Annotated in this window: 53 protein-coding genes and 3 pseudogenes (1 of these 56 running past the window's edge); 31 read left to right on the top strand and 25 right to left on the bottom strand. The window is 36.3% G+C overall.

The genetic code is table 11. The annotated features are described in order from the left end of the window. The 4 genes in view from GA0116959_RS10860 to GA0116959_RS10845 are tightly spaced (at most 25 nt apart) and all read left to right on the top strand, a layout consistent with a single transcriptional unit that may run on beyond the window. Positions 1-1,079, top strand: the 3' portion of a protein-coding gene (locus GA0116959_RS10860) for a branched-chain amino acid ABC transporter ATP-binding protein/permease (protein WP_092720711.1). It extends 724 nt beyond the left edge of the window; 1,079 of the gene's 1,803 nt are visible here — the last part of the coding sequence; the start codon falls outside the window, past its left edge; it ends in the stop codon at positions 1,077-1,079. After that, positions 1,076-1,849, top strand: coding sequence for an ABC transporter ATP-binding protein (locus GA0116959_RS10855; protein ID WP_092720710.1), 774 nt, complete (start codon positions 1,076-1,078; stop codon positions 1,847-1,849). The genes GA0116959_RS10860 and GA0116959_RS10855 overlap by 4 nt, the downstream gene beginning before the upstream one ends. Before the next feature lie 25 nt (positions 1,850-1,874). Further along, a complete protein-coding gene (locus GA0116959_RS10850; RefSeq protein ID WP_092720709.1) occupies positions 1,875-2,867 on the top strand; it encodes a ketopantoate reductase family protein in 993 nt (330 codons plus the stop codon). Positions 2,868-2,879: 12 nt separating this feature from the next. Beyond that, complete coding sequence (locus tag GA0116959_RS10845; RefSeq protein ID WP_092720708.1) at positions 2,880-3,629, top strand: class II aldolase/adducin family protein; 750 nt, start codon at positions 2,880-2,882, stop codon at positions 3,627-3,629. A 524-nt stretch (positions 3,630-4,153) separates the two neighbouring features. On the opposite strand, the gene catA is transcribed toward GA0116959_RS10845, so the two are convergent. Together catA and catC are read right to left on the bottom strand one after the other, a co-directional pair. Beyond that, on the bottom strand, positions 4,154-5,074 hold the full coding sequence (gene catA / locus GA0116959_RS10840) for a catechol 1,2-dioxygenase (RefSeq protein WP_092720707.1): 921 nt from the start codon (positions 5,072-5,074) through the stop codon (positions 4,154-4,156). Positions 5,075-5,194: 120 nt separating this feature from the next. Further along, positions 5,195-5,485: a muconolactone Delta-isomerase gene (gene catC / locus GA0116959_RS10835; protein WP_092720706.1), complete on the bottom strand. Its 291-nt coding sequence runs from the start codon at positions 5,483-5,485 to the stop codon at positions 5,195-5,197. A 194-nt stretch (positions 5,486-5,679) separates the two neighbouring features. On the opposite strand from catC, the gene GA0116959_RS10830 reads away from it, so the two are divergent. The 8 genes and pseudogenes from GA0116959_RS10830 (at position 5,680) to GA0116959_RS10790 (ending at position 13,186) form a co-directional block, all read left to right on the top strand. Next, positions 5,680-6,597: a LysR family transcriptional regulator gene (locus GA0116959_RS10830; protein WP_092720705.1), complete on the top strand. Its 918-nt coding sequence runs from the start codon at positions 5,680-5,682 to the stop codon at positions 6,595-6,597. A 244-nt stretch (positions 6,598-6,841) separates the two neighbouring features. Then, positions 6,842-8,107, top strand: a complete 1,266-nt coding sequence (locus tag GA0116959_RS10825) for an OprD family outer membrane porin (protein WP_092720704.1) — start codon at positions 6,842-6,844, stop codon at positions 8,105-8,107. A gap of 238 nt (positions 8,108-8,345) precedes the next feature. Beyond that, a pseudogene (locus GA0116959_RS14485) lies at positions 8,346-8,535 on the top strand (MFS transporter); the annotation flags it as partial. Positions 8,536-8,879: 344 nt separating this feature from the next. Further along, positions 8,880-9,371 carry a hypothetical protein gene (locus GA0116959_RS10815; protein ID WP_092720703.1) on the top strand — a complete coding sequence of 164 codons (492 nt, stop codon included), beginning with the start codon at positions 8,880-8,882 and terminating at the stop codon, positions 9,369-9,371. Between the two features lie 544 nt (positions 9,372-9,915). After that, on the top strand, positions 9,916-10,359 hold the full coding sequence (locus GA0116959_RS10810; RefSeq protein WP_092720702.1) for a DUF2946 domain-containing protein: 444 nt from the start codon (positions 9,916-9,918) through the stop codon (positions 10,357-10,359). A gap of 266 nt (positions 10,360-10,625) precedes the next feature. Beyond that, positions 10,626-12,065 carry a cytochrome ubiquinol oxidase subunit I gene (locus tag GA0116959_RS10800; protein WP_092720700.1) on the top strand — a complete coding sequence of 480 codons (1,440 nt, stop codon included), beginning with the start codon at positions 10,626-10,628 and terminating at the stop codon, positions 12,063-12,065. Continuing rightward, complete coding sequence (cydB, locus tag GA0116959_RS10795; RefSeq protein WP_092720699.1) at positions 12,062-13,066, top strand: cytochrome d ubiquinol oxidase subunit II; 1,005 nt, start codon at positions 12,062-12,064, stop codon at positions 13,064-13,066. Before GA0116959_RS10800 ends, cydB begins: the two co-directional genes overlap by 4 nt. A gap of 9 nt (positions 13,067-13,075) precedes the next feature. Next, positions 13,076-13,186, top strand: a complete 111-nt coding sequence (locus GA0116959_RS10790; RefSeq protein WP_092720698.1) for a DUF2474 domain-containing protein — start codon at positions 13,076-13,078, stop codon at positions 13,184-13,186. Between the two features lie 164 nt (positions 13,187-13,350). Here GA0116959_RS10790 and GA0116959_RS10785 read toward each other — a convergent pair whose 3' ends face one another. Together GA0116959_RS10785 and GA0116959_RS10780 are read right to left on the bottom strand one after the other, a co-directional pair. Further along, the gene (locus GA0116959_RS10785; RefSeq protein ID WP_092720697.1) at positions 13,351-13,902 is read right to left on the bottom strand and encodes a thermonuclease family protein; all 552 of its coding nucleotides are present in this window, start codon (positions 13,900-13,902) and stop codon (positions 13,351-13,353) included. A gap of 131 nt (positions 13,903-14,033) precedes the next feature. Further along, positions 14,034-14,951, bottom strand: coding sequence for a LysR family transcriptional regulator (locus GA0116959_RS10780; RefSeq protein WP_092720696.1), 918 nt, complete (start codon positions 14,949-14,951; stop codon positions 14,034-14,036). Between the two features lie 91 nt (positions 14,952-15,042). Between GA0116959_RS10780 and GA0116959_RS10775 the strand changes: the two genes are divergently transcribed. From GA0116959_RS10775 to GA0116959_RS10750, 6 genes are all read left to right on the top strand, one after another. After that, the gene (locus GA0116959_RS10775) at positions 15,043-16,275 is read left to right on the top strand and encodes an acyl-CoA dehydrogenase family protein (RefSeq protein WP_092720695.1); all 1,233 of its coding nucleotides are present in this window, start codon (positions 15,043-15,045) and stop codon (positions 16,273-16,275) included. Positions 16,276-16,434: 159 nt separating this feature from the next. Then, complete coding sequence (locus tag GA0116959_RS10770) at positions 16,435-17,562, top strand: phosphotransferase family protein (protein ID WP_092720694.1); 1,128 nt, start codon at positions 16,435-16,437, stop codon at positions 17,560-17,562. Beyond that, positions 17,559-18,257, top strand: a complete 699-nt coding sequence (locus GA0116959_RS10765; protein ID WP_092720693.1) for a histidine phosphatase family protein — start codon at positions 17,559-17,561, stop codon at positions 18,255-18,257. The genes GA0116959_RS10770 and GA0116959_RS10765 overlap by 4 nt, the downstream gene beginning before the upstream one ends. 51 nt (positions 18,258-18,308) lie before the next feature. Further along, positions 18,309-19,052, top strand: coding sequence for an SDR family oxidoreductase (locus GA0116959_RS10760; protein ID WP_092720692.1), 744 nt, complete (start codon positions 18,309-18,311; stop codon positions 19,050-19,052). Positions 19,053-19,159: 107 nt separating this feature from the next. Further along, on the top strand, positions 19,160-19,870 hold the full coding sequence (locus tag GA0116959_RS10755; RefSeq protein ID WP_092720691.1) for an SGNH/GDSL hydrolase family protein: 711 nt from the start codon (positions 19,160-19,162) through the stop codon (positions 19,868-19,870). A gap of 33 nt (positions 19,871-19,903) precedes the next feature. Continuing rightward, a complete protein-coding gene (locus tag GA0116959_RS10750) occupies positions 19,904-20,497 on the top strand; it encodes a uracil-DNA glycosylase family protein (protein ID WP_092720690.1) in 594 nt (197 codons plus the stop codon). 113 nt (positions 20,498-20,610) lie between these two features. On the opposite strand, the gene GA0116959_RS10745 is transcribed toward GA0116959_RS10750, so the two are convergent. Continuing rightward, positions 20,611-22,164, bottom strand: coding sequence for a phospholipase D family protein (locus GA0116959_RS10745; protein ID WP_092720689.1), 1,554 nt, complete (start codon positions 22,162-22,164; stop codon positions 20,611-20,613). Positions 22,165-22,302: 138 nt separating this feature from the next. Here GA0116959_RS10745 and GA0116959_RS10740 point away from each other — a divergent pair, with 138 nt between their 5' ends. Continuing rightward, a complete protein-coding gene (locus GA0116959_RS10740; RefSeq protein ID WP_053580203.1) occupies positions 22,303-23,418 on the top strand; it encodes an S-(hydroxymethyl)glutathione dehydrogenase/class III alcohol dehydrogenase in 1,116 nt (371 codons plus the stop codon). A 59-nt stretch (positions 23,419-23,477) separates the two neighbouring features. Here GA0116959_RS10740 and GA0116959_RS10735 read toward each other — a convergent pair whose 3' ends face one another. From GA0116959_RS10735 to hppD, 3 genes are all read right to left on the bottom strand, one after another. Next, positions 23,478-24,698 (bottom strand): amino acid aminotransferase, encoded by a 1,221-nt coding sequence (locus GA0116959_RS10735; RefSeq protein WP_092720688.1) that lies wholly within the window; start codon positions 24,696-24,698, stop codon positions 23,478-23,480. A gap of 32 nt (positions 24,699-24,730) precedes the next feature. Next, complete coding sequence (locus GA0116959_RS10730) at positions 24,731-26,131, bottom strand: amino acid permease (protein ID WP_092720687.1); 1,401 nt, start codon at positions 26,129-26,131, stop codon at positions 24,731-24,733. 183 nt (positions 26,132-26,314) lie between these two features. Further along, a complete protein-coding gene (hppD, locus tag GA0116959_RS10725) occupies positions 26,315-27,376 on the bottom strand; it encodes a 4-hydroxyphenylpyruvate dioxygenase (RefSeq protein ID WP_053577860.1) in 1,062 nt (353 codons plus the stop codon). A 948-nt stretch (positions 27,377-28,324) separates the two neighbouring features. Between hppD and GA0116959_RS10720 the strand changes: the two genes are divergently transcribed. Beyond that, positions 28,325-29,386, top strand: a complete 1,062-nt coding sequence (locus tag GA0116959_RS10720; RefSeq protein WP_092720686.1) for a 3-deoxy-7-phosphoheptulonate synthase — start codon at positions 28,325-28,327, stop codon at positions 29,384-29,386. 106 nt (positions 29,387-29,492) lie between these two features. Here the strand turns inward: GA0116959_RS10720 and GA0116959_RS10715 are convergent, their stop codons facing one another. From GA0116959_RS10715 to GA0116959_RS10695, 5 genes are all read right to left on the bottom strand, one after another. After that, complete coding sequence (locus tag GA0116959_RS10715) at positions 29,493-30,689, bottom strand: MFS transporter (protein WP_092720685.1); 1,197 nt, start codon at positions 30,687-30,689, stop codon at positions 29,493-29,495. A gap of 290 nt (positions 30,690-30,979) precedes the next feature. Beyond that, entirely contained in the window at positions 30,980-31,354 is a 375-nt protein-coding gene (gene gcvH, locus GA0116959_RS10710) for a glycine cleavage system protein GcvH (protein WP_053577863.1), read from the bottom strand. A 71-nt stretch (positions 31,355-31,425) separates the two neighbouring features. Continuing rightward, the gene (locus GA0116959_RS10705) at positions 31,426-32,454 is read right to left on the bottom strand and encodes a helix-turn-helix domain-containing protein (RefSeq protein ID WP_092720684.1); all 1,029 of its coding nucleotides are present in this window, start codon (positions 32,452-32,454) and stop codon (positions 31,426-31,428) included. Positions 32,455-32,557: 103 nt separating this feature from the next. After that, complete coding sequence (locus tag GA0116959_RS10700; protein ID WP_092720683.1) at positions 32,558-33,013, bottom strand: MaoC family dehydratase; 456 nt, start codon at positions 33,011-33,013, stop codon at positions 32,558-32,560. Further along, a complete protein-coding gene (locus GA0116959_RS10695; protein WP_092720682.1) occupies positions 33,013-34,866 on the bottom strand; it encodes an ABC transporter ATP-binding protein in 1,854 nt (617 codons plus the stop codon). Before GA0116959_RS10695 ends, GA0116959_RS10700 begins: the two co-directional genes overlap by 1 nt. Before the next feature lie 190 nt (positions 34,867-35,056). Here GA0116959_RS10695 and GA0116959_RS10690 point away from each other — a divergent pair, with 190 nt between their 5' ends. Next, positions 35,057-35,527 (top strand): hypothetical protein, encoded by a 471-nt coding sequence (locus GA0116959_RS10690; protein ID WP_092720681.1) that lies wholly within the window; start codon positions 35,057-35,059, stop codon positions 35,525-35,527. A gap of 206 nt (positions 35,528-35,733) precedes the next feature. Here GA0116959_RS10690 and GA0116959_RS10685 read toward each other — a convergent pair. Next, a pseudogene (locus GA0116959_RS10685) lies at positions 35,734-35,901 on the bottom strand (exodeoxyribonuclease VII large subunit); the annotation flags it as partial. 42 nt (positions 35,902-35,943) lie between these two features. On the opposite strand from GA0116959_RS10685, the gene GA0116959_RS10680 reads away from it, so the two are divergent. From GA0116959_RS10680 to ampC, 5 genes and pseudogenes are all read left to right on the top strand, one after another. Continuing rightward, positions 35,944-36,201 (top strand): energy transducer TonB family protein, encoded by a 258-nt coding sequence (locus GA0116959_RS10680; RefSeq protein WP_171256909.1) that lies wholly within the window; start codon positions 35,944-35,946, stop codon positions 36,199-36,201. A 594-nt stretch (positions 36,202-36,795) separates the two neighbouring features. After that, a pseudogene (locus tag GA0116959_RS10675) lies at positions 36,796-36,993 on the top strand (I78 family peptidase inhibitor); the annotation flags it as partial. Between the two features lie 271 nt (positions 36,994-37,264). Beyond that, the gene (locus tag GA0116959_RS10670; protein ID WP_141684230.1) at positions 37,265-37,681 is read left to right on the top strand and encodes a hypothetical protein; all 417 of its coding nucleotides are present in this window, start codon (positions 37,265-37,267) and stop codon (positions 37,679-37,681) included. A gap of 38 nt (positions 37,682-37,719) precedes the next feature. Next, positions 37,720-38,520: an N-acetylmuramoyl-L-alanine amidase gene (locus GA0116959_RS10665; protein ID WP_092720677.1), complete on the top strand. Its 801-nt coding sequence runs from the start codon at positions 37,720-37,722 to the stop codon at positions 38,518-38,520. Positions 38,521-38,745: 225 nt separating this feature from the next. Continuing rightward, positions 38,746-39,912 carry a class C beta-lactamase gene (gene ampC / locus GA0116959_RS10660; protein WP_092720676.1) on the top strand — a complete coding sequence of 389 codons (1,167 nt, stop codon included), beginning with the start codon at positions 38,746-38,748 and terminating at the stop codon, positions 39,910-39,912. Between the two features lie 95 nt (positions 39,913-40,007). Here the strand turns inward: ampC and GA0116959_RS10655 are convergent, their stop codons facing one another. Continuing rightward, positions 40,008-40,220 carry a DUF6500 family protein gene (locus tag GA0116959_RS10655; protein ID WP_092720675.1) on the bottom strand — a complete coding sequence of 71 codons (213 nt, stop codon included), beginning with the start codon at positions 40,218-40,220 and terminating at the stop codon, positions 40,008-40,010. A gap of 353 nt (positions 40,221-40,573) precedes the next feature. Between GA0116959_RS10655 and GA0116959_RS14290 the strand changes: the two genes are divergently transcribed. Then, complete coding sequence (locus GA0116959_RS14290) at positions 40,574-40,714, top strand: hypothetical protein (RefSeq protein ID WP_171256908.1); 141 nt, start codon at positions 40,574-40,576, stop codon at positions 40,712-40,714. Between the two features lie 190 nt (positions 40,715-40,904). Here GA0116959_RS14290 and GA0116959_RS10650 read toward each other — a convergent pair whose 3' ends face one another. Next, positions 40,905-42,002, bottom strand: coding sequence for an OmpW/AlkL family protein (locus GA0116959_RS10650; protein ID WP_092720674.1), 1,098 nt, complete (start codon positions 42,000-42,002; stop codon positions 40,905-40,907). A gap of 1,362 nt (positions 42,003-43,364) precedes the next feature. Between GA0116959_RS10650 and GA0116959_RS10645 the strand changes: the two genes are divergently transcribed. Further along, positions 43,365-43,829 carry a BLUF domain-containing protein gene (locus GA0116959_RS10645; RefSeq protein WP_092720673.1) on the top strand — a complete coding sequence of 155 codons (465 nt, stop codon included), beginning with the start codon at positions 43,365-43,367 and terminating at the stop codon, positions 43,827-43,829. 150 nt (positions 43,830-43,979) lie between these two features. Here the strand turns inward: GA0116959_RS10645 and GA0116959_RS10640 are convergent, their stop codons facing one another. Continuing rightward, a complete protein-coding gene (locus tag GA0116959_RS10640; RefSeq protein ID WP_092720672.1) occupies positions 43,980-44,300 on the bottom strand; it encodes a hypothetical protein in 321 nt (106 codons plus the stop codon). A 223-nt stretch (positions 44,301-44,523) separates the two neighbouring features. Here GA0116959_RS10640 and GA0116959_RS10635 point away from each other — a divergent pair, with 223 nt between their 5' ends. After that, a complete protein-coding gene (locus GA0116959_RS10635) occupies positions 44,524-44,733 on the top strand; it encodes a hypothetical protein (protein WP_053577870.1) in 210 nt (69 codons plus the stop codon). 151 nt (positions 44,734-44,884) lie between these two features. Here the strand turns inward: GA0116959_RS10635 and GA0116959_RS10630 are convergent, their stop codons facing one another. The 5 genes from GA0116959_RS10630 to plsB all read right to left on the bottom strand — a co-directional run bounded on the left by GA0116959_RS10630 (position 44,885) and on the right by plsB (position 53,360). After that, on the bottom strand, positions 44,885-46,174 hold the full coding sequence (locus GA0116959_RS10630; protein WP_092720671.1) for a mechanosensitive ion channel family protein: 1,290 nt from the start codon (positions 46,172-46,174) through the stop codon (positions 44,885-44,887). A 300-nt stretch (positions 46,175-46,474) separates the two neighbouring features. Next, positions 46,475-47,011 (bottom strand): DUF2058 domain-containing protein, encoded by a 537-nt coding sequence (locus tag GA0116959_RS10625; protein ID WP_053577872.1) that lies wholly within the window; start codon positions 47,009-47,011, stop codon positions 46,475-46,477. Between the two features lie 455 nt (positions 47,012-47,466). Then, positions 47,467-48,654 (bottom strand): serine/threonine transporter SstT, encoded by a 1,188-nt coding sequence (gene sstT, locus GA0116959_RS10620; RefSeq protein WP_092720670.1) that lies wholly within the window; start codon positions 48,652-48,654, stop codon positions 47,467-47,469. A gap of 291 nt (positions 48,655-48,945) precedes the next feature. Beyond that, entirely contained in the window at positions 48,946-50,661 is a 1,716-nt protein-coding gene (locus GA0116959_RS10615) for a SulP family inorganic anion transporter (RefSeq protein ID WP_092720669.1), read from the bottom strand. Positions 50,662-50,831: 170 nt separating this feature from the next. Further along, complete coding sequence (gene plsB, locus GA0116959_RS10610) at positions 50,832-53,360, bottom strand: glycerol-3-phosphate 1-O-acyltransferase PlsB (protein ID WP_092720668.1); 2,529 nt, start codon at positions 53,358-53,360, stop codon at positions 50,832-50,834. A gap of 266 nt (positions 53,361-53,626) precedes the next feature. Here plsB and cysK point away from each other — a divergent pair, with 266 nt between their 5' ends. Together cysK and GA0116959_RS10600 are read left to right on the top strand one after the other, a co-directional pair. Next, on the top strand, positions 53,627-54,625 hold the full coding sequence (gene cysK / locus GA0116959_RS10605; protein WP_092720667.1) for a cysteine synthase A: 999 nt from the start codon (positions 53,627-53,629) through the stop codon (positions 54,623-54,625). A 165-nt stretch (positions 54,626-54,790) separates the two neighbouring features. Further along, positions 54,791-55,726, top strand: coding sequence for a LysR family transcriptional regulator (locus tag GA0116959_RS10600; protein ID WP_092720666.1), 936 nt, complete (start codon positions 54,791-54,793; stop codon positions 55,724-55,726). Between the two features lie 24 nt (positions 55,727-55,750). Here GA0116959_RS10600 and GA0116959_RS10595 read toward each other — a convergent pair whose 3' ends face one another. The 3 genes from GA0116959_RS10595 to GA0116959_RS10585 all read right to left on the bottom strand — a co-directional run. Continuing rightward, on the bottom strand, positions 55,751-56,359 hold the full coding sequence (locus GA0116959_RS10595) for a TetR/AcrR family transcriptional regulator (protein WP_092720665.1): 609 nt from the start codon (positions 56,357-56,359) through the stop codon (positions 55,751-55,753). A gap of 293 nt (positions 56,360-56,652) precedes the next feature. After that, entirely contained in the window at positions 56,653-57,429 is a 777-nt protein-coding gene (gene pcaD / locus GA0116959_RS10590) for a 3-oxoadipate enol-lactonase (RefSeq protein ID WP_092720664.1), read from the bottom strand. A 125-nt stretch (positions 57,430-57,554) separates the two neighbouring features. Further along, positions 57,555-57,671, bottom strand: a 117-nt coding sequence (locus GA0116959_RS10585) for a hypothetical protein (RefSeq protein WP_092721055.1), incomplete at its 5' end; no start/stop codon positions are given.

Raw genomic sequence — 57,671 nt, 5'->3', positions numbered from 1 at the left:
GTTTACAAATGGGGATTGATTATTTGTTTATGGCCTTATTGGGTGGCGTAGGAAGTATTTGGGGTGCAATATTTGGTGCGGGTATTTTTACCATGCTACGCCAATGGTTACAAGATTTGATGCCGGTTATTTTTGGTAACGATGGGCAGTATGAAACCATTGTCTTCGGTTTAATGATTGTTCTTTTGATGCAAAAAGCGCCATCTGGTTTATGGCCAATGCTAGTTAAGCTCATACCACAGCGTTTTAGAGCCAATGATTTGCATACTCAACTGACTGAACCGACTCAGCCGCTTCCTACCTTAGATTTACCTGAAAAAGGAACTTTAATCTTAGAAGCAAAAAATGTGACAAAGAAATTCGGTGGTTTAGTTGCCAATAACAACATGAATTTGAAAATTCATGCAGGAGAAATTTTGGCTCTGATTGGTCCAAATGGTGCAGGCAAGAGCACCATGTTTAATCAGCTGTCCGGGGTCGATGTACCGACTAGTGGTGAAGTTATTTTTCTAGGTGAAAAAATTAACGGCATGTTATCACGTGAAATCGCTGAAAAAGGACTGAGTCGAACTTTTCAACACGTCAAAATTTTACCAGAAATGACGGTGCTAGAAAATGTTGTGATTGGCGCTCATTTACGCGGTAAAAAAGGCGTTTGGTCATCACTGTTTAGGTTAGACCGTGAAGAAGAAAACAATTTATTAAATGAAGCAAAGTTTCAATTAGAGCGCGTCGGTTTAGGTGAGTATCTTTATACCGAAGCTGGAAATCTGGCACTTGGACAGCAGCGCATATTAGAAATTGCACGTGCTTTATGTGCCCATCCAAGTCTATTACTTCTAGATGAACCTGCTGCAGGTCTACGTTTGAAAGAAAAGCAGGCTTTGGCTGAGTTATTAATGAAATTGAAAACAGAAGGCATGGCGACTTTATTGGTGGAGCATGATATGGATTTTGTGATGAATTTAGTCGATCACGTTGTTGTGATGGAGTTTGGCGAAAAAATTGCAGAAGGCTTGCCAGAGGACGTGCAAAAGAATGAGGCCGTTTTAGAAGCCTATTTAGGAGGTGCAGCATGAGTGTAATCGCAGAAAATACGCAAGGCAAGTGCCTCTTAGAAGTGAGCAATTTAAGCGTTGCTTATGGCAAAGTTGATGCACTGATGAACTTCAATATGCGGGTAAACGAGGGACAAATTGTATCTGTTGTTGGCCCAAATGGTGCAGGAAAAACCACCTTACTTTCTGCAATTATGGGTGTACTTGCTTCAAAAGGCGATGTGGAATTTGATGGTAGTGTTGAACAATGTCCGCCTATAGAAAGAATGGTGGTGCGAGGACTGGGTTTAGTTCCAGAAAAAAGAGAATTATTCAGTAGCATGAGTATTGAAGATAATCTCATGCTGGGCGGATTTCAGCGTTATCGACATGGCGACCGCAGTTTAAAAGATACGCTAGATGAAGTTTATAGTATTTTCCCGCGTTTAAAGGAACGTCGCATTCAAGAAGCAGGCACGTTATCTGGGGGCGAGCGACAAATGCTGGCTGTTGGGCGTGCGCTCATGGCCAAACCGAAATTGCTGATGCTCGATGAACCAAGTCTGGGCTTAGCACCCTTAATTACCCGAGAGATTTTTAAAATTATTGATCAGCTACGCGGTCAAGGGGTGTCCATTTTATTGGTAGAGCAAAATGCACGTGCAGCCTTAAAGTTAGCAGATTACGCCTATGTGTTAGAAATGGGTGAATTGTCTATGCAAGGCACAGGTCAAGATTTAGTGGAAGACCCTCGAATTATTGAAAGTTATTTAGGGATTAACAGTAAACATCAGGACATTCTTTCTATTTAATTTTCCTTTTAAGCTGGAGCGCCTTATGAAAAAAGAGACCAAAATTTCTATTTTAGGCGCTGGTGCAATTGGCTGTACGCTAGCAGCACGTCTAATTTTAGCGGGCTGTGAACGGGTGAGTTTAATTGCGCGTGGTGATAATTTTCAGGTGTTATCTACTGATGGGATTCATTTAAAAGATTTAACAGGTGAATATCAATTGATGCCATATCGGGTTGTGCAAGACATCGCAGAACTTGAGCCACAAGATATTATTTTTATTGCTACCAAATCGAATGCGCTTCATCAGGTGTCAGCTTCTATTCAAGAGGCTGTACATGCTGAAACTGTGGTTATTCCACTGATGAATGGTCTGCCATTTTGGTATTTTTATGATGGTAAGAATAATAAAGATGTTCAAACCATTAAATGTTTAGATGAAAATAAACAATTGATGCAGCATTTTCCTTTAGCGCACTTAATTGGTTCGGTAGTGTTTATCACCGCAAAATTGAAGTCATATGGTAAGGTCGAGTCAGATAACCCATATGTCCTGATTTTGGGAGAGCCAACTAACCAAGTTACGGAACGCTTAGAAGCCATTCAAACGCTTTTTACAGATACAGGGATTGAATTAAGAATTACCGATCAAATCCGAGATCAAATTTGGACTAAAGTAATTGCTAACTTAAGTTCAAACCCACTTTCTGTGGTCACAGGCGCACCTTTAAAGGATATTTATGCGCATCCACGATTACATGAAATAGCGTGGCAAATTACCCAAGAGGTTCGGCAGGTGGCTGCCAGTTATGGCGCGCGCATTGCGATTGATCCTGTAACTTTTTTACAGCTCGGTACAGAGATGGGAAATGTGCATACCTCCATGTGGCATGATTATCAAAAGAAACAACCCTTAGAAATGGCTGGAATTGCAGAAGCTGTTTTTGAATTGGCGGATCATTTTAATTGTCCTATGCCCGTTACAAAACATATCTGCAATCTAACGGGATATTTGAGTGAACAATCACTGAAGCATTAAAAAAGGATTTTTATGAACGCGAGCATTCAACCCTTAAATATGAGTCAGCAAGAATGGGAATTAAGAGTAAAGTTAGCAGATTGCTACCACTTAATTGATTATTTTGGTTGGACAGAAACCATTTTTAATCATATTTCAGCGCGATTACTTGGTGATGAAAATTATTACTTGGTCAATCCTTTCGGCTTAAATTATAGCGAAGTAACGCCAGAAAATTTACTGAAAGTTGATTTAGAAGGAAACAAAGTAGAACCTTCTGAATATGATGCCAACCCTGCAGGTTTTGCTTTACACAGTGCCGTTCATGGTGCTAGACATGATATCCGGTGTTTGATTCATACCCATACCACCCCAATTAGTGCTGTGGTACAGAAAAAAAATGGTTTTTCTTATGATAGCTTTTATGGTGCACAATTATATGGGCGCGTGGCTTATCATGCTTTTGAAGGGATCACATTATTTCAAGAAGAAAAACAGAGGATGATTCAGCATTTAGCAGATAAGCATATTTTAGTATTGCGTAATCATGGCATTGCAGTAGGAGAAAGCAGTATAGAAAACGCATTTTTCTTATTGTGGACAGTGCAACGTGCTGCTGAAATTCAGTGTCAGGCAGGTGCATTGGGTGGAGAAGATTTTCCGCTGAGTGAAGATGTAAAACAAAAATGTACAGATTTAACCGCAATGTTGATTACTGAAAGTGGTTTTGCAACTAAATTTTTTAATGCGATGGTACGTAAAATGCATGAAGCAAAAAGTTAATGATGTAGTATTTTATGCAGATGGTATTGTCCAAAGAAAAGATTAAATTACTCCGTGATTTAATCTTTTTTAATTAAGACCATGTGAATAAAAAGATTTAGTGTGTCTACATGACATCTAAAGCGGTAACTCAAGATTAATAGAAGTGCTACTTAAAGCTTGAGCAACACCTTCTAAGCATTGTCTATCTGAAATATGTGAGGGATCAATTTCAAGTATCTTGCTTTTTGAATTTGATTTACCATAAATTATGCAGCTGCCACAGGAGTGAAAAGATCTTTTTGATCTGCACATAAGTCAGCTATATCCAAGGTTTCACAAAAATCTATATAGCCAAGCCAGTAAACATAATTATAGAGCAGTCTTTAATTTGGCTGAGGACTTCGATTGAAAAAGTAGCGATTATATCTATTATGCTGTAAATTTTGAATGAGTAACAAGCAAATTTTTAGCATTAATAAATCCATTTAAAATCTAAAAAGGCTGCAAGACATTATTAATGCCTTGCAGTGGAAATAATCGACTTAAGCGCTCACGCGACGACGATCAACTTCAGATGTTGGTGCAGCAGCAAGATCTTTTACAAGTTTAAAATCAAAAGTGATGTGTTTAACGGGTTTATTTTGACCGCGTTTAGCCAGTTCAGCAGAATCAGTAATGTCAGTCACAGATGCGATTAAACCTTCACGCGTAGCGAATGCGAAATCATCCCAAAGGTATTTATCACCTTCAATATTGAATTGCGTGGTTAATTTACGATAGCCTGGTGCAGACACAAAATAATGCACATGAGAAGGACGTTGACCATGACGACCTAGCTTATTTAACAAAGCTTGTGTTGTACCTTCTGGAGGGCAACCATAACCGACAGGCATGGTTGTTTGAGCCACATATTGACCATTCGCATCGGTTAAAATACTACGACGTAGATTGAATTCAGACTGTGAACTATCAAAGAATGAATAGTTACCTAAGCTGTTGGCATGCCAAATTTCAACTTTAGCATTTGAAATTATTTGACCGTCAGTATCGGTCACAACACCTTCAATGAATAAGGTATCAACATGGTCAGATTCAGAACCGTCATCCATCCGTGCAAAGCCAACTGATTCAGGTGCGCCAGAAACATAAAGTGGACCTTCGATGGTACGGGGTGTACCACCAGTAATTCCTGCTTTAGACTCCATTTCATCTGCATGAAGATCCAAGAAATGTTCTAAGCCAAGACCAGCAGCTAAAAGACCCAATTCATTGGATTTACTTGAATCAACGATATATTCCAAACCTTTCCAAACTTCAGTTTGCGTCAGATCTAAATCCTGAATGGCTTGGAAAAAATCACCAAGTAAACGCACAACAACTTGTTGTACACGAGGATCGACTTCACCGGTTGCTGTATCCACATTCATTTGTTTGACTAATTGATCAATCTCTTGACGGTTCATACTATTTCTCCTTGAGTATGCAGTTTGATGTGGATTTAAAGGCTCGCGTTTAGTTAGCATTTATTGTCCACATTCCTTTTTATATCACCCAAATTTTTTGGATGATATGTAATTAAAAAATTAGCTTTCATCTTCACGAATTGAAGAAGGATGACGATTTAACGGCATTACTTCGATATTCATATAAGGATAAAGCGGAAGACCTTGCAGAATATTGTGGAGTTCTTCATTACTTTCCACATCAAAAATACTGATATTTGAGTATTGACCCGTGATACGCCAAATATGCCGCCATTTGCCTTGACGTTGTAAATCTTGTGAATACGCTTTTTCAATTACTTTAATTTCATTGGCTTGTTCAGTTGGCATATCCAAAGGAATATTGACATCCATACGAATTTGGAAAAGCATGTTTCGTTCCTTTAATTACTGATGATGTAAGTAGTCAAGTTTGTTTTCATTTAACTCAATACCAAGTCCTGCTATAAACTGGTAAATCATGATTTTAATGGAAAAATACATATAGTTTTAAACTATATTATTTTTTTTGTTTATACTATGACTAGAAAGGTATTTTAAAATACCCAAGAAGGGAATATGTAAATATGGAATTAAGACATCTACGTTATTTTGTTACGGTGGTAGAAGAGCAGAGTATTACTAAAGCGGCTGAGAAGTTATGCATTGCACAACCGCCTTTAAGTCGCCAAATTCAAAAGTTGGAAGAAGAGCTAGGGGTTATTTTATTTGAACGTGGTTCTCGACCTATTAAAATGACAGAAGCGGGCCATTTTTTTTATGAGCATGCGGTTCAGATTTTGACACATACCGCACAAGCAACCTCTATGGCACAACGAATCAATGCCGTAGATAAAACGGTTCGAATTGGTTATGTCAGTTCCTTACTTTATGCCTTACTGCCTCAAATTATTTATTTATTTAGACAGCGTAATCCAGATATGCATGTTGAATTGATTGAATACGCTACTTGTGATCAGATTGAGGCGCTTAAAGCAGGTAAAATAGATTTAGGCTTTGGTCGGCTTCGGCTGATGGATTCATCTATCAAGGGTATATTGCTTAGAAAAGAGCGTTTGCTGCTGGCTATTCATAAACATCATCCTTTCGCTGAATTTATTGAATCGGGTATTTACCTGTCGCAAATTTTAGATGAATCCATTTTTTCTTATCCCAAAACACCCAAACCGAATTTTGCCACAGCAGTACACAGCATATTCACAGAATTAGGTTTAGTACCCAAAAAAATGAAAGAAGTACGTGAAATTCATATGGCACTTGGTTTAGTGTCTTCTGGAGAAGGTATTTGCCTTATTCCAGAAACCGCCAGAGATATTGGGATGAAAAATTTGTCATATATTCCTATTCTAGATTTTGAAGCCTATAGTCCGATTTCATTGTCTGTGCGTAATATGGATCAGAGCAGTTATATTCCAAAAATTTTAGATTGTATCCAAGACGTATTTAAAAATGAAAGCATCGATTTTCATACAGAAGTAATTTAATAATCTACCAATAAATTGAGAATGATAGAAAAGGTATGATTATATACCTAACAATATATGGAAAATTACATTAATAATTCAAATAATAAAGATTGCTCTAATTTTTACTTTTAATTCTGAAATTGTTTTAAATTCGGATATTAAAAAGTTTCTATTGGATTAAATCAGCATCCAAATCAGACAGGCAGATGATGCTGTTTGCATGTTGGATAAGAAAAAAATACAGATGTAGGAAAGGATTTCCATGTATAACTTATCGTCAAAACGTACTGCTCAGAAAGCAGTACTATTTTCATTTTTGAGTATTGCTGGGTTAAATTTAGCCTATGCCAATTTTTTCGAAGACAGCCAAAAATCAATTTATCTAAGAAACTTTTATGCTGAGCGTGATTTTGAAGGAACGAATCAAGATTTAGGAAGTTGGTCTCAAGGCTTAAGTGGTCGTTTTGAGTCGGGTTATACCGATACGCCTATTCAGCTTGGTTTAGATTTGGGTGTCCAATATGCTGTGAGATTGAATGATCATAATGAAGAGCGTTTAGACACGATATTTAAATATGATCCAGCAGAAATACGTCAGGAACGTGACTATTTAAAAATTGGTGCGACTTTAAAACTTAAATATCAAAATACTGAACTGAAAGTGGGTGAGTTATTGCCTAAAACACCTGTGCTGTTTATGGATGATTCACGCCAACTGCTTACAACCTTTGCGGGTGCAATGCTTGAAAGTAAGGAAATTAAAAATCTGAAAATATCGGCAGGGCGCTTTACACATATTAATGCACGTGATGATGATGAATTTAAAAAAATCAGTCTAGGTGGCAATAAAGACGCTAATAAAGAAAGCGATGGATTAAATTTTATTGGGCTGGATTACAACTTCACGCCAAAAATTTCTGGATCGTATTGGTTTGGTCAACTAGAAGATATTTATCAACAGCATTATTTGAATGCTGCTTATTCAGAGCAGATTAGTGCAACTAAGTTGAAAGTAGATGCTCGCTATTTTAACTATAAAGAAGATGGTGATGCTTATTTTGGCAGTATTGATGCGCAGTCAGTCGGTTTGCAGGCGACAGTCCAAAATGGTGGCAGTTCATTAACGGCTGGTATTCAGAAAAATATGGGTGATGATGCACTTCCATTATTGGCTGGCTATGTACCGCAAGCTTATCTGCAAAGCTGGTCAACCTTAGCATTTTATAAAGCGAAAGAAGTGACATGGCATGCGTTATATAGCTATGACTTTAAAAATGCGGGTGTGCCAGGTCTGAAGTTGGGATTGCGCTATTTGAACGGTAGCGAAATATATCGTCCTGGTTTTAAAGACAATAAAGAAACTGAAAAGAATGTAATTGTAAGTTACACCATTCCTGAAGGAAAACTGAAAGGTTTAGGTCTGGAATGGAGACATATTCGCGCTGATATTAAATATGGAGCAGGAGATACTCCTGGAACAGATTTTGTAGAAGACCGTATTATTACGAGCTATACCTTTAAATTTTAATTTAAAAAAAATACAAGGTGGTTTTGCTGTAAATAATGAAGTGATGATCATCATAAAAAATACTAGCCAAGTGCTTTTTGCATATGTTGAATGATAGATTAAATAATTTTATAAAATTTTGAAGAGGTCTTTATATTTAGACTTAAGAATGTATTTAAAATTAAGGAAGATAAAATGAATATGCAGGTGGATCAGCCAGAAATAGATAAAAAAGGTGGATGTCGAAAAAAATACTGAATCGGGCATTATTGTTGGGTTTATTGCTGAAAAAGTACAAACTAGATGGCTCATTTTAGTTATGGGCATTAGCTAGGCTGTATACAATTTCCAATGCTGTTCGGTGGTGGGACAATGGCACTCCTACCCGAATTGTACTTGGAGCAGCGGAAGAACCCGCTTCATCTATATCTTTAACACATGTTCAAGGCTAGTTCGAGCCATCGATGTAGATGCTGCATAGATTGTGTGTAAAAGGTTTTCTTGAAAACTTGGTTGGAATGAAAGTTCCAAGAAAACCAAAAATTCCGAAACTAGTAGCAGAAGCCACCTTCGGGTGGTTTTTTACATCTAAAGGAAAGTGAAATGAATATTATTGGACAGCTCCATGCTTTAAGCTGTGTAATTTATAAAGCTCAATTTAGCGTTGAATAAATTGTCATAATTGCTAAAATGCATTTCGTTTTTTATTACTGTTTTGCACTTATTTTGCATTAGTTTTGCAAGACAAAAAATAAATTTATGTAAAACAGTAATCTATCTAGGAAAATTTTTAATGTTATATGTTTATTTAACAGATGTTCAGAAGAAGGTGCAATTAAAGGATTATCCGGGTGAGCATCCTGTTAAATTTATTTTAAATTTTAAAAAGATATTTCCAAGCATTATGGAGTTACTTCTTCCTGTACTTCCAAATGATGAGAATCTGGATGAAATGACGTGGGAATCTACGACTGCTGATTTTGAATTGTTTAAATTGTTGTTAAGCGGTTGGGGGGTAATTGAGTTACGCCTAAATGCGCTGTCGCAATTCAAAAATAAGGATTATGCCGATCAACTGGTAAAAACTGCGCAACAAAAACGTAAAGAATATGCTAAAGCTCAACAGAAATTAAAAACTGTTGAATTGGATTATTTATTCATGCATGAAATACATGCCTTGATTGATGCAGAATTGGTTGAAATTGGTGAAAAATTCTATTTGCCGATATTACGTAATCTATGGAAAGATAAAGTTTCACATCCTGTTTTAAATGCAAAGTTTTAACATGCTATAACAGCCAATAAATAGACTTACAAAATAATCTGTCTCCCTGAAAATGGGAGATTTTTTTATCTAGATAATGTTTTATGATTTAGATTATTCCAAGGAATATTGGACTATTTCAAGTATAAAAGTCCAAGTATAAAAAATACAGCCCAAAGCCAAAATGATTGTCGTTTCAATCCATTCTATTTAATATTTGAACAGAAATGATCAATTATTTCTTGAAAATGACCAGCAGAGATAAGAAAATAAATCAGGATGTAAAAATATTATTTTAAACAATCACAATTATTTAAATCATTGATCGATGTGTTTTTCTTGTGGTTGTCTAATTTCCTATTGATTGACATAAAATAAAAAATTAAAAGGTACAGTTGAATAAATATAAATCTAGAAATAGATTTTAATTCATCATTCAAAGCACTTTCAAATTGTGTTGTTATAAACTATAGTGCTTGAAGATTGAACTGATTTAATCACCTTCAATTCAATCATTGAATGAAAATGCGTTTAACAAACAACCAAATTGATATTTTGAGATGGAATGTTGCTACGTAGTGGGTTATTACTTGCTTGTATAGCTGTACTTTTACAGATCGCAGTCTATTTACAGCCTTTGTTACCGGAAAAATTTCATATTGCTCCGGTCTGTTTGTCAATGACGCATAATTTACTAACATCTTCTTCTCACGATACGCATTCTGTACATCATCACGCTGACTCAGATCGTCCTTCTTTAGACCTAACGGTTTTAAAAGATTATTTTTCCTATCATCATCAACATGTGCATGATATGCATAATCATCAATGCCAATACTGTAAGGTCTATGGCGATATTGTCATGCCTCCAGATTTTGGCATTCAAGAAGTGATTGATCGGATACATGTTCGTTTTTCGATATTCGTCAGATTGTATAAGCACGTTTATTTCGAATTACAGCGTTTATTTTTGATGCCACAAGGACGAGCGCCACCTTTCTCTCTATAAAAAAAACAGATATTTCATGGTTTTAAATGAAATTAATCCACTATTTTATAGAGAACATTTATGAATACTTTTTTTATTTTCCATTTTCTTGGGAAATGGAGCAGTTGTAAGCAAATTTTGAGTGATTTGAAGTGGGGCGAAATAATAAGCCAACATACTTTACTTAAACTTTGGGCGTATGCTGATTTTTATCAAAACAACAAGATAGCGCGATATGCAGATTGCGTACCGAATCACGCTTCAATCGAATTAAAAAAGGTGATGCTATGAATTTAGGTTTAACCGCACTTGAGTTAGCGCGCATACAATTCGCTTTTACCGTCTCTTTTCATATTATATTTCCTGCAATTTCCATTGGTTTAGCCAGTTTTCTCGCCGTTTTAGAATGGCGCTGGCTAAGAACTCAAAACCCTGTATACCGTGATTTGTTTAAGTTTTGGGTCAAAATATTTGCCATTGCTTTCGGAATGGGTGTTGTTTCTGGTGTGGTGATGAGTTATCAATTTGGTACAAACTGGAGCGAATTTTCACGCATAGCGGGTAGTGTGACTGGACCACTGCTCGCTTATGAAGTGCTCAGTGCATTTTTCTTAGAAGCGGGTTTTTTGGGCATCATGCTGTTTGGTTGGGGACGTGTTGGCCCAAGAGCACACTTTTTTGCCACCTTAATGGTTGCCGTAGGAACCTGTATTTCAATGTTTTGGATTCTATCCTCAAATAGTTGGATGCAGACACCGCAAGGGTTTAGTATTGAAAATGGCATTATCGTTCCACAAGATTGGTTTGCGATAGTTTTTAATCCATCTTTTCCTTATCGCTTGGCACATATGGCAGCTGCAGCATTTTTGGTGTCTGCTTTGTTGGTGGCTTCAACCGCAGCTTGGCATTTACTAAAAGGTCGCCGTGATGCCTTGGTCAAAACATCATTTTCCATGGCCTTATGGATGATCTTAGTGCTGGCACCGTTACAAATTTTTATTGGTGATATGCACGGTTTAAATACTTTAGAGCATCAACCAGCAAAGCTTGCAGCAATCGAAGGACATTGGGAAACCAACCATGATGAAGGAATGCCCCTTTATTTGTTTGGTATTCCAGATATGCAAGCAGAAGAAACAAAGTATGCCGTGGGTATTCCCAATTTAGGCAGTTTGATTATGACGCATACCTTGGACGGTAAGGTCACAGGATTAAAAGAGTTCGCACCAGAAGACCGCCCCAATTCACTGATTGTGTTTTGGAGTTTTCGTATAATGGTGGCCATGGGAATGCTCATGCTTTTACTGGCATTGATGGCATTGGTTTTACGTAAAAATAACAAGCTATTTGAAAATAAATGGCTACATCGTTTTGCTTTTGTGATGGGGCCATCTGGATTTATTGCTTTACTTGCAGGCTGGTTTACCACTGAAGTCGGACGTCAGCCTTGGGTGGTTTATGGCGTGCTGCGTACCAAAGATGCATTGTCTCCTGTATCTGCGGAACAAGTCGGACTAACGCTCATCATTTTTGTTGTGGTGTATTGTGTGGTTTTTGGGATTGGCATTTATTACATGCTGAAACTCATGCATAAAGGTCCAGAGTTTATTTATTCAGTGCCGCATAGTGATGAAGAGGTCATTCAAGCTTCAAAAAGACCATTGGGCAGCACCGATGAGGATCTTGATGCTAAACCAAGTGACAACCATCAGGAGGAAGGCAAATGATTGATTTATCTTTAATTTGGATTGTAATTATTGCTGTAGGTGTACTGATTTATGTCGTGCTAGATGGTTTTGATTTGGGAATTGGTATTTTATTTCCATTTATTCAAGCTGAGCAAGAACGTGATGTCATGATGAATACCGTTGCTCCTGTATGGGATGGGAATGAAACTTGGATGGTATTGGGCGGTGCAGGGCTGTTTGCCGCTTTTCCATTAGTTTATTCAACGGTATTGTCTGCGCTATATATGCCCGTTATTTTAATGGTGATTGCATTAATTTTTCGTGGGGTGGCGTTTGAATTTCGATTTAAAGCTCATCGTACAAAGCATTTTTGGGATAAAGCATTTATTGGGGGTTCTATTTTAGCCAGCTTTTTTCAGGGAATTATTTTGGGTGCCTATATTCAAGGTATAGAAACCACCCATGGTATTTATAGTGGAGGTGGTTTAGATTGGCTAACGCCGTTTTCTATATTTACAGGAATCGGCGTGATTGTACTTTATGCCACATTAGGATGTGGTTGGCTGATTTTCAAGACAGAAGCAGATCTACAAAATAAAATGTACAGCTTGATGCCAAAAATGATGCTGGCTTTATTAATCATTTTTGCAGGTGTCAGTATTTACACACCATTGGCGCATCCCGAAATTGCACAACGCTGGTTTAGTTTACCTCAGTTAATCTATTTTAGTCCTGTACCGATTTTGGTTTTGGTTTTTAGTTTTCTTGCTTTCCGTGCGTGTAAGCAGCGAAAAGAACTCAGTCCATTTATCTATACATTAGCTTTGGTTTTACTGGCATATACGGGTTTTTTAATTAGTTTATGGCCTTATATTATTCCGCCATCAGTCACTATTTGGGAAGCAGCGGCACCTCAAAGTAGTCAGTTATTTGCATTGATAGGCGCACTGCTATTAATCCCGATTATTATTATTTATACCGCTTTATCGTATTGGGTTTTCCGCGATAAAGTACGTATTGGTGATGACGGTTATCATTAAGGGGTCAATATGAAAATTTCACAAACGCAGTGGTTTATTTTATTGTGGTTGGGTGGTTTTTTTGCTCTTGCTTTAATTGCAGGCGCATTTCGGCTCTTAATTCAATGGGCTTATATTTAAGATTTACTTGAGTTGAAAGAGTGGTCTGCTATATATGCAGACCACTCTTTTTTTAGCAAAAAAACAGTTAAAGTGTTTTATTTATTCAGTTCCAAAGTAAATATTATTTTAGATACTGCTATTCTCATGGAAAAATTGCGATACATATTCATATTTATTGCCCGTTACTTACTCTGTTTACGATAAATACTTGGGCGTACTGGGCGCGAACTTTTCCAAAGGCCTTTTTTCTGTTTTTTGGCTTTGTTCTGTAAGTTCAACAGATAATTTAAATGCTTTTTATCTTGAATATATTCTTCATACACCCATGCAGCACCGCGTTTGACCATTTCTTCATTGATGTTTTTACGATAGCGATACACCACGCCCACACAGCGTCCATAACGATCAATATCCGTAATTTTCACCCGAACCATTTTATTTTTAACCATGCTTTGAACCAGCCGCTGGGATTCCTTACCATAGCTTTGGCTGGATTCAGGGGCATCAATATAAGCAAAGCGTAATTTGGTTTCAGAGCGTCTTATATTAAAACGGTAGCAGGTGAGAGTGTCACCATCGCTCACCGCATTTACACGGCACCAATATTTTTGACCTTTTTTAAATGGACGAAAAATATTTTTTAAATAAACGATCAGCTTATGCAGTAGATAGTAAAAAAAACATAAAAAGAATAATCCCAGCACAATTTGCCAGGTGGGAGAAAGAGGCAACAAAGTTAAATCCAAATCGTTAAAATGAGCAGTGTAAATACACGGCTCTAAGATCGATTATTGTAGGACAAAGTTAAGGAGTACATGGCTTAAAAGCTAAACGCTCAGTGTTTAATTTTGTGTTTATAAATAGCCTAAGCAAAAATTTTGAGTATTTCACTACGCAAAAAATGATGCCTTAAATTTTCTTCTAAGTCTTTATGCCAAAACATTCCAATATGAATATTTGGCAATGGTATAGGCACTTCAAAGACATTTAAATCATTATACTGATTTAAATGTCCCAATATATTTTGAGGTATGGTTAAAATTGCTTTAGGCTGCTGACTCAAAATTTGTAGTGCGGTTGAGTAATGTTGGCAACGCAAAAAAATCTGCCGAGAAAGTTGTTTACGATTTAAATAAATATCTTCGACCAAAATACCTGTACGACGAGAAGATACGCCTAGATGGGGTGAAGCCAAATAAATTTCTTCATTCATCTGTACTTGCTGAGTACAAATCACAAAATGATCGTGTGCCAGTGTCTGAAATTGTATTTTCTCACCCAAATTTTGTTCCAAATCGATGACAAAATCTATTTGCTGAGTGGCTAAATCGGTGAGTACATTTTTACGATTCAATTTAATACTTAAAAATTGAATACCAAGATTGAGTCGATGAAAATGTTCAACTAGTTTGGGAAAGATAATTGGTTCAATTTCATCATGTACCGCAATTTTTAAGTTTTGTACTTTAGTGGACTCAAACTGGTGCTTTTGCATTGAAACATTTTGAATCGCCATTAATGCATTTTTAATGACTGGATAAATCTGTTCAGCAAAAGGCGTGGGCAGCATTTTGTTGCCAGCACGTACCAATAAATCATCTTGTAATTGTTGTCTAAGCCGTTGCAAAGCGTGACTGGCTGCCGATTGGCTTATACACAAAGTTTGAGCGGCTTTTGAAATACTTTTTTGTTCATAAATACCAATAAAAAGAGGATACAAATTAATATCAATACCATGAAAAATGGCTAGATCAATAATGGGTTTATGATGAATATTATGCATAGTTTTATATGTTATTAAATCATTTTATTCATAATAAATTTTGGACTAAAGTGTTGTAAAGGAAAATAAAGACTATTTTTAAGGGAAGACCATGTTTGAATTATCGGTACAGGCACAAGACTTTGTAGAACGGACTAAACATTTTATCAAAAATGAAATTGAACCCATCGAAACCGATTTTTGGAATCAGGTACATGCACTAAACCAAGGCGGTGATTGGACAATCTGGCAATGGCCAGCTGAACTTGACGAATTAAAAAATAAAGCTAAAAAAGCTGGTCTTTGGAATATGTTCTTGCCAGATCCTGTATTAGGACAAGGTTTATCTGTTCAAGAATATGCTCATATTGCAGAGCTGACAGGTCGTAGTTTAATTGCACCCACTGTGTTTAATTGTAATGCACCTGACAGCGGTAACATGGAATTATTATGGCGTTATGGTACTGAACAGCAAAAGCAGCAATGGTTAATCCCATTATTAGAAGGCACAATTCGCTCTGTATTTTGTATGACTGAACCCGTCGTGGCCTCTAGTGATGCAACCAATATGCAGGCAACGGCAGTCATTGAAAATGATGAAATCGTTTTAAATGGACGTAAATGGTGGTCTTCAGGCTTGGGCGATCCCAATGCAAAAATGATTATTTTTATGGCACATACGCCCGATAAATCCAAAGACCGTCATCATCAGCATTCTATGGTTTTGGTTCCTATAGACACTGTGGGCGTAAAAATAGAAAGAATGCTTCCTGTATTCGGTGATTATGATGCACCGCATGGACATGGCGAAATTAGCTTTAATAACGTACGTGTGCCTATAACTAATTTTATCGGTGGTGCTGGTCAGGGATTCGAAATTGCCCAAGGACGTTTAGGTCCAGGTCGAATTCATCATTGTATGCGTTGTATTGGAGCTGCTGAAAAATCGTTAGAATTAATGATTGATCGTGGGATGAGTCGTCAGGCTTTTGGAAAAGAAATTTTAAAACTGGGCGGCAATTTAGAACGCGTAGCTGAAGCTCGTGTCGCGATCGATCAAGCTCGACTTTTGACTTTATATGCGGCCTATAAAATGGATACGCTAGGCAATAGGGCAGCGTTAACTGAAATATCTGCGATTAAAGTGGTTGCTCCTAGTGTGCTAGAGAAAGTGGTTGATATGGCGATTCAAATTCATGGCGGCGCAGGCGTTTCTCGTGATACACCGCTCACTGCTTTTTTTGCTCAGGCGCGCAGTCTACGGTTAGCCGATGGACCGGATGAAGTACATAAAGGCATGATCGCGAAACTTGAACTGGCAAAACGTGGTTATGTTTCGCGTTGAACATCAGTTTTTAAAGTGACGATTTAAAAGTTTAGTGATGCGATTTCTTACAACTTGACCGAAAATTTCTCTCTATCAGAGAAAATAACAAGGTATAACGAAGAGGTCGTTTCATTATTTAAAAATTAAGGATTGAGCGAAATAATAAGGAAAATCATAATGTCAGTTATTGATTTGGGTGGAAGTGTCCGTCAGGGCGAAGAACTTGACTCCATTGCTGTAGAAACTTGGTTGAAAAAGCAAGGGGTTGATTTACAAGGGCCGGTTGAGGTGAGTCAATATTCAGGCGGTGCCTCAAATTGGACCTATCGTTTAAAATATCAAAATATCGATTTGATTTTACGTCGTCCACCAAAAGGGACTAAAGCAAAGTCGGCACACGATATGGCACGTGAATACCATGTCCAGAAAGCCTTGGCGCCATTTTATTCAGTATTGCCTGAAATGGTAGCGCTGTGTCAGGATGAATCCGTGATAGGTTGCGACTTTTATATTATGAAGCGCATAGAGGGTATTATTCCACGTGCAAAATTACCGCCCGAACTGCAATTCGGTGAAGCTGAAATCCATCGATTGTGTATTAATGTCGTGGATAAGTTAATAGAACTGCATGAAGTACCTTATCAAGCAACTGAACTTGAAAAATTAGGAAAAGGTGAAGGCTATTGTCGGCGTCAGGTGGAAGGTTGGGATGCACGTTATGAAAAAGCCCGTACCCTGAATGTTCCATCATTTAAATTTGTGCGGAAATGGTTGTTAAAAAATATTCCCAACGACTCAAAGACTTGCATTATTCATAATGACTGGCGTTTTGATAACATTATTTTAGATCCCCATAATCCGACCGAAATTATTGGTGTATTGGATTGGGAAATGGCGACTTTAGGCGATCCTTTAATGGATTTGGGGTCTGCGTTGGCGTACTGGGTTGAAGCGACAGATCATCAAATTTTTAAAAATACTCGTCGTCAACCAACCCATTTAAAAGGGATGTTAACGCGCGAACAAGTGATCCATTACTATTTGGAAAAAACGGGTCTAAATACTGAAAACTGGGCATTCTACGAGGTATTCGGTATTTTTCGTTTGGCTGTTATCGCACAACAGATTTATTATCGCTATTATCATCAGCAGACCAATAATCCTGCATTTAAAGATTTCTGGATTGTGATTCATGCGTTGCATATTCGTGCATTAACACGCATTGGCAAACAAAAAATAGAGGCCAATACGCATGCACAAAAATATATGACTAAACTTCAACAAATTTTAGGAAAAGAAAAATGACCACAATCTATTTAATTCGTCACGGACAAGCTTCATTTGGTGCGGAAAGTTATGACAAACTTTCTCCAAATGGTGAATTGCAGGCGATATTATTGGGTCAGTATTTCAATCAAATATTAAAAGAAGCACCTTATGTTGTGGCAGGTTCAATGCAGCGTCATCAACAAACAGCCACTTTGGCATTGGCACAATGCTTTCCCGAAGTTGAATTTGAAACTGATCAGGCTTGGAATGAGTTTAATCATCAGCAAGTATTTGCCCAATACGAACCACGTTTTAATCAACCACATTTACTCAAGCAAGATGTTGAAAATGAAATTAATCCACGGGCATATTTAGCCAAAATTTTTGAAGGTGCAATAGGACGTTGGACGGGCGGAGAATATCATCATGAATATGATGAGTCTTGGCCACATTTTAAAAATCGTGTTGAAAGTGCACTACAAAATTTATGTGATGAATTGGCTAAAACCAAACCACGCTATGCCGTGGTCTTTACCTCTGGCGGTGTCATTTCTGTAGTGGCAGGAAAACTCTTAGAATTAAATCTAAACCGAACGTTTGCACTCAATTGGGCCATTACCAATGCCAGTATGACCACCTTGCGTTTAGTGGGCAATGAACCCCAATTATTAAGTTTAAATGAACATCATTTTATTAAAGCTGAAAATTCCCAACTTTTGACATGGATTTAGAATAATCAATAACCGCTAACAAATTAAGGGATGAGAACAAGGAAGTATGATATGACAAAAACAATTTTAATCACGGGTGCAAGCTCTGGAATTGGGGCAGGCATGGCACGAGAATTTGCACAAAAAGGATATAATCTGGCCATTTGTGCACGTCGTTTGGAACGACTCGAATCTTTAAAACAAGAGCTTGAAAGTCAATATGGTATCCAAGTCATTGCAAAAACCTTGGATGTGACAGACTACGATCAAGTATTTGTCGTGTTTAAAGCTTTTAAAGCAGAATTTGGCACAATCGATCGTATCATTGTCAATGCTGGGGTGGGTGACGGTCGTCGTATTGGAAAAGGAAATTTTTCGATTAATCGAGCAACAGTCGAAACCAATTTTATTTCTGCTTTGGCACAATGCGAGGCCGCTGTAGAAATTTTCCGTGCACAAAATTCGGGTCATTTGGTGATGATTTCTTCGATGAGTGCTATACGGGGTATGCCCAAACATTTAACCGCCTATGCTGCCAGTAAAGCCGGGGTTGCACATTTGGCAGAGGGGATTCGTGCAGAGTTGCTAGATTCACCGATTAAAGTCAGTACGATTTTCCCGGGTTATATTCGTACAGAACTCAATGAAGGTGCGAAAAAATTACCTTTTGAAGTCGATGACAAAACTGGCTCACGCTTACTTGTTCAGGCAATTGAAAAACAACGGGTAAAAGCTTATGTGCCACAATGGCCATGGTTGCCAATAGGCATGGCGATGAAAATTCTACCGCTCAAGTGGGTCAATAAATTAGGCTGATTTTTAAATAATAAGGCTTATTCTGAGCCTTTTATATGCAAATCAGCGATGATTTTAAAAGCTAAAAATCGTATATTGTGGTTGTATTTCTTAAATTGTGTTCGTGTATGCTTTTAAAAATATCTACCCTTGTTTTAATTCCATCCTTATTGATTCAAGGCTATGCTGTCAAAAAAAAGACCTTACGATTGGCTGAACCAGATGGACATCGTCAAGGCACTGTAGGCATAGGCAAGCCATTGTCTATTTTAATTTTAGGTGACTCGGCAGCAGCTGGTGTAGGCGTAACAACTCAAGAAGATGCTTTACTCGGTACAGTCATCAAAGCATTAAAAAATCAGTATGAAGTGAGTTATAGGCTAGAGGCAACCATAGGATATTCCAGTTTAGACGTGATCCAAACTGCTCAAAATATGCCTCACCAGCATTTTGATGTGGTGATTACCTCTGTTGGTGTAAATGATATTACTCAATTAATATCGCCTCAAAACTGGATTAAACAGCAACACGAGCTTTATCACGAGATCAATCATAAGTTTAGCCCAGATTTGGTAATTGCCTCTGGTGTTCCACCTATGAATTTGTTTCCTGCACTCCCAAATCCTTTAGCGTGGTTATTTGGTCAATATGCCAAAAAAATGAATCAAGCCCTTGGAGACTTTATTCAAAAACGACAGAACATGCAGTGGATTGAATATGATTTGGTTCATTTTCAAAGTTTAAATTTACAGATGGCCACAGATGGTTTTCATCCGAGTAAGGAAATATATGCGCTTTGGGGTAACCAAATCGCAGAAAAAATTCGTCAAATATTTTGAATTAAATTGAATCCTTTTAAGTAGATTATTGCTATGTCAAATGAATTAGAAATAGAAACTCATCCACTGGAACCCTTTTTACCGCCGAATGCCAAACTATTAATGCTGGGAAGTTTTCCTCCACCGAAAACACGCTGGAAAATGGATTTTTATTATCCAAATTATCAAAATGACATGTGGAAGATTTTTGGTCTAATTTTTTTTAACGACAAAGAATATTTTTTGGATATCGATCACAAAAAATTTAAAGAAGGGCTTATTCGTGAATTTTTGCTCGAGAAAGGGATTGCGATATTTGATACGGCTTATCAAATCATTCGTTTAACCGGCAATGCTTCCGATAAATTTTTACAAGTAAAGACACCAACCCAATTCATTCCACTTTTAGAAAAAATACCGCACTGCCACAGTATGATGACGACAGGGGATAAAGCCACAGATACACTGATGCTTTCTATGCCTGAGAATACTGAAAAACCGCAATTAGGACGGTCGTCAAAAGTATATTTTGCAGAACGTGAGATGACCTTGTACAGGATGCCTTCATCTTCTCGCGCTTATCCTTTAGCCATTGAAAAGAAGGCAGAAGCCTATAAGCAATTATTTAAAGAAATTGGACTGCTTTAATACAATAATTCTCAATGAGAAAAACTATAAAAAATCATTCTAGAACTACACTGTGAAAATAACCAGTCAGATAGAAATGTAATGTTTTAATCTTAATTGTCATTATCTTGTCATTACATCATCCATTCAATTGGCAGATAAGAGACAACTTTCATTGAAAAACGTTGAAATTTTGTGGTTTCTGGATCATGTTTAAATTCAATGATCGAGCCATCTTTTTGATGATCTAACCAAATTATTTCACCCTGTTTATTGAGTTTGAGTTCATAAGCGACTTGAGGTAAGTACTGATCTAAAGAAGTCGAAATTCTTTGCTGTAACACTTCAGATTCTATAACTAATCCTACTTCAGTATTTAAATGAACTGAACGCGGATCAAAGTTAAATGAACCAATAAAAACTTTACCATCAAGGTCGAAGAATTTGGCGTGTAAACTCGAGCTGTTTTTACCTTTAGCAGGAATAACATTACCGGTGACCACTTCATACCATGTGCGTTTATTACGTTCGATATAGGGCTTAAATTCGTAGAGTTTAACGCCACTTTTGAGTAAATCATGACGATATTTTTTATAAAATGCATGTACCAAGGCAACATCATTGGCGACAAAAGAATTGGTCAGTACTCGAACCTTGACCTGATTCTTTGAAAGTTGAGTTAAATAATCTGTACCTTTTTGAGTGGGTACAAAATAGGCTGAAACTAACTCGAGCTGCTGTTTAGGTTCACCCATGATATTGATCATTTGGTGATAAATCAGCTGCTGATTTACAGCATTCCCTCGAATTTTAGCGGGTGAGTCAGCCACAAAATGTGCTTTTGCCCAATGCACAGGACGTGCCTTTAGATGATCATTTACCTGTTTTTCTGCCAATTCTAAGCGCTTTTTTAACTGGTCTTTTTGTAAAGCTGTCAATTTATAATATTGCTGTAATTTATTAAATTGAGCTTGATTGCCATTTCCCAAAAGTTGAGTTGACGAATAACTTAAATCATCATTCCAAAAATCATGGAAAACGGTATTGGCATGTTCAACGGCAGTGCCATAAAACAGTATATCCATATCGGTAAATTGAAAATTGTCACTGGCATCGAAGTATTCTCGGCTAATATTTCGTCCCCCTGTTACCGCAATTGCACCATCTGCAATAATCAATTTATTGTGCATACGGTGATTAACTTTGCTGAAACGAAATAGATAATCCATGACCCGAAATGTTCGAAATTTATAAGGGTTAAACAACTTAATTTCAAAGTTGGGATGATAAGCCAGTTGTTTTAACGTTGCATCCAGTTGAGTTCCATTTTGATCATCAATTAATAAACGAACTTTAACGCCACGATCTGCAGCTTTTAACAGTTCAGCCAACATTAATTGCCCAATCGAATCATTTTCCCAAATGTAATATTGTAAATCGAGGTTATGCTGAGCTTGATTGATCAAATAGAGTCTTGAGGCAATACTGATAAAAGCATCGTCCAAAGCTAAATAAGCAGTTAAACCTTGAGCCATTTGCTCATCGACGTTTGAACCATTTAACCAATGTTTGGCATGAATCGAAATAGGCGCTTGTTTCTTGGAGTCATTCATAGGCAAACTGCATCCTGTCAGTATCATGACTAAAAATAAAAATAAGGCAGCTTGAATCGAAAGTCTGAAGTGCATGATTATTATGAGGTCATCCTGTTATCACTGGATATTATCATGTTGTTAAAGGTTGAATCTTATAATAAAAAACGGTTAATGTAGCTCATCTGTTAAAAAACTCATTTTTTTAAAAACTGAATAAGGAAGGGTCAATTGATAAAGTCACGTGCTGCGGTTGCATTTGGTCCAGGCCAACCATTGAAAATTGTTGAAATTGATGTTGCTCCACCCAAAGCGGGTGAAGTGTTAGTTAAAATCACCCATACAGGTGTGTGCCATACTGATGCATTCACTTTGTCAGGCGATGATCCTGAAGGTGTTTTTCCAGCAGTACTCGGTCATGAAGGTGCAGGAATTGTGGTTGAAGTGGGTGAAGGCGTTACCAGTGTAAAAGCAGGTGATCATGTGATTCCACTTTATACGGCAGAATGTGGTGAATGCCTGTTTTGTAAATCTGGAAAAACCAATCTTTGCGTTGCAGTTCGTGCTACGCAAGGAAAAGGCGTAATGCCAGATGGCACTACACGTTTTTCTTATCAGGGTGAACCGATTTACCACTATATGGGGTGTTCAACATTTAGTGAATATACGGTGGTTGCCGAAGTATCTTTAGCAAAAATTAACCCTGATGCCAATCCTGAACAGGTTTGTTTATTGGGTTGTGGCGTTACCACAGGCATTGGAGCAGTGCATAATACGGCTAAAGTACAGGAAGGCGATAGCGTTGCTGTTTTTGGTTTAGGCGGTATTGGTTTGGCGGTGGTACAAGGTGCGCGTCAAGCGAAAGCTGGCCGTATTATTGTTATTGATATGAACAATGAAAAATTTAAACTAGCCGAAGAGTTTGGTGCAACAGATTTCTTAAATCCAAAAGATTATGACAAACCGATTCAAGAAGTGATTGTCGAAATGACAGGTTGGGGTGTTGACCATTCATTTGAATGTATTGGGAATGTCAATGTGATGCGTTCCGCGCTTGAATGTGCGCATCGTGGTTGGGGACAATCAGTCATTATTGGCGTAGCGGGTGCGGGTCAAGAAATATCGACTCGCCCATTTCAGTTGGTGACTGGGCGAACTTGGAAAGGGACTGCTTTCGGTGGTGTAAAAGGTCGTTCTCAACTGCCTAAAATGGTTGAAGATGCGATGCAAGGAAACATTCAGCTTGAGCCTTTCGTAACCCATACCATGGGTTTAGATAAAATTAATGAAGCATTTGATTTAATGCATGAAGGCAAATCTATTCGTTCTGTGATTCATTTTAAAGATTAATTTAGTCATCATTTAAAATAAAAAAACGGGCAATTAGCCCGTTTTTTTATTATTCATATTTAAGCGATAGCTTGATGTGCTGTCGCTTTAATCACTTCAGCAACAGAATTGGCCACATAATCAATATTACTCAAATTTAGACCTGCGGCACACATACGACCACTGCGCAGTAAATAAATGCCGTATTGATCTTTTAAAATATCGACTTGTTCTGCTGTTAAACCTGTATAGCTAAACATTCCTTGTTGTTTAACCAAATAACTAAAGTCACGTTCAGGCAAAGCTTGGCTTAATTTCTTATTTAACAAATGACGCATTTTAATAATACGTTCACGCATTTCGGTCAGCTCAGCTTGCCATTGAGCAGTAAGCTTTGCATCATTTAGGACATTATTGACTAACAAAGCACCCGTAGTTGGAGGGCTTGAGTAAATACGACGCACTGTTGCTTTTAATTGACCTAAAACTTTTTGAGCAGTGCTTTGTTCATCGCAAACAAAAGTTAAACCACCAATGCGCTCACCATAGAGTGAGAAAATTTTAGAGAATGAATTACTGACAATAAAATTCATACCTGATTGATCTAAAGCTCGGATGGCATAAGCATCTTGCTCTAAACCTTGACCAAAACCTTGATAAGCAATATCCAAGAATGGAATAAGATCTTGTTTTTTTAATACTTCAATGACCTGATCCCATTCAGCAGGCATTAAGTCTGCACCCGTTGGGTTATGGCAACAAGGGTGTAGCAACACAATACTTTTTGCAGGAAGTGTCGTTAATGTTTCCAACATTGCAGTAACATTCACACCATTGGTTTCTGCATCAAAATAAGGATAAAAATGAGTCTGAATACCAGCACCATTAAAGATGGCGATATGGTTTTCCCACGTCGGTTGGCTGACCCAAAGATCAGAATGAGGAAAATATTTCTTTAAAAAGTCTGCACCTACTTTCAGCGCACCAGAACCACCTAAAGTTTGAATGGTCACCGCACGACCATCACGACGCGCAGAACTATCTTGACCTAAGAGTAGCAGTTGAGTGGCTTGATTATAGGATTTCAAACCATCCATAGGTAAATACAGTTTTACCTGATCATTATTGGCTTCAATATTTTGATACGCAGTTTTAACCGCATTTAACTGAGGAACAATATTTTCCTCGTTGTAATACAGCCCAATACTTAAATTAACTTTTTGTGTCCGTTCATCTTTGCCAAACTCTTCCATTAAAGAAAGAATCGGATCACCTGCATAAGTATCAACATGTTGGAACATGAAAACATCCTTCGTTGTATGTAGTAAACAAATCAAGCTTTGGTTATAGAGCGCATTTTATCTTTTAATGCCAACTGATTGGCTGTTATTTTTTTATTTTTGAAAAAATAAGCCACTAAAAGCACTGAAATCCAAACAGGTATCATCATGACTGCAATACGCATGTCCGGAGTGTGGCTCATAATCAGCAAAATACCGCACATAAATATAATGCATAAATAGTTAGTGAAAGGATAGGCAATACTTGGAAACTGTGTAGGAGCATGAATTGAAATCATATGCTTCTTAAATTTTAAATGTGTGTACGAAATGACCACCCAGTTAATCACAATCGCAGCAACCACTAACATCATGAGCAGGTTAAATGCTTTTTCAGGAAAAAGATAATTAATGAGTACACACATGAGCGTAAAAAATGCCGAAACCATAACCGCATTGACAGGGATACCGCGTCGATTAATTTTACTTAAAAATTGAGGTGCATTACCTTGTTGAGCTAAACCGAGCAACATGCGACTGGTGCAATAATTGGTGCTGTTATAAACCGAAACAGCCGCAGTTAATACCACAAAATTTAAAATGGTTGCTACCGTTTGACTGCCCAAAGAATCAAAAATAAGTACAAAAGGACTGCCGCCTTGCGCCATTTGGTTCCAAGGGTACAGCGATAAAATAATGACCAAACTCAGGATATAAAATAAAAGGACACGATAGACGATTTGATTGACTGCTTTGGGTAAGGTTTTTTGTGGATTGTCTGTTTCTGCCGCCGCAATTCCGACCAGTTCAATTCCACCAAATGCAAACATAATCATGGCCATCGCCATCACAAGGCCCATGACACCATTGGGAAAAAATCCGCCGAGTGCCCATAAGTTGTGTAAATTAGATTGTGTACCACCACTGCCAGTCGCCAGTAAATAGCTGCCAAAAGCAATCATGGCAACAATCGCTAGAACTTTAATAATGGCTAACCAAAATTCCATTTCACCAAATAACTTGACATGTAAAAGATTAATTAAGTTAATGAAAATAAAGAATCCCAGTGCTGAAACCCAAGTTGGAATTTCAGGCCACCAATAATGAATATATAAACCAATCGCGCTTAATTCGGCCATACAGACCAAAATATTCAGCACCCAATAATTCCAGCCAGACATAAAGCCAGCAAATTTGCCCCAATATTTGTAAGCAAAATGGCTAAAAGAACCACTTACAGGTTCTTCTACAATCATTTCTCCCAATTGGCGCATCATTAAAAAAGCAATAAGCCCAGCAATGGCATAACCTAAAATAACGGAAGGGCCAGCAAGTTTAATGGTCTGGGCAATACCAAGAAATAAACCTGTTCCAATAGAGCCACCCAGTGCAATTAGTTGGATGTGACGGTTACTTAAACCTTTTTTGAGGTTTCCTTGTTCAATTTGCTGCATCTTCTATCTTCATCCCTGTTGAGATAGTGCTCACTCGATCATGATTAATATTTTAAAATAATGATGTTATTAAATCATCAGAGCAATATCAGAAATTTTATTAACAATATTTTATATTAAAGCTGAGTTTCTTATGCACCGAACAGCTCAAATGCATAAGAAAATTGATTTATAATCGTGCAACTAAGCGTTGGAAATATCTAAAACACCACGTTTAATTTGATCACGCTCAATGGATTCAAATAAAGCCTTGAAGTTTCCTTCACCAAAACCATCATCATCTTTACGTTGAATAAATTCAAAAAATACAGGACCTAACATATTTTCAGAAAATATTTGCAACAATAGGCGCTTGTCATCATTTTGCGTATTGCCATCAAGTAAAATGCCACGCTTTTGCAATTCTTCAGTAGGCTCGCCATGATTAGGTAAACGTTCTGGCAACATTTCATAGTAGGTTTGCGGTGGTGGAGTCATAAATTTCGCACCCAATGCTTTTAATTTGTCCCATGTACCAATTAAGTCATCAGTAATAAATGCAATATGTTGAATGCCTTCACCATTAAAATCATTTAAAAATTCGGCAATTTGACCATTTCCTTTGTCTGAATCTTCATTCAATGGAATACGGATTTTTCCATCTGGTGCTGTGAGGGCTTTTGAAGTTAAACCCGTATATTCACCTTTAATATCGAAATAGCGAACTTCCTGAAAATTGAAAATATTTTCATAAAAATCTGCCCAATATTGCATACGACCTTTATAGACATTATGGGTTAAATGATCGATCTCTTTTAAGCCTGTTCCAACTGGATTTAAGGGCACATCGTTAAAGAAAATAAAATCACTTTGATAAATATCACGATCGACCAAGAAAATAGGTGAACCACCAATGCCTTTAATTGCTGGAATATTCAGCTCCATGGGGCCAATTTTTGAATAAATCGGTTCAGCACCCAATTGAATGGCTTGATTAAATGCTTTGGCTGCATCTTTGGTTCTAAATCCCATAGCACAGGCAGAAGGGCCATGTTCTTTAAAAAAGTATGCTGCATATGATTCAGGTTGATAATTGAGAATAATATTGATATTGCCTTGACGCCATAAATACACATTTTTTGATTTATGCTTAGCGACTTGCGTGAAACCTATCGTTTGAAAAATTTCGTCTAGATCTCCATCCTTAGATACGAATTCAATAAATTCAAATCCACAGAGTTCTAATGGGTTCGCTAGCTTATTCATACAACATCCTCATTTTTTCAAGCAATCCTATTGCCCACTTTTTAAATTTTTTGATCATTAAACAAACGAATAAGCCATAGCAATGATTTAAATTTTTATGACAAATCCGTTTGTCTGATTCTGTCTTTCTCGTCTCAGCTATTGCTTAAAAGTATCTCGGAACACGAGAAAGACACTACATTTTTTCATGATAACAAGGTGAAATAATTATTCAATACATAATTTAATTACGTATATCGTAATATTGGTGTATTAAAAAAATTATTTATAACATAAATTAATGATATATATAAAATAAAGTTTTGTTTTTGGTGGAGAGTCGTAAACTGTTAAATTGTTTCTTTTTGTAAATAAGTTAAGATTTAAATTTTTAATTGATTATTAAGGTACTGTTTTATAATGTTATTAATTAAATATTATTAGGGCCGAGTATTTTATAAAATGAAAAATAAAAAGAGTAAATGGAATTCAATCTATTCACTTTGGATAAATAAAAATATGCTAAGAAGGAAGGGAATTATTTAGAAAAGTAATTCGTTCCGGATAGATTTGGTATTTTCAGTCAGAAACTTATTTTTTAAGAAGCGCTTGTCAAAGTCATCAATAACGCGTATTTTAAAGTATAGACATATATTTTTTGAAGAAATAAAGATGTTAAAGCAACCATTACTTCGTAACGCGACTTATTACTTTTGGCAATTTAGATAATTGCCTGAACGCGTTCGGGCAAGAAATGGTTGCCCACCCAGTTAATACCTGATCGGCAACCCTGATCAGGTTTTTTTATGCTTTATTTTTTATATTTTGGAGTAATCTCATGCAAATATTTAACTATTCATACTTGGGTAACTTTTTTTGGTTTTACTTTAGTCAAATGATGACGCAATCCATTAGACCCATGTCGCTCAAATAAAAGATTGGACTCAAAGAAGTCCCTAGGAAAGTCCCATGAATGCTTTAAATACTGCTTTACAACATATTCCAACAACAACCAAAGAAACTATTTTAAGTTTGCCTCATCAATTAAAGGCGCAATTGCCTTTGTCTTCCACGCTTGCTCATCAGATTAATGCACAGCGCCAGACGATCCAAAATATTTTAGATGGTCACGACTCACGTTTGATGATTGTGACAGGCCCATGTTCAATCCATGACCCGATTGCTGCACTAGACTATGCAAAAAAATTACAACAATTACAAAGCACAGTGGCAGATCAAATCTTCTTCGTAATGCGTACTTATATTGAAAAACCTCGGACTACCGTAGGTTGGAAAGGTTTTTTATATGATCCAAATTTAGATGGGTCCTCAAACATGCAATTGGGATTAGAAAAATCTCGTGCGTTATATCTTCAAATTATAGAAATGGGATTACCCATTGCTTCTGAAATTTTAAGCCCAATGGCAACGGCATATTTCGATGATTTATTGGCTTGGGGCGCAATTGGTGCACGTACCAGTGAATCACAAATTCATCGTGAAATTTCAAGCCAGATGCCTTATAGCATTGGTTTTAAAAATGGTACTGATGGGTCTATTCAAATTGCTTTGGATGCGATTCAGTCAGCTTCTCATCCGCATCAATTTATGGGCATGAGCCAGTCAGGTTTGCCGTGTATTTTAGAATCGGAAGGTAACCCTAAAGCACATTTGATTTTACGTGGGTCTAATGCTGGTCCTAATTATCACTTGACTGAAATTGAAAAGATTAAAGAAAAAGTGAAAACTGAATTACCTGCTTTGGTTATTGATTGTAGCCATGGCAATAGTGATAAAAATCCTTTATTGCAAGCAGAAGTATTACGAACCATTGTAGCTGAACGTTCACTTAGCCATGTTCGAGGTGTGATGTTGGAAAGTCATCTAAATGATGGTCAACAGAAAATTTCATCGAAGATGACCTATGGGCAATCCATTACAGATGGTTGTTTAGGGTGGGATAAAACCCAACAGCTTCTAATTGAAATTGCCGATTCATTACGTACTTCTGCGTTAAAACGAAGTGCTTAGGATTTAGATTTTTCTAAAGTTCATTTGAAATCTATAAAAAGCATCCTTCATTTTGAGAAGGATGCTTTTTTTATTGTATTACGCGGAATATTTTATCGAGACATATTTAGACTATTATGGGTTTACGATCGACACATAATTTATAAAAAACCAAGCTCAGTGCTGTGATAAATGCACAGAGCAGATAGGCAAAGCTATAACCTTGGTGAGCAATCACCAGACCCAATAAAATAGAACCCAAAGCGATCCCTAAATCATAACAAGTAAAGAAAGTTGACGTGGCATGTCCAATCCGATCTTTTGGGGAACGTTGAATAGAAAGCGTCTGTAAACAGGGCTGAGCTGAGCCAAATCCCATACCAATGAATACAGCAGCAAGCATTAATCCAGTGACGGTGTTAATCTGACTTAAAATAATCAATCCTATTGCGAACAAGGTAATCGCAGGGTACACCACATAATTGGGTCCTTTACGATCATAAATTTTTCCAGTAAACGGACGCAGACTCATCATTGAAATTGCAAATACCACAAAAAATAAACTCGCATATGCCAGTAAGTTTTTAGATTCTGTAAAAGTAGAAATAAATGACATGATGCTGGCGTATGAAAAAGAAATAATCATCGCCATAATCGAAACAGGCAGGGCTTTCTTTTCCATAAAATCATTTAGAGATAAGCGCGGTTTGTGTAAAGCTAATTCTTTCTTGAGTGGGTTTTGAATCGGAATCATGAAACAAAAAATAAAACCTAAACAGATAATAGCTGCAAGAATAGCTGCTACGCCGGTGTAGGAAAGTGATAGCAACAGCGTAAGCCCCAATAATGGCCCGAGGACAATGCCTAAATTAATAGACATCACAAAATAACCCATTCCTTCGCCTTTGCGTGTTTCAGGAATAAAGTCATTGGCAATTGGAACGGTCACTGTGGTTAAAATACTAAACCAGATTCCATGTAAAAAACGAACCACTAAAAGTACGCTTAAGTTGTCTGCAAAAAAATAGGCAAAAGAAAATAAGCAAAATAAAGCTTCTGAAACATAAAGCGTTTTTTTGCGTCCAAATTTTTCAATGATTAATCCACTAAAAGGGCGAACTGCAATCGAAGATGCCATAAATAATGTCATGGCTAAGCCCGCTTGTGCCAAGCTTCCACCCAATTCATTGACAATATAAATTGGTAAAATTGTAGTTTGTGCAAAATAAAAAACAAATAAGAAGAGATTATTCGCCAAACATAATATAAATGACTTATTCCACAATGGCTGAGTATTCTCAGGAGAAGAGAGAGCAGGAGACATAATTTATCCAATTCAGAGGAAAGATGTGACTCATCAGGCTTATCAAATATATTATTAATAATGGAATAGATTTTTAGTTGTTGGGAGGGATAAGACAAGAAGTCGAAAGATTGTACAAATTTTAAATGATTATAGTGGAAAAGTATAGTTGTTATAAATCAAGCAAATTCATTCTATTAAATCTTTATAAGATCAAACAGATAAATATTATAGTTACATTGATCAATAGGTATTAAAATATACTAAAAAAATCAGCCCTATAGGCTGATTTTTATGGGTTTAAGAGAGACTTATAAACCTGCTTCATAATCTTGGCTGGAGAGTAGTTTTTCTACATCTGCCATATTGTCCGGTTTGATTTTATAAATCCAACCTTTGCCATACGGTTCATCATTTACAAAATCTGGATCATCTTCTAAAGCTGAATTAATCTCGACCACCTCACCAGAAACAGGCGCATGAATATCAGAAGCCGTTTTAACTGATTCGACGACACCTGTTTGCTCGCCAGCAGTAATATGTTGACCGATTTCTGGGGCTTCAACATAGACCAAATCACCTAAAGCATCCTGTGCATGGTCAGAAATACCTGTAATGACCAGATCACCTTCAATTTTAACCCATTCGTGAGTCGCGGCATATTTCAATTCTGAAGGATGGTTCATGGATAACTCCTTTAAATTATTCACATCATTTTTGCTGTGTTTTATACATGGTTTTTAAACAAAACGAAAGTTTATAAATATGGGTCTTTACGCCAATTACTCGGACTACGACCATTCCAACGCTTAAATGCTCGACTAAAATTGGCGACATCACTATAGCCAAGTTCATCTGCAATTTGTTCTAAAGTATAATCTGTACGGGAAAGCAGCGATGTTGCATGCCGATATCGTACTTCATCCACCAAAGTTGAAAAGGTGGTGCCCTCGGCAGCCAATTGACGTTTTAGAGTTCGATCTGACATATGTAAACGACTTGCAACGTGTTCAATACTCAAATAATGCTGTTCTGAATGGGTCAAAATATCACGTACGCGCATGGCCAGACGGCGTCGTTCACCTAAAGCTGATAATTCCGCTTCACATTGGTTAATCGCAATTTGACTGGCAATCGGGTCTGCATTTACCATTTTTAAATTTAAGAATTTTTTATCGAAACTTGATAAAAGATGTGGCTGTTCAAAACGGAAATTGTGCGAAGGAAATTTTGTAATATAACGTTCAAAACCTGAAGGTTGAGGAAAGTCAAAATCGATATCAGCCGATAAATCATCACTACCTGTCAAAGCTTTAGCCATCGTGATGATGCCAAGAGTTAAAGCAATGGTAATTTCAGTCCTTAATGGCTCAAGATCAAAGTCACATTGTAATTGTAATGTGGCTTTCTCACCAAAAGTTGAAAAATAAAGTTGTAAAAAGGGCATACGTAACTGAATAAATCGGTTTGCCAAAACCAAAGCTTCAGTTGTATTATGCGCGGTCATAATGGCATAGCCAATAAAGCCATGAATAGAAATACGCATTTGTGTGCCCAAATGGAAACCTAGCGTCGGCTCTCCAGTTAAGCGTAGCGCGTGTTTAATCAGCTCATTTGCCACAGGCGTAGGAAGGCGATAATTCGGTTCAGCCAATTGTTCGCTGTTTAATTGAAAAGGACTAAATAATGCTTCTGCATTGTAACCCCAACGAGACACCACATCTAATAGGAGTAAACCGTACACTCCTGGTATTCCCTGATCTTGTTTTGGAGAAATCGTTTTCATGCGCTATCCATTTGCACTCATTCGTTTTTTTAAATATTCACTTGCATCTTGGCATAAAAAAAATAGTCTGTTCATAAAATTGTTCGACAATAATTCTAAAGTCTTATAATGAGACAGCACTAAATTCTCTTTTAAAAACCACAATTTTAGTTATTGAAATCAGCACAACCTCTCTATTTTGATTAAGGGTCTGAGTCAGATAGCTCACGATCGCTCGATCATTTTTAGTTTTTGATGGCGTAATTTCGACAATTTCTACTTCAACATGAATGTAATCATTTGGGCGTGTAGGACGTGGCCAGCGAATAGTTGACTCTGAACCAATCAGTCCATAGGCAACTGGAAAACATTCTGTCCATAAACGCATAGTGACCGCAGACGTATGCCAGCCACTTGCAGCAATCCCTTGAAAAATAGGATGGTCTTTGGCCTGTTCTTCATCGGTATGAAATACTTGTGGATCAAAAGCATGAGCGAATTGCTGGATTTCCTCTAATGTCATTTTATATTTACGACTAATAAAACGATCTCCCAATTTTATGTCTTCCAAATACAACATTAATCCATTTCCTTTTTCTTCAAAGCCTGTTGCTCAATTAAGAAACCACCAGTCTGTCTTTGCCATAAATGTGCATAAATACCATTTAAAGCAACCAATTCATCGTGTGTGCCTTGTTCAGCAATTTTACCTTCATCGAGTACAATTAAGCGATCCATTTGGGCGATAGTTGAGAGTCGGTGCGCAATTGCAATCACGGTTTTGTCTTGCATTAAATCATCTAAACTGGACTGAATTGCTGCTTCAACTTCTGAGTCTAACGCGCTGGTGGCTTCATCTAAAATTAAAATAGGTGCATCTTTTAAGAAAACTCGGGCGATGGCAATTCGCTGGCGTTGGCCACCTGAAAGTTTAACACCACGTTCACCGACATAAGCTTCATAACCCGATTTACCACGCAAATCTGTCAGTTGAGGAATAAAGTCTTCAGCTTTGGCTTTACGCACTGCTGCAAACATTTCTTCATCGCTGGCATTTGGACGACCATATTTAATATTTTCAGATACGGTACGATGCAGTAAAGAGGTATCTTGAGTTACTAAAGCAATGTTTTTACGCAAGCTATCTTGAGTGACATCTTCAATGTTTTGTCCATCAATTGAAATACGACCTTCATTAATTTCATAAAAATGTAATAACAATTGAATAAGAGTCGATTTACCTGCACCAGAGCGACCGACAATCCCAATTTTTTCACCAGGCCGAATGGTTAAATTTAACTGATCAATCACATTTTTATTGTTATAAGCGAAACTGACTTGATCGAATTTAATTTCACCTTTTTTCACCTCTAAAGGTTGGGCATTTTCTTTATCTTGAATTTTGATAGGGCGACCTAGTGTTTTCATCCCATCCTGAATCGTGCCGACATTTTCAAAGAGAGCAGAGGTTTGCCACATCATAAATTCAGCAATGCTGTTGAGTTTCAAAATCATGGCTGTGGTTGCGGCAATAATACCCAGTTCTGCTTGTCCATTCATCCAGAGCCAAATGGCTGTACCCAAAACACCCACATATAAAACGACACTGAGCAAATTAATACTAATTTCGTACTGGACCCCCAAACGCATTTGCTGATAAACTGTGAGCATAAAACCTTGCATCGATTCTTTGGCATATTGACTTTCACGTCCTGCATGCGCAAAGAGCTTAACCGTTTGAATATTGGTATAAGCATCTGTGACACGCCCCGTCATGATAGCTCTAGCATCAGCTTGTTTATTTGAAATTCGACTTAAACGTGGGATAAAAAAACAAGCAGCCGCTACGAATAAAAATAACCAAAGCATTAACGGTATAAGCAGAATTGGAGAAATAGCACCCAATACCAAACTAATGGTCACAAAGTAAATAAAAACATAGGCCAGCATATCACCCAAAATCACCCAAAATTCACGTACTGCAAGCGAGGTTTGCATCACTTTGGCAGATAAACGACCTGCAAAATCATTATGAAAAAAATCTAAACTTTGCTGTAATAATAAATTATGAAAGCGCCAACGTAGACGCATAGGAAATGTGCTAAACAGAATTTGATGTTTAATAATCGACTGAAAACTTGAAAAGAAAATATTGGCAAATAAAATACACACCAATAAAGTCAAATTTTGAGTATGTTGGGCTAAAAAGGTTTCGGGTTGACTTTTGCTTAGCCAGTTTACGAGGTCACCAATTTTTGCGTACAGAATTGCTTCAAAGCTGGCAGCACCAGCCGTGAACAATACCAGCAATAACAAATAAGGACGAACGCCGGTAGCCGCTTGCCATACAAAAGGAAAAAAACGGGTTGGAAGTGGTTCGTTTAAACCTTTAGAAGGATAAGGATTGACGAGTTTTTCAAACCACTGCAACATAAGTTCCACCTTTGAATATCAATATTATTAAATTTCAGTAATTTACAAATTTTCCATCAAAAACAATACTTTGATTGATAGTCTAGTATGCGTTTGAACCTATGTAAACACCACTTTAGCTGTGCGAACCCGATTATATTTACGCCCTGATTTACGCCATAATGAAAAAATGCTCAAGGCGTAAATTTTTATGGGAACTCTAGTTCAAAGATCACTCTCAGACGGTACTTTAAGATACAGAGCTGAAATACGCATTAACCGTAAAAACTTTCCTGCATATAAAGAAAGTAAAACTTTCACTACTAAGCGCATTGCTGAAAAGTGGGTCAAAAAGCGTGAAGTCGAAATTGAGAATAACCCCGACATCTTAAACGGTAATCACCACGAAAAAAGCATAAAGCTTTCTGATGCTATAGATTTATATCTGAATGAAACAGAAGGGGTCTACAGCAAAACAAAAGTGAATGCCTTAAAGCTAATCAAAAAATTTCCGATCGCTAAAAAGTCTATCATGAAATTGAACAGTTTGGATTTATCTGATCATGTTGCTTTAAGGAAAACGTATTGTCCGAAAGTAAAGGTTGGTCCTGTAGTGCCCAGTACTATTCTTCACGAATTGCTACAGATACGTAGTGTACTAACGCATGCATCAGTCATGTAGGAAACACCTGTAGATTTAAATTCATTTGACCGCACAACAGCACAGCTACGTAAGACTAGGCAGATATCAGCCAGTAGAATAAGAGATAGACTGCCAACAAATTCTGAACTACAGCAATAAAACTCCCAAGGGCTCTTTGGGGAATAATAAAGAATTCTCTGTATCTGAAGAATGCCAAAAAATTATTGAAATATTGATGCGACCAGAAATATAGTTGCTTTACAGCTGGCAATCACTTTATCCGTGTCTTCTTCTTTTTCAGCCAACTTTAAATAATAGTGACCACCTTTCATGCTTAAGTTTCGGATCTCAGCTTTCACCCATACTGGCTCATCAAAAGCTACACGTATAACTTCTTGAACCTTATAATGTATATTCTCTTAAACCCATTTACATATGGAGCGAATGATCAGAGTTTGAAGCCAGATAATAAGGTGGCATACGCTGAGGTTTTAATTACGCTAGATGAGAATGGTAGTCATGAAGTTCTATTAAAAAGAAGTAGTGGAAATGAAAAACTTGATGAAAAGATAGTAAATGCTGTAAAAGATGCTGCATTTGCACCGATTAAGAATAAAAAAGTTAAATATCCTGTATTTTTAATACAGCTATTTGAGATTAGGCTTAATGATGCAGAATCTAATATTGAAGATATTCCAAAACGTTTAAGTTAATTTATATAGCAACGAAAGCTGGGTTATTGATCGGGCTTTTTAAATATGAATATGTTTGTAATTTTTTGCCAATGAGTGAAAAAGAATTTTATTTAAAATGTGCGCCATAGAATATATCGCTGTAGTTTCTGGTTTTATTTTGCCTCCTCCCTAGGAGGTATTTTTTTGTCAGGAGAAACACATGCTCCGATTCCTAAAGTGTCTACTTGGCTTTCATGGTGTGACTGAAATTGATTACACGGTCGATGATGAAGAGATCAAAGTGTGTCTAGATTCTTTGAAAGAAGTTTAATACCTTTCGCTACGTTTTCTTTTTTACTTGCCGAACGAATTACGACACATAAGACCTCTCATAGAAATATCTAGAGATTTCTCTTTTCTTCTTGAAGTATGTGATTTAATAGAATGTATAGAGATTGTTCTCAAGCCTGTGGTTGACACCTTCTTATTCGGTATGATTAGTTTTTTATCCTGATAAGACAAAATTTTATGAAAATTATCCAGAATTTATCTTTAATTTTAGCTGCGATTACATTGACAGCATGTGCAAATCATCCTGAACAGGTGCCTTCTCAACAGCCACATACAATGACTAACTGTGTATCTGAAGAAGCAACAAAGCTTGTTGGGCAAACTGGTTTATCAGAAGCAGTGATTAAAACGAAGACTAAAGCTGAAACTGTAAGAATGGTTTCTCCCGGTCAACCAGTCACTTTAGATTATCGTTCTAATAGAGTCACAGTTGTGACTGATCCACAAACCAAAATTATCGTTCAAGCATCTTGTGGCTGATAGCTTAAGACTGATTAAAAAGAACCACCTTCGGGTGGTTTTTTATTGGAAGTAAGAAATGCAAAAAGCCGTGTTTCGTATCTTCGTGCATGCCGACATCACCAAAGCCATTAGAGCTTTATGTATACCAATTACATCAAGGCATTAGAAGAAAAAAAGCCTTTACGTACAGCACAAGAAGTTGCACAAGTTGTTAGTGATTTTGGTGAGACAATTCGTTAATAATTGATTTATTTTCATGTTATATTTCCCTCATTGGGGTGGGGGATTTATGAATAAAATATTACTTATACTTGGCTTATTTTTTAGTATTTATAGTTATGGGGCGAATGCTCCCAATAAAAGCAAAACAGATGATTTAGAGAAAAGTCGCGACCTTTGCACTGGTGGGGCGGAAATCGCCAGAACAATAATGGTAGCGAGACAGAAAGGTGTATCATTAACAGAAATCTATAACGCTCTTGGTTTGGTTGATAAAGAAACAAGAGAAACGCTTGAGATTTTTGTGGTCAATGCTTACGAAGTTCCGATCGCTGATTCTCCTAAAGATTCAAAAATAATAAGTTTAGAATTTGCGAATGGGTTTTTTAAAGAATGTATGGGTATAAGTGAGGGTATCTATGGCAGTGAATTACGTTCAACTCCTGACAGTATCAATGTACACAGAATAGTAATCAATCAAGAGTAAATACATATTAAAACAAACCTCCTTCGGGAGGTTTTTTAATGGGTGCAATTTATGGACGAGAAAGACTACTTCTGGAAAACTGGAAGAAGGCTTGGAAACTCAAGTCAGTACAAGTTGGCGCAATTAGCGCCTTTTTTGACGTCTTAATTTTATTCGCAGAGCAATTTTTGGGAGTATGGAATATCATTCCGCAGGATTTAAAAGATCTAATTCCTGAACAATGGCAGGAATATGTAGGCATTTTTGTTGGTGTGGGTATTGTGCTTGCGCGTTTGAAAAAGCAGCCTGAACTGCATAGCGATATTCAGCCATTTGTCACAGTTACAGCTGGACATTCAAATAAAGATCCTGGTGCAGTAAATGGAAAATTTAAAGAAGCTGAACTGGTCTCTCAATTTCGGAATGCTGTTGCATACTATTTACGTGAAGCAGGAATTCAATATAAAACCGATGGGGTCGGCACGCTCAATCAAGACTTAAACTCAGCAATTAAACTGATTAAAGGATCATCCGTAGCAGTTGAATTCCACATGAATGCTGCAGCCTCAAAACAAGCGAATGGTGTTGAAACGATTGCATTACCAAAAGACAAGAAACTAGCTCAAGCGCTATCTAAGGCGGTAGCTGATGCATTTGGCAGTCGCTTGCGTGGTGACAAAGGTTGGATTGATCAGAGTCAGTCAGCACGTGGAAAGCTTGGTTTTATTAGCAATGGCGGCTTAATTGTAGAGCTTGGTTTTATATCGAATGAAGCGGAGTTGGCTCAATTTAATACACGATACTGGGTAGCTGCTAAAGCTGTGGCCCATGTGTTTATTGATTATGAAAAGCGCAACTAAGCTTTTAACGCTGTGCATCCTACTTTCAGGCTGCAAAGCTCATTCGATTTCAACAAAAGTACATGTCACTGTTTGTGTTCAGTGTGTGAATTAATGAAATTAAATGAGGACTGTTTCGTATAAGCGCCATTATGTTAAATGGATGGAAATTAATATAATTATTAAATAGTAGATTTTAGATAGATGGCAAAATAGCGGTTTGCATAATTGATGGAAATACTAGGAATGTTATCTGTAACTAAGAAAAGTTTTAGATTTAGCTTCTTTACTTTGGCTATAGGATTGAGCACCTATTCTAATGCTTATGATGTGGAAAAAAATAAGGATAATATTGAGACAACAATCAATCAGTCATTTAAGCCACTTATGGAAAAATATGGGGTGTTAGGAATGGCAGTAGGTGTTATTTATAAGGGAAAAAATCACGAACAATATTATGGTATTCAATCTGATATTGATAATAAAGCGGTTGATAGCCAGACTATTTTTGAATTAGGTTCTGTAAGTAAAATTTTTACTGCAACAGCAGGTGCTTATGCTAAGAACCAAGGTAAACTATCTTTCCAAGATCACCCAAGTAAATATTGGCCTGCATTACAAAAATCAGAGATTAACACGGTTAGCTTACTAGAATTAGTAACTTATACGAGTGGTAACTTACCATTACAATTTCCAGATAATGTAAACACAGATGAGCAGGTTTTAGAATATTTCCAAAATTGGCATATCAAGAATTCCCCTGGTCAATATCGTCAATATTCAAACCCAAGTATAGGATTGTTTGGCGAAATAGCAGCAAGATCAATGAAAGTTCCTTTCACATCATTATTAGAAAATGTGATTTTTCCAAAATTTAACATGAATCATACTTATGTCAATGTGCCTAAAGAACAAAAAGAACATTATGCTTTTGGTTATGATCAGCTGAATCAGCCTATTAGAGTTAGCCCCGGTGCTTTAGATGCTCAAGCTTATGGCGTTAAATCTTCACTTCCAGATATGCTTAAATTTTTAAATAAAAATTTGAATCCAGAAAAATCTAATTCTGATTTTAAGAAAGCTATTTTAGAAACACATAAAGGATATTTTAAGCTTGGAAACATGACACAAGCACTTGGGTGGGAGACTTTTTCTTATCCTACAACTTTAGAGATTTTACAAGAAAGTAATTCTGAAAAAGTTGTTATGCGATCAAACCCAGTTGTAAAGGAAACCACTCAGGCAAAGTCCAAAGTTTTCCATAAAACAGGTTCTACGAATGGTTTTGGAACTTATGTTTTCTTTGTTCCAGAAGAAAATTTTGGGCTTGTGATGTTGATGAATAAAAAGATTCCCAATGAAGAACGCATAAAGGCAGCCTATAAAGTCTTTAATACGATAAAAAGCAGTTAACTTGTTCTAAAATTAATATAATACGGATTATATGAAGCCTTAATATTAGATCAGGGCTTTTTAATTTCGTATAACAGCTATCATGCTGAGTTAAGCTAAGACTCACTTAAAACAAGAGCTTTAATTTTTACAGCTTTTTCAAAATGATCTAATTTATGTTGCATGATCCACCAACTAGCTGCTTCCATTAAGAGCTCAGGATTATCGTTTTTATTCTTGAAAAAGGCATAGAAAGATAAACCAACGTTATCTCCTTTTTTCTCAATTTTCTCATTACATCCATGAATAAATATTTCTCTTAACTCTATTTGTCATAGTTTTAAGATTCCCTAGAATCAACATAATACATCTTATGCGAAATAAGCGATTTATTTTCAAATAAACCATTTGTTTAACTGTTTCAATGTTAATAAAGATTTCTTAGAAGGGTGTAAAACTTATTTTAAGCATCAAAAAGATGCACTTAAGTAAATGTGGTGTGGCAGGAAATTAAGTTAAGCGGTAATGTCATGTTGTATAGCGCATTCGATTTCAACAAAAGTGCATGTCACTGTTTGTGTGCGATGTGTGAATTAAAACATCATGCGTAACATAAATCTTATTGATGCTGAGCTGTACATGTCATATCTATTTGTTAGTTATATAAAATGAGGAAGTCGATATGACTAGCAAGCAAGATCAAGAATCAAATCCGCATAAAGAATCGAATGATGACAAGGGGGATCAGAAGACCTATCAAAACCCTAATCCACAGAAAAAGCCAAATGAAGAACCTGAGCAGCCATTGAAAGAACAAAAATAAATCAAAAAAAAACCCTCAGCATGATTGAGAGTTTGCAGCTGCTTGATCGCAATATATGAGCAGTTGCAAGATAAATTAATTGATTATTTTAATTGAGAAAGATATGGATTCAGAGAAGCCCTCAAGTGAGGGCTATTTTGTTAATTATTGAGTAAGAAGAAAGTATTTTCTTCTTACTCATTTCTACAAATTAGAATCGGTAGCCCACACCCACATAAGTCACTAATGGGTCTAAGTCGATTTTAGTGGTCGATTTAATCAACTCTGTTCCTGTTGTGGTATCTGTGACTGTAACCGTGGCCACATTATTAAAGTTAGGCATATAGCTTAATGAACCTGTGGAAAACCAGCGTTCTGTAAAGTCAAAAGTAAAGCCTGCAGTAAACACCGGTGCAAAAGCATCACTAGTTTTAACCTTAACTTCAGGCGTGGCAGTAGAACTGCCTTTACCGCCATGTAGCGCTTCTCCTGCACGACCACTTAAAATATTATCAATCATATAGCCAGCTTGAATTAAGTCTTCTTCTACACCGCTATTGAGTTTTAATTTATTGAAATGACCATATGTAACACCTGCTCCAACAAATGGGCGGAATCGATCCTTGCCTGATGTACCAAAATGGTATTTAACGGTAGCTGCTGGAGTCCAAGCAGTGACTTCAGCAACTTTACCATGTGCACCAAGATCAGTAATTAAGGTATCTTTAAGCAGTTTTAAACCATTTAAATAAGTAGGCGGTGTTCCAAGTGGCGGAGGTGAATTAGCAGTAGATAATGCAACGGCTCTAATCTCACCCACACCTTTAATATCGACTTTTGGAGGAATGCCACCGATCAATTCTAAAGAAACATTATCATTCACAAAATAACTCAGGGTTAAGCCCAAGGTATCAGTATTTTCAGCTTCCATACCACCCGTAGCAGTATAATCTGAAATTCCTGAAATATCAGATTTCGCACCATTCATGAGGCTGTTAGGTACTTTATATTCAGGCTTTGTTTGGCTGTTTTTGACAAAACTGTTAAACATCAATTTGCCCATACCAGTTAATTCATCACTATTAATTGCATATTTCCCAAGATCCGCACCCCATAATGACCCAACGCCATAGCTGCCGCCTTCTTCAACACTAGTTGTGACATGGGTGGAATTGGCTTTTCCCTGTGGCATCACATGCATCCAACCCGCACTGACCGCCCAACGCTTGTAATTTGTAGAATCTGCGTAAGCTAAATTTGCAGATAACAAGCATGCGAAAGGTACTACTATTTTAAAAATTTGACTCATACTAACTTCCCTAAAGTGCAATATTTTTTTTATAGTTTCAGCGGATCCTTTCTGAAACATAGCTCACATTATTAGAGTAAAAGCTTTACTAATCAAATGATAAGTCTGTCAAAAAGTGGCATCTTGGGTCATCGTATAGAGTTTTTTTTGTCGTAAAATGATAAGCATGTATAAAATTATTGTGGCAGAGCAATATTTCATTGAGCCTTATACCCCAAAAAGATCACCCACTTCTTTATAAGAAAAACTTCCTGTTTTTCACAGTGAGTTCAATATAAAAGTAAAGCCATGTTTGCATTTTTATTCATTCCTTTTAAATAATTTAAAATTTTGCGCCTTTTTTACACCTTAGATGAAATTAATAAATAATAAGTTATTGTTTTTATTGATAAAATTAAACAACTGCAACATAACTTATACCTTTAATTCCCAATAGGGCATTTGCTCTTTTATTTGCACACACACAAAATTCCCATGCAAATATTTAGTCGTGTCCAGAACACTTCAGATGGAACTTTATGATGCTGAGCTACCTGATATTCAGAGAAAGTAAAACGTTCAGTTTTATAGACAAAGTACGATTAAAGCACAACCTAGCGTCTTAAAAAACAAACTCGATATGATATTCAATTCAGCCAAGTTAGCATGTCTTAAATAGCAGCAATACATGAGCTAAGTCAGCGAATTAAGTTAAATTGGATTCAAAAAGAGTAATTAGATACAAAAATAAAATGCCTTCAATTGACGTATAAAAAAAATCATCTCACAAAATGAACAGCTCGGATCATGATGAATTAAATCGCTTTTCTAAGGATATGAGCATTTATCTTAAATCGTGTAGTGCCTTTTTATTGGCTTGTACCAGCCCGAATGCTAAGCGTAATTTGATCATTTAGTATAATAATGGGGTATTTAAATATATAATAATGCTGTTATCGCGCTTCATGAGTCATGAGGTCGTAGTGCAATTTGTGGTTGATCCAATCGTTAAATGATGATTGTCATTTAAATGCCCTACAACGTTTTACAAGTTTAGTTTGTTGTCAACAGACCAGAGAGCACTACTTGATTTCAATACCTAGTCAAGTTTGGAGGAACAACCATTTTAATGGTTGGCAGTAAAGGTAAAGTGAGTGGTTTCATCGAGACTAAGTAAATGATCTTGGTGATCATCTGTTTAAGTCTATAGATTAGAAAGGATAGACTTTAAACCACTCTTTTATATAACAATCAGTGCCATTCGAAGTCTAAATTATGATTGGAATCATTTTTTTTAAGCTTATGTCATGTGTATAGAAAATGTCTGTATCAATTCATTTTTTGAATTTTATTCAGATTTTAAAAAGTAATTAGGTAAATACTATGAATGACATAAGATTATTATATGTAAGTAAATTAAAAAGTACCGCGAATTCCATGAATGAGTTGTACAATATTTTGACTGAGGCCTTAAATTTTAATGGACCGAACCGCATTTATGGCGCGTTGTATTATGGCAATAATTATTTTGTACAGTGCTTAGAAGGTGAAAAAGACACAGTAGAACATCTTTTTTACAAGAAAATTTTAAGAGATCCTCGTCATGAAAATTGTGAAATTTTGTCTTTAGAAAATATTGAGACCCGCATTTTTACTGACTGGCATATGAAATATGCTATTTTTCACAAAGAAGTTTTAAACTTCTTTTCTGAACATCATCTTGATGATTTCAATCCTTATTTATTAAATTTGAAAACTATTCCACTTTTTATTGAACTCTTGAGTAAACAGCCAGATGGTTTTGAAACCCTAAAAATTCAGGATTCTGAGTTAGATAGTACTGCCTAACGGTTAGTTAAAGAGTTTTGATGCTATAATTTCTTCAAAAGCGTAACTGTTGATTTTACGCTTTTAATTTATTTTAACGTCAGTCAATATCATGATGAACTGACATTACTCAATTTAAGTGTTTTCCAACAGTATCATTCAATTGTACATTTATTTTTTCGTTTTTAATAATGTATCTGCTTCAACTATAAACGCTTTCTGTTTGGTACGTTGCCATAAACATAATTCTCGTCCAAGCTGATTTTTCATATGGGCTTGAGGATAGCGACCTTCTAACAGAATCGCTGAATATCCTACACGATCATCAAAGGGCATAATGTCACTGACCACCTTGGTTTTTTTTAATTGACTGGCTTTTATACATGCTGTTTTTAAGTTCTGATCATTTTTTTTCCATGCTTGTTCTGAACTTGCCTGCGCCGTATAAGAAGCAAAGCATAAGCTGAATAAAATAATATGAATCGATTTCATTATTTTTATCCCTTAATTTTAAATATTAAATTGAATCATACAACGTGAATCGTAATTTTAAGCGCTAATTTACAATACTTAAAAGTTTTGATTCAATTCTATCCATATTTTTTGCTTATACAGATGATCTTTTACAATTAAATCATTACAGATTGCCTTATAAATGAAATCAAAAAAGCAATTTAGAATGGCTATGATAGAAAAATAATGAAGGAGAAATTTCATGTATACCATTCAAAAACCAACGTCTGGTGAACAACGTACTATTAACAAGGTACTTGGAGATGAAGTCACTTTAGCGAAAGCTCAAGATAATGCTGGATATTATGACTTACACAATCAAGAGTTTATTCCTAAATTTAATGAACATCATGAAATTATTGGATTTTATGAAGTTGAAGATCAAGCTGTTATTTGGGAAATTATTCTTTAATCGTAGTTCGTATCAAATTAAGTCGCTTTGATATCAAAATTTATAGCTCTAAAAGTGAAAGTATTGATAAAAACCAAGCGCTCAATTGAGCGCTTGGTTTTTAATTATTTTAAATTTAGAAAATGGAATACAGTCTCAAACTTCAAAATGGTTAAACTTTAGATGTACCATGATGAAGATCATGTAAGTCTGAATCATTGATGTCAGAAGAAGGCAGCATTGTCTGAAAATCTATGCCGGCAGGAGCTTGGTAAATGCGTAAACCAAATTCAGGAATAATGGCAATTAAGTGATCAAAAATATCCGACTGGATTTCTTCATAATTTTTCCACGCTGTCGTATTGGTAAAAGTATAGATTTCAAGTGGCAATCCTTCACTGGTGGGTTGCAGCTGACGAATGATTAAGGATTGATTTTGAGCAATGCCTGAGTGTTGTTTCAAGTAAAACTCTATATAGGCACGAAATGTACCTAAATTGGTCAAGCGGCGCTGATTATAACGTGATGGATTGCTCAATTGCTGATTGAACACTTCTAGCTCTTGATTTTTGGTATTGAGATATTGATCTAATAATAAAAATTCTTTCAGTTTACGTTGCTCTTCATGTGTCATAAAGTGAACGCTACTCTGATCAATAAAAATCGATCTTTTGATACGTCGAACGCCTGCATCAGCCATACCACGCCAATTTTTAAAGGTATCTGTTACCAATTTGTTGGTCGGAATAGTGGTAAATGTTTTATCAAAATTTTGAACGGTAATCGTATGTAATGACATATCAATGACATCACCATCTGCATTTAGTGTTGGCATTTCAATCCAATCGCCAATACGCACCATATCGTAAGATGAAATTTGTACTGAGGCCACCAAGGATAAAATCGTATTCTGAAATACCAACATCAGCACCGCAGCCATGGCACCGAAACCCGCAAGTAATGTAAACACATCCTTTTTAAGGAATGTACCTAAAATCATTAAACCGCAGACAATATAAAGAATGAGCTTAACCAGTTGCAAATAGCCTTTAATCGGCTTATTTCTAGACTTGGGATTACGTTGGTAAATTAAATTAAAAATATTCAGAAATTCACTAATTGCTAAAGCCAAAGTCAAGAAGATAAAAGCTTGAGCCGCCATTTGGATAATTGTGATTAGCTTTTCTGAAATGTGTGGAATTGTGGCTATTCCATTCATGATCACCAGCGCAGGCACAATATTTGAAATTCGACGAATCACATTATGTTGAGCAAAAATATGAGAATTTGCCGATTTCATCTTACTGACAAGTTTTCGAATACCACGTACCACGATTTGTTTAGCAATTAAATTTGCCAAAACAGCGAATAAAATCAAAAGTGTTAAAGACGTCAGCATTTCTAACCAAGGATATTGATCTGACCAATCTTGAATATTTTGAATAAAGTTAAACTGCTGCAAATTACACCTTCAATAGCTTTATTAAAAATTCTTTATAGTTTATATAGTTATGTTTATTACATCATTAAAGATAACGTTTTATATACATGAATCAAAAGGAAGTAACCTGTTTTTTGCAAAGTTTTAAAAGTTGAAAAATAAGAAAATGAATAATACGTCTCTTTATTCTTGTTTAGGCTTATATATTTCATGCTTGATTGCGCGTCAGTCTCTAATTTTTGAACCGTGAATGACAAAAATGCCGATACGGATATCAGCATTGAGGCTTTTAAAAACTAAATAAAATAGAAGTGAAAATAATCACCACATTAAGTCATCAGGAATAACATAGGCTGCGTAGGGATCTTCTTCATCTGTAATCTGTTCATTTTTTTCAGAATTATTGACAATAATAAAACCCGTCATTTTATCATTAATACGCTCTGCCAGAGCTTTGGGTAAAATTGCATAGCTTTCACCATCTTTTGCAATCACCAATGAACCTGAAACCAGCGCATTATAAATTTGTTGATTCAAATACATTTTTTTGATTTTACTTTCATCAATAAATTGATAAGACACATCGCCATCTGTCTGCATAATTTTATGCTGATGAATCATTTGAATAATAGCGGCTTTTAATTCCTTACCTTGCAATAGACGCTTTTTTTCGAGGTCTAGTGCTTGATCTTTAGCCAATTTTTCTTGTTTATCTTGTGCAATTTTCGCTTTTAACTCTGCTTCTTCACTTTGACCTGTACGTTGCTCATGAACAGCTTGTTTAGAGAGTTTTTTTGCCTTTTTATTGTCAACTAAGCCCGCTTTAAGTAATTGGGCCTGTAATGCATTTTTGACCATGATAAATTCCGAAATGACTTCTGATGAGCATGATAACCAAAATACAAGCCTCAATATACGGTGTACAGCTTAGAAATTAACCACGCAGAAATTTGAGCGTAATGATTGAATTAGAACAGTCAGCTTGATTAATCAGTGAGAGCTTTATGATTAATCAATATTCTATGGGTTAAATGCATGTTGATGCTGATTAAAAGTAAAGCCTGATGGGAAAGGGCAATACAAAAAACAAGTATAAAAAAGCCACTTTAGTAAGGAATTTCACCATGATATTCCTTGTTAAAGTGGCAATTTCCTAAAATAAAATGGCAATCAAATGAATTAGAAATTTAATTCAAGACACTCACACTCAAATCGATCATCCTTTTTAAAGTTCAGTTTAACTAAATAGGCTTGAACAAAATCTGAATATCTTAAAAAGATTTAATCATTCAGCATTTCTAGATCCACTGCGCTTAATTCAGATCAACTGCAGCAGTAAATAACACATCAGTAGAAGAGTTTAATGCTGTTTCAGTCGAATCTTGCAATACACTAATGACCATGCCAATGGCAACCACTTGCATAGAAATATCTGAGCTAATTCCGAATAAACCACAAGCTACAGGAATTAATAGTAAAGAACCACCCGCAACTCCAGATGCACCACACGCTGAAACTGTGGCTAAAACCGATAACACCAACATCGTTGTAAAATCGACAGAAATACCCAAAGTGTTTACAGCAGCTAAAGTTAAAACTGTAATGGTGACAGAAGCACCTGCCATATTAATAGTTGCACCTAAAGGAATAGCAACACTCGCAGTCGATTCTTTAACTCCCAAGCGTTTGGCTAAATCTAGATTGACAGGAATATTCGCAGCTGAACTACGGGTGAAAAATGCAGTAATTCCACTTTCACGTAAACATGTAAACACTAGAGGATAAGGGTTTGAACGTGTTACAAAAGCCACCATGATTGGATTGATAACCAAAGCCACAAAGAACATGGTTCCAATCAGCACAGCAAGTAATTGAATATAACTTTCTAAGGTGCTTAAACCCGCTTCAGCAAAAGTCACGGCCACCAGACCAAAAATACCGATAGGAGCGAAATTAATCACAATCCGAATCACATGATTAACCGCATTTGCAGCATCAGTTAACAGTACTTTGCTGGTATCACTTGCATGACGAAATGCGACACCCAGTGCAACTGCCCAAGCCAAAATACCAATAAAGTTTGCTTCACCAATCGCAGTAATAGGATTTGCCACAAAACTTAAAAGCAAATTCTTTAAAATTTCGATCAAGCTACCGGGTGGTTGTAAGTCAGTTTGTGTCGGAATATCTAAAAATAAAGTACTCGGGAACAAAATACTTGCAGTCACTGCACTTAAAGCTGCAAGGAACATCCCAATGGCATACATGGCCATAATCGGTTTGATATTTGCACTATGACCGACTTTAAAATTTGCAATTGAAGCTAAAACCAATACAAACACTAAAATAGGCGCAACCGATTTAAGTGCTTTAATAAATAAGTCACCTAAAAGGCTTAAGTAGGGCGCTACATTAGGGAATAAAACAGCAACGCCAATACCTAAAATAATAGCGATAATAATTCTAGAGACTAAACTCAAACGCATTAAAGCAGAAAACATAAAGATGCCTTGTTACACATACGAGGACTAAAAAGAATACAAATATGGTCGGCATTTTATACCTAAAAGCATAAGGACTAAAAAATAATTTCTATATAAAAACTAAGTATTTATTTTTAAAGTTGATATTTTTGTATTTTAATTTTTTTTAAATCGTAATTTTAGACTTTAACAGGGTAAAACATGAAAAGTGGCGTTTAAAATTATGGTCAACAGTAGATTGTTGAGCATTTTATATGGAATAACGCCATTCAAGTTTAATCATTCATAAAAATCGAGATCATGGTGTATCTAAAGCATCTCGGGTGAAAGTGCTTGCATTGCTTGAAAATGGGTAAGATAAATTTTTCCACTTAAATGTTGCAGCAGTTTTGAATCTTGTAATTTATCCATTACGGGGCCTTTGACCTCAGAAAAGTTCAACTTGATATTCAGTTTAATTAATTCATTATTTATATCTTCCAGCATTTCTAAAGCACTAAGATCAATAGCACTAATACTTGAACAGTTGATAACCACATGCTCTAAATCTACATGTTGACTGATGGTATTGATTAAAAAACCTTTTAAAGTATGTGCATTTAAAAAACTTAAGTTTTCATCAACCCGCATTGAAATCACGCGCGAAGAGGTTAATACTGAATGCCGTTGGACATTTTTAAAATGTTGCGTGCCTTCAAGTAAACCAATGACGGCAATATGTGGACGACTGATACGCCAGAGCAGCAGGATAAACGTTGAAATAATGCCAATGACCAGCCCCGTCGAAATATCAATGCACACCACGCCAAAAAAAGTAATCCACATCGCAATACCATCAGCTTTAGAGTAATGCCATGTTTCAATAAACGGTTTGAAATCGACTAACTTCCAGATTGAAACAATAATGGTTGCAGCAAGAATCGCGAGCGGTAAATCACGGAAAAAATCAGTAAAATATAAACTGACGATTATGATTAATAAAGAAGAAAAAACGCCTGCTAAAGGTGTTTTAGCACCAGAATCTGCATTAACCACAGTACGCGATAAGCTACCGGTAACAGGAAAGCCGGAACTTAAGCCAGCACTGACATTTGATAACCCTAACGCCACCAATTCTTGATTACTGTTTAACTGGCTACGCTGTTGTAATGCGGTCGCTTGTGCAATTGAAAGTGACTCTACAAAACTGACCATGGCGATCATGGCCGCACCTGGTAACAAGGTCCAGATTAATTCGGCATTCCAGTGAGGGATACGCATAGGTGGAAAACCAGAGGGAATTTCGCCTACGGTTTTAATGCCAATTTCGTTCAGATTGAAAAAGTACACTGCTGTAATAGAAAGAACCACCAAAACGAGTGGTAAGGCCTTCGATATAAAAGCGGTATTGCCTATCCAGTTTTGCACAGATTGAGTGTTTAATAGTTTTGGGATAAAAATGAGAAAGAGTAACGACAAAATACCAAAAATTAAGGTTTCAACACTACTAAAGCGAATATATTGCCAAATGCTCAATAAAAATTCAGGAATATTATTGGCTTGTAAGGGAATATCGACCAAGAATTTAAATTGCCCTAAAGCAATCAGTACCGCAGAAGCAATAATAAAACTTTTAATTACGGGGTGACTAATCAGTTGAATCAAAAAGCCGAATCTAAAAACACCCAAGAGTAAAGAAATCACACCGACCATCAACGCAAGTAAACAAGCAGCTTCGATGTATACAGCAGAACCGACTTCAAATAAGGGGCTTAAAGTTGCAAAAGTCATCATGGAGATAATGGCAACAGGACCAATAGAGAGTGTAGGGCTGCCACCGACCATGGCATAAATGATCATCGGTAAAATGCTGGCATACAAGCCCATAATCGGGGGTAAGCCTGCAAGCATGGCATAAGCCATGCCCTGAGGAACCAACATCGCAATCACAATCAAGGCAGACAAAATATCGGATTTAAATTTGTCTGAATTATAGTGTTGAAGCCACTGCCAAGCAGGTAATAACTTTACTAAGCGTGTATTCAAAGCAGGCCTACTTAAAACTAAATCACTATTTAAGATATATTATGCATAAAAAGTGCTAAGAAGTCTTAATCAAATGATTTTAAAAATATAAATAACTGATATTAAATGTATTTTAATAATACTGATAAATAGGTCAGGCATTTAATTTCAGCTAAATATCTGCATATGCCTCATTTCGAATCGAATGACTTCTTATTTATTTGTTTAAATACTTTCAATTCTTTTTCACTAAAATTAACCGATTCCTGTATGGTTTGATACATATTCTGATCAAAACCTTTAAAAATAACGGATATCTTATCTTCAAAATCGAGATGTAGAATAAAAATGTCCTGTTCAACACTGATCAATTGATTCTGTTTAAGAATTGAAATAAAGCTTTTTAAAGTGGCACTATCAAAGTAATAGCCCAGTTTAATTTTTTGCATCTGAGACAGTTTTTGCAATACGGCTTTACTCATATTTTCTAATGCTTTTAGATTTAATGACTCATCAGAAGCATATTGTTGAAGTAACGCGGCAATAATCATCATATTATTTAGACTAGAACGACATAATGATGCAAGCGTTGAAAGACTATTTTGCACGTGTTGATTTGATGAAGGATCAATTACGATTGAAATGCTTTGCTCTTGCGTTTTAATCCAGCCCAACTGTTCTAAACTTTTTACCGTCAGTGTAATTTGATGATCTAATTCATCTAAATTCCATTTTAAGAAAAGTTCTTCTTTGAAAAACGGATAAATATTTTTAATGCTATCGGCTAAGAAGTGAGAAGACATTTTTTGATAAGAATGGATGAGCGTTGCGATTAATGCGGGCAAAATAAAACAATGCAAAATATTATTGCTAAAGTAACTCAAAAGAATTTTTTGGCTTTCTGCTACGCGTATCCAAGGTTCATTATTTTGACTCAAACTTTCGACTTGTTTAAGTTTTATCGCATATTCGATGATTTCAGCACTGGATAATTCTGTCATCATCATTCTTGGGTCATATTGCGTGAGCTTTAATAACTGTCGATAGTCTATGATCTGTTGTTTTAAATCTTTGTGACTTAAAGCATGCTGGTCAGTATGGAGTAAAATGAGTGAAATCAATGAAATAGGGTTAATTACCACAGCTTTATTAATATTTTCTAAGATTGAATTTGCCACGTCATTAACGGTTTCAACGACAGGTTTCGGTAATTCATCATTTACCTTGAGTTGGATTTGGTTGGCTTGGTGGGTTGTTAGAATTTGATCTAAGAAAATCGGTTCACCAAAGTTGACATGGACTTGACCAAATACCTTTTCAATTTTACGCGCTGAACTTAAAATTCCCCAAATGGATTCTGCCTCTTTCGGTTTACCATTCAGTTCATTTAAATAAGCAGTTCCTTCAATCAGTTTTTCATAACCAAAGTAAGTTGGAATAAAAGCAATTGGTTTAGTTGCCCCACGTAAATGACTTTGTACCGTCATGGAAAGCATGCCTTTTTTAGGTGGCAGTAATAAACCCGTTCGTGAGCGTCCACCTTCAACAAAATATTCTAAAGGTGTATTACGTGAAAGCATGCTGTGTAAATATTCTTTAAATACAGAAGTATATAATTCATTTCCACTAAAAGTACGACGAATAAAATACGCACCCGCGCCGCGCATAATTTGACCCACAACAGGGAGGTTTAAATTAATTCCTGCTGCAATATGCGGAACCATTAAACCACGGTTAAAAATAACATAAGAAAGCAATAAATAATCGATATGACTACGGTGGCAGGGTGTATAAACGATTTCATAATCTTTGGCCAACTCACGCACAGTATCAAAGTTATGGACTTCAATGCCGTCATAAAGTTGTGTCCAAAGCTTGGTCAACGCGAGTTCTGCAAAACGTAAAGTGGAATAGGAAAAATCTGAAACCACTTCGGTCAAATAACCTTTGGCGCGATTTTCCGCTTCAAACATACTTATTTTATAGTCAATACTTTCTTTGCGAATCGCATCTTGTACAGTTTCAGTTTTCATTAATTTATTAATAAGATTACGACGGTCTGAAAGATCAGGTCCTAAAATCGCTTCTTTATATTTATAGAAATTGGTGTTGAGTTCTTTAACCACTGAATGGGCTGGAGCAAAGTTTGGATATTCGGTTTTTGCTTTGACAATTGCGGCTTTCAAGGACAATGGTTTGTGAAATTCGATATAATTTTCACGTCCATAGAGTGAAATATTGAAAGCTTGCTTAATTTTGGATGGGGTAGACCATGCATCCGAGAAAAGTGCTTTAAACCATGAATCTTCATATTCAGGTGAACGTCCCCAAAGTACAGTAACAGGAACCAGTTGAATATCGTATTCAGGATATTTTTCTAAAATTTCGATTAAACGAATGAGTTTTGCCGAATAATGATAAGACTCATTTTTACTATGGGGACCATTTAAAGCCAGTATTGAATCTTCTTCAATTAATTCTTGAACGACCAAAGGGGCAAAAACTGAAGGAAGTTTACGGGCTTTTGCTTCTGTATCAATCAGCACGGTATTACTTAAAGAAGCATCTTGAAGAACATAACAGATGATTTTTTTATCTGAAGCATGATTAAAATTATTTTCTAATTCAGTGGTATTGCCTAAAACTTGAGGGCTCACGATTTTATCTAAAACTTTTTGCGTAAACTGACGATAGAATTGACGATAACCCTTATCAGACATTGTATTCTCTAAATCATTGATCATTTGATTGATATTGTGTGCAATAAGAAGAAAAAATACAAACCTTATTGATCATAAATAACGGATTTAAGTTGTAACGTTTTAAGAAAAACAACATCAAATGTTTTCATTTTTTTCTTTTTTTAATGCATTTAAAAGGGTTCGTGGTTCAACAAAATGAAAAGAGAAACCTATATTTTTCGGGTTTAAATGACTTATGATAAAACCCATACTTTAAAATTCAAAACAGCACTCAAGGAGTGAAAATGACAACAGATTCTGCGTTTCCCACCCCCCATAATTTAGGGATTGCCGTGTATGCCAATAATGCTGAATCTATAGGAAACACCCCATTAATTCGTATTAATCGCGTGATTTCTTCTTCAGCAACGGTATTGGCAAAAATCGAAAGTCGTAATCCTGCATTTTCAGTAAAATGTCGAATTGGAGCTGCTTTAATTTCAGATGCCGAAGAAAAAGGCTTACTGAAATCGGGTATGCGCATTGTCGAACCGACCAGTGGTAATACGGGCATTGCATTGGCTTTTGTGGCTGCTGCCAAAGGTTATGACCTGACGTTAACTATGCCTGCCAGTATGAGTATTGAACGTCGAAAAGTATTAAAAGCCTTTGGTGCACATCTGATTTTGACTGAACCTGCCAAAGGAATGAAAGGTGCGGTAGATGAAGCTGTTCGTTTAGCTACGGAACAGCCAGATTTATATTATTTACCTCAACAGTTTGAAAATCCTGCAAACCCTAAAATTCATGAGCAAACAACCGGTCCTGAAATTTGGGAAGCTACAGGCGGCAAAGTGGATATTTTAGTTGCAGGCGTGGGCACCGGCGGGACAATTTCTGGTATTTCACGTTATTTTAAACAAGTAAAAAATCAAGCTTTGTATTCTGTGGCCGTTGAACCTGCCGAATCTCCTATTATTGGACAAACCAAACGAGGGGAATCCATCACGCCTGCACCACATAAAATTCAAGGCATTGGGGCAAATTTTATTCCTAAAAACTTGGACCTAGATTTGGTGGATGAAGTGATTGCGATCGAAAGTGCGGAAGCAATCCAGTGGGCACGTCAGACAGCAACTCAAGAAGGTATTTTGGTGGGTATTTCAAGTGGCGCTGCAATGGTAGCAGCTGCGCAGTTAGCGAATCGTCCAGAAAATGCAGGCAAAACGATTGTGGTGATTTTACCTGATGCAGGTGAACGTTATTTATCTTCAGTTTTATTTGAAGATATTTCTGCAGATTAATTTTTTAGTCACGAAGAGTTTGGCCTAAATAAACAGCATTTGAATTTAAGCCAAACTGTTTTTTGTTCTATTTTAATTTTTAGGTTAAAAAGAGTATTGGAAATACAGCTCAAAAAGCAGATGATAGATTGTAATTATCAAAATGGAAAATAGGATTTAAAATTGGTGTTTGAACTTGATTGTAAATTACTCAGTGTTTTTCTTTATATTTACAAATATAAGAGTGTCTCTGTTGCCGCAGAATATCTGTCGATGAGTCAACCGACGGTGAGTAATATATTAAATAAAATCAGACAACACTATCATGATCCACTTTTTTTAAGAATTGGTAATGAGATGGTGCCTACAGAGCTGTCTAAACAATTGTTTCCACTGATCAGTGAAGCACTCAGTAAAATCGAAAATATTAATAATTTTACCGTTCATTTTGACCAATCAAGTTCACAGCAAATGTTCACCATTGCCATGACAGATGTGTCACATTTGGTGTTATTGCCTAAAATTTCTCAGTATTTAAAAAAATACGCGCCCCATGTGCGTTTAAGTGTTCGTGCAATTACTTCTGAAACCAGTTATCAAATGGCCAATGGAGAAATTGATCTCGCCATCGGTTTTTTACCTCATTTAGAAAATGGATTTTATCAACAAAAATTATTTGAACAATATTATGTGGTGATTGCGTCAAAGAATCATCCACGTTTGAGCCAAAATAAGTTAACGGTAGAGCAGTATATTCATGAATCGCATATTGATATTGATGCGGGAATGGGGCATTACCATATTGAGAATGAATTATTGAATTTACAATTAAACCGCAATATTTTAATGCGATTACCCAGTTATTTAGGTGTTGGTCTGGTGGTTCAAGAAACGGATGCAATTGCCACTGTGCCTTATTATTTAAGTGAAGTTTTATTATCACGTGGAAATTTACAGTTTTTTGATGCCCCGATTATTTTTCCAACATATGCAGTAAAACAATACTGGCACATGTCTTGTCATCATAAAACCAGTCATCAGTGGTTGCGCCAAATGTGTTATGACTTATTTAGTCAAATTAGTGAAGCAAATGATCATTCAGAATCAAATGAAGATCTGTAGCTCATTTTTTATTCATATACCATATTATTCAATCGAAGATGATTTATCTGGTGTTAAAAGCGCTTGATTAATGCAGAGTGTGATTAAACGTTCACGTGAACCAATTGATTTTTGATAATGTGTTGAATTTAATAATAAACATGCACCATGTGTGACCATCCAAATATAAGATAAATAATCACGGATCGACATTGCACTGTCTAAAGATTTTAAATAGTCAGAAGTCATGTCTTTAATTTCAAGAATACGCGCTTCACGAATTTGGTAAAGTTCATCAAAAGATTCTTTTAGGTTCTTTTCATTATTGGTTAAACGCTCTTCAATCACGTGCAGTAAAATAGTGCGATTGGAATTTAACATGTGAAAGAGCATGTATTGGGAAAGATAAGTTTTAATGTTGTGATTATATTTTTTGGAAATGTCTAATAATTTTTTCTCATTTAAAATAATCAGTTCTAAATAAAGTTGATTCTTACTTTTAAAATGTTTATAAATTGTGCCTTTTGCAATATCCAGTTCAGACGCCAATTCGCTTAAAGTAATATCTTGATTATTATCTAGTAACAGGGTTTCTGCCATCGCTAAAATTTTCTCTTTACGTAATTGAAAATTTTGTTGGCGTACTATATTCATTGCAATATTCCAAAACAGATTTCAACGGCATATTTTATATATAGCAAAATATTGAATTTAATTCCATTATTCAAATAGATAAAAATTGAAATAAGAAGGTCAATACACTAATGTATAATTAATCCTGATGAATAAGTACTCAATAAATTTGAAATTGAAACTATTTTTTCTCGAACAGATAATAAAATGGTTCGCAGTACTTTTCAGCATTTTATTTTTTCATAAACTATTGTAGTCAATTATTTAAACAGCCCTACAACTTAGGTAAGGCTGAAAAATCTAAGGTTTTAAGATTAAGTCATGAATTGTTGAATAATTTGATTAAATTCATTTGGTAATTCAATGTTTGATATATGTGAAGCGTTAATTTCAGACATTTTACTGTTTGGAATGCGTTCAATCATAAATTCAGCATCGGCCACAGTCGTAACGGGATCTTGCTGACCTGCTACAACCAGTACAGGCACCTTAATATCTTTAAGCTGTTCACGTAAATCTGCTTGGGATAGAGCTTCACAGCAACTTGCGTAACCTTCCGCACTTCCAGCTGCCAAATCATTTTGGAGCTTTTCAACCAAGGCCGCATCACGCTGAATAAACCCAGTAGTAAACCAGCGCGAAGCAGCAGTCGAAGCAATCGGTTGTAAACCTTGTTCGCGCACTAATGCAGCACGATCGTTCCACGCTTGTTCTTGACCAATTTTTGCAGCAGTGTTGCAGACAATCACTCGATTAAAACGTTCTGGTTGATGAATGGCTAACCATTGACCCGTTAAACCCCCCATAGAAATACCGCAGAACGTTGCTTTTTCAATGTTGAGATGATCTAGAAGCTGAACAACGTCTTGTCCAAGCTGCTCAAGTGTGTAAGGGCCTTGAGGTGCGCTCGATGCGCCATGACCACGCGTGTCATAGCAAACCACGAAATAATCATGTTGAAAATGATCAATTTGTGGTTTCCACATCGAAAAATTAGTGCCTAAAGAATTTGAAAAAATTAGCGCAGGTTTGGCAGAATCACCAAAGGTCTGATAATTAATTTCAGCATGATTTGAACTAAAAGTTGGCATAAAATTCCTTGTATTTTTATTCCTTCTTCATCCTTCCTGAGCAAAAAATTTAAACCTTATTATTAAGATAAATAAATGGTCAAATCAGCTGCATAAGCAAGAAGGATTTTAGAAAGGTATTTTACCTAAACACGTTGAATAATGAGAGCGATGCCTTGACCGACCCCGATACACATCGAACACAAGGCGTAAGTTCCACCCGTTGCCTCCAACTGATTCAATGCCGTGGTGACCAAACGCGC

Origin of the sequence: Acinetobacter albensis (assembly GCF_900095025.1) — a bacterium.
In the GTDB taxonomy this organism is placed as follows: Bacteria; Pseudomonadota; Gammaproteobacteria; order Pseudomonadales; family Moraxellaceae; genus Acinetobacter; species Acinetobacter albensis.
The sequence above is the reverse complement of the archived record's forward strand: the minus strand, read 5'-3'. Positions and strand labels throughout refer to the sequence as shown.

What these genes read in the sequence shown, in the direction of transcription:
- GA0116959_RS10750 (WP_092720690.1), top strand. Translation starts at nt 19,904, where the DNA reads ATGTCAAATGAATTAGAAATAGAAACTCATCCACTGGAACCCTTTTTA.
- GA0116959_RS10850 (WP_092720709.1), top strand. Translation starts at nt 1,875, where the DNA reads ATGAAAAAAGAGACCAAAATTTCTATTTTAGGCGCTGGTGCAATTGGC.
- GA0116959_RS10635 (WP_053577870.1), top strand. Translation starts at nt 44,524, where the DNA reads ATGTATACCATTCAAAAACCAACGTCTGGTGAACAACGTACTATTAAC.
- GA0116959_RS10730 (WP_092720687.1), bottom strand. Translation starts at nt 26,131, where the DNA reads ATGCAGCAAATTGAACAAGGAAACCTCAAAAAAGGTTTAAGTAACCGT.
- GA0116959_RS10700 (WP_092720683.1), bottom strand. Translation starts at nt 33,013, where the DNA reads ATGTTGTATTTGGAAGACATAAAATTGGGAGATCGTTTTATTAGTCGT.
- GA0116959_RS10810 (WP_092720702.1), top strand. Translation starts at nt 9,916, where the DNA reads ATGTTGCTACGTAGTGGGTTATTACTTGCTTGTATAGCTGTACTTTTA.
- GA0116959_RS10845 (WP_092720708.1), top strand. Translation starts at nt 2,880, where the DNA reads ATGAACGCGAGCATTCAACCCTTAAATATGAGTCAGCAAGAATGGGAA.
- cysK (WP_092720667.1), top strand. Translation starts at nt 53,627, where the DNA reads ATGACAACAGATTCTGCGTTTCCCACCCCCCATAATTTAGGGATTGCC.
- hppD (WP_053577860.1), bottom strand. Translation starts at nt 27,376, where the DNA reads ATGAATAAGCTAGCGAACCCATTAGAACTCTGTGGATTTGAATTTATT.
- catA (WP_092720707.1), bottom strand. Translation starts at nt 5,074, where the DNA reads ATGAACCGTCAAGAGATTGATCAATTAGTCAAACAAATGAATGTGGAT.
- GA0116959_RS10650 (WP_092720674.1), bottom strand. Translation starts at nt 42,002, where the DNA reads ATGAGTCAAATTTTTAAAATAGTAGTACCTTTCGCATGCTTGTTATCT.
- plsB (WP_092720668.1), bottom strand. Translation starts at nt 53,360, where the DNA reads ATGTCTGATAAGGGTTATCGTCAATTCTATCGTCAGTTTACGCAAAAA.
- GA0116959_RS10695 (WP_092720682.1), bottom strand. Translation starts at nt 34,866, where the DNA reads ATGTTGCAGTGGTTTGAAAAACTCGTCAATCCTTATCCTTCTAAAGGT.
- GA0116959_RS10735 (WP_092720688.1), bottom strand. Translation starts at nt 24,698, where the DNA reads ATGTTCCAACATGTTGATACTTATGCAGGTGATCCGATTCTTTCTTTA.
- GA0116959_RS10720 (WP_092720686.1), top strand. Translation starts at nt 28,325, where the DNA reads ATGAATGCTTTAAATACTGCTTTACAACATATTCCAACAACAACCAAA.
- GA0116959_RS10595 (WP_092720665.1), bottom strand. Translation starts at nt 56,359, where the DNA reads ATGAATATAGTACGCCAACAAAATTTTCAATTACGTAAAGAGAAAATT.
- GA0116959_RS10755 (WP_092720691.1), top strand. Translation starts at nt 19,160, where the DNA reads ATGCTTTTAAAAATATCTACCCTTGTTTTAATTCCATCCTTATTGATT.
- gcvH (WP_053577863.1), bottom strand. Translation starts at nt 31,354, where the DNA reads ATGAACCATCCTTCAGAATTGAAATATGCCGCGACTCACGAATGGGTT.
- GA0116959_RS14290 (WP_171256908.1), top strand. Translation starts at nt 40,574, where the DNA reads ATGACTAGCAAGCAAGATCAAGAATCAAATCCGCATAAAGAATCGAAT.
- GA0116959_RS10790 (WP_092720698.1), top strand. Translation starts at nt 13,076, where the DNA reads ATGAAAATTTCACAAACGCAGTGGTTTATTTTATTGTGGTTGGGTGGT.
- GA0116959_RS10645 (WP_092720673.1), top strand. Translation starts at nt 43,365, where the DNA reads ATGAATGACATAAGATTATTATATGTAAGTAAATTAAAAAGTACCGCG.
- cydB (WP_092720699.1), top strand. Translation starts at nt 12,062, where the DNA reads ATGATTGATTTATCTTTAATTTGGATTGTAATTATTGCTGTAGGTGTA.
- GA0116959_RS10800 (WP_092720700.1), top strand. Translation starts at nt 10,626, where the DNA reads ATGAATTTAGGTTTAACCGCACTTGAGTTAGCGCGCATACAATTCGCT.
- GA0116959_RS10715 (WP_092720685.1), bottom strand. Translation starts at nt 30,689, where the DNA reads ATGTCTCCTGCTCTCTCTTCTCCTGAGAATACTCAGCCATTGTGGAAT.
- catC (WP_092720706.1), bottom strand. Translation starts at nt 5,485, where the DNA reads ATGCTTTTCCAAATTCGTATGGATGTCAATATTCCTTTGGATATGCCA.
- GA0116959_RS10770 (WP_092720694.1), top strand. Translation starts at nt 16,435, where the DNA reads ATGTCAGTTATTGATTTGGGTGGAAGTGTCCGTCAGGGCGAAGAACTT.
- sstT (WP_092720670.1), bottom strand. Translation starts at nt 48,654, where the DNA reads ATGTTTTCTGCTTTAATGCGTTTGAGTTTAGTCTCTAGAATTATTATC.
- GA0116959_RS10690 (WP_092720681.1), top strand. Translation starts at nt 35,057, where the DNA reads ATGGGAACTCTAGTTCAAAGATCACTCTCAGACGGTACTTTAAGATAC.
- GA0116959_RS10670 (WP_141684230.1), top strand. Translation starts at nt 37,265, where the DNA reads ATGAATAAAATATTACTTATACTTGGCTTATTTTTTAGTATTTATAGT.
- GA0116959_RS10825 (WP_092720704.1), top strand. Translation starts at nt 6,842, where the DNA reads ATGTATAACTTATCGTCAAAACGTACTGCTCAGAAAGCAGTACTATTT.
- GA0116959_RS10705 (WP_092720684.1), bottom strand. Translation starts at nt 32,454, where the DNA reads ATGAAAACGATTTCTCCAAAACAAGATCAGGGAATACCAGGAGTGTAC.
- GA0116959_RS10665 (WP_092720677.1), top strand. Translation starts at nt 37,720, where the DNA reads ATGGGTGCAATTTATGGACGAGAAAGACTACTTCTGGAAAACTGGAAG.
- GA0116959_RS10745 (WP_092720689.1), bottom strand. Translation starts at nt 22,164, where the DNA reads ATGCACTTCAGACTTTCGATTCAAGCTGCCTTATTTTTATTTTTAGTC.
- GA0116959_RS10625 (WP_053577872.1), bottom strand. Translation starts at nt 47,011, where the DNA reads ATGGTCAAAAATGCATTACAGGCCCAATTACTTAAAGCGGGCTTAGTT.
- GA0116959_RS10855 (WP_092720710.1), top strand. Translation starts at nt 1,076, where the DNA reads ATGAGTGTAATCGCAGAAAATACGCAAGGCAAGTGCCTCTTAGAAGTG.
- GA0116959_RS10775 (WP_092720695.1), top strand. Translation starts at nt 15,043, where the DNA reads ATGTTTGAATTATCGGTACAGGCACAAGACTTTGTAGAACGGACTAAA.
- GA0116959_RS10760 (WP_092720692.1), top strand. Translation starts at nt 18,309, where the DNA reads ATGACAAAAACAATTTTAATCACGGGTGCAAGCTCTGGAATTGGGGCA.
- GA0116959_RS10640 (WP_092720672.1), bottom strand. Translation starts at nt 44,300, where the DNA reads ATGAAATCGATTCATATTATTTTATTCAGCTTATGCTTTGCTTCTTAT.
- pcaD (WP_092720664.1), bottom strand. Translation starts at nt 57,429, where the DNA reads ATGCCAACTTTTAGTTCAAATCATGCTGAAATTAATTATCAGACCTTT.
- GA0116959_RS10780 (WP_092720696.1), bottom strand. Translation starts at nt 14,951, where the DNA reads ATGCATAATATTCATCATAAACCCATTATTGATCTAGCCATTTTTCAT.
- GA0116959_RS10815 (WP_092720703.1), top strand. Translation starts at nt 8,880, where the DNA reads ATGTTATATGTTTATTTAACAGATGTTCAGAAGAAGGTGCAATTAAAG.
- ampC (WP_092720676.1), top strand. Translation starts at nt 38,746, where the DNA reads ATGTTATCTGTAACTAAGAAAAGTTTTAGATTTAGCTTCTTTACTTTG.
- GA0116959_RS10830 (WP_092720705.1), top strand. Translation starts at nt 5,680, where the DNA reads ATGGAATTAAGACATCTACGTTATTTTGTTACGGTGGTAGAAGAGCAG.
- GA0116959_RS10765 (WP_092720693.1), top strand. Translation starts at nt 17,559, where the DNA reads ATGACCACAATCTATTTAATTCGTCACGGACAAGCTTCATTTGGTGCG.